Source organism: Streptomyces sp. NPDC048441 (genome assembly GCF_043200235.1).
In the GTDB taxonomy this organism is placed as follows: domain Bacteria; phylum Actinomycetota; class Actinomycetes; order Streptomycetales; family Streptomycetaceae; genus Streptomyces.
The window spans coordinates 635,000-691,312 of the sequence record NZ_JBICXM010000002.1 but is presented as its reverse complement, the minus strand read 5'-3'; the positions used below and the strand labels follow the sequence as shown (position 1 = coordinate 691,312).

Annotated in this window: 51 protein-coding genes (2 of these 51 only partly in view); 22 read left to right on the top strand and 29 right to left on the bottom strand. The window is 70.0% G+C overall.

What is annotated here, in order from left to right; all coding sequences use genetic code 11:
- Positions 1-1,743 carry the 3' portion of an MMPL family transporter gene (locus tag ACGFSB_RS07370; RefSeq protein WP_393395417.1) on the top strand. The gene continues 483 nt to the left of window position 1, outside the view, so the window shows 1,743 of its 2,226 coding nt (coding positions 484-2,226); its start codon lies off the left edge, out of view; the stop codon is at positions 1,741-1,743.
- A 114-nt stretch (positions 1,744-1,857) separates the two neighbouring features.
- Here the strand turns inward: ACGFSB_RS07370 and ACGFSB_RS07365 are convergent, their stop codons facing one another.
- Entirely contained in the window at positions 1,858-2,979 is a 1,122-nt protein-coding gene (locus tag ACGFSB_RS07365) for a hypothetical protein (RefSeq protein WP_393395415.1), read from the bottom strand.
- Positions 2,980-3,073: 94 nt separating this feature from the next.
- On the opposite strand from ACGFSB_RS07365, the gene ACGFSB_RS07360 reads away from it, so the two are divergent.
- From ACGFSB_RS07360 to ACGFSB_RS07320, 9 genes are all read left to right on the top strand, one after another.
- On the top strand, positions 3,074-3,541 hold the full coding sequence (locus ACGFSB_RS07360) for a MarR family winged helix-turn-helix transcriptional regulator (protein ID WP_393395410.1): 468 nt from the start codon (positions 3,074-3,076) through the stop codon (positions 3,539-3,541).
- Positions 3,542-3,624: 83 nt separating this feature from the next.
- Entirely contained in the window at positions 3,625-4,845 is a 1,221-nt protein-coding gene (mgt, locus tag ACGFSB_RS07355; RefSeq protein WP_393395407.1) for a macrolide-inactivating glycosyltransferase, read from the top strand.
- Positions 4,846-5,070: 225 nt separating this feature from the next.
- Complete coding sequence (locus tag ACGFSB_RS07350; RefSeq protein ID WP_393395405.1) at positions 5,071-6,045, top strand: CDP-alcohol phosphatidyltransferase family protein; 975 nt, start codon at positions 5,071-5,073, stop codon at positions 6,043-6,045.
- A 95-nt stretch (positions 6,046-6,140) separates the two neighbouring features.
- The gene (locus tag ACGFSB_RS07345; RefSeq protein WP_393395403.1) at positions 6,141-6,713 is read left to right on the top strand and encodes a dihydrofolate reductase family protein; all 573 of its coding nucleotides are present in this window, start codon (positions 6,141-6,143) and stop codon (positions 6,711-6,713) included.
- 371 nt (positions 6,714-7,084) lie between these two features.
- Positions 7,085-8,293: a S8 family serine peptidase gene (locus ACGFSB_RS07340; RefSeq protein WP_393395400.1), complete on the top strand. Its 1,209-nt coding sequence runs from the start codon at positions 7,085-7,087 to the stop codon at positions 8,291-8,293.
- A gap of 66 nt (positions 8,294-8,359) precedes the next feature.
- Positions 8,360-8,923 carry a DUF1697 domain-containing protein gene (locus ACGFSB_RS07335; protein WP_393395397.1) on the top strand — a complete coding sequence of 188 codons (564 nt, stop codon included), beginning with the start codon at positions 8,360-8,362 and terminating at the stop codon, positions 8,921-8,923.
- Positions 8,916-9,299 (top strand): DUF4440 domain-containing protein, encoded by a 384-nt coding sequence (locus tag ACGFSB_RS07330; protein ID WP_393395394.1) that lies wholly within the window; start codon positions 8,916-8,918, stop codon positions 9,297-9,299. The genes ACGFSB_RS07335 and ACGFSB_RS07330 overlap by 8 nt, the downstream gene beginning before the upstream one ends.
- A 40-nt stretch (positions 9,300-9,339) precedes the next feature.
- A complete protein-coding gene (locus ACGFSB_RS07325) occupies positions 9,340-10,356 on the top strand; it encodes a ketopantoate reductase family protein (protein ID WP_393395392.1) in 1,017 nt (338 codons plus the stop codon).
- A 54-nt stretch (positions 10,357-10,410) separates the two neighbouring features.
- Positions 10,411-11,070: a DsbA family protein gene (locus ACGFSB_RS07320; protein WP_393395390.1), complete on the top strand. Its 660-nt coding sequence runs from the start codon at positions 10,411-10,413 to the stop codon at positions 11,068-11,070.
- Here the strand turns inward: ACGFSB_RS07320 and ACGFSB_RS07315 are convergent.
- The 13 genes from ACGFSB_RS07315 to ACGFSB_RS07255 all read right to left on the bottom strand — a co-directional run bounded on the left by ACGFSB_RS07315 (position 11,063) and on the right by ACGFSB_RS07255 (position 22,110).
- Positions 11,063-11,572 (bottom strand): GNAT family N-acetyltransferase, encoded by a 510-nt coding sequence (locus ACGFSB_RS07315; RefSeq protein ID WP_393395387.1) that lies wholly within the window; start codon positions 11,570-11,572, stop codon positions 11,063-11,065. The two genes, ACGFSB_RS07320 and ACGFSB_RS07315, sit on opposite strands and share 8 nt — an antisense overlap.
- Positions 11,573-11,686: 114 nt before the next feature.
- Positions 11,687-12,544 carry a hypothetical protein gene (locus tag ACGFSB_RS07310; RefSeq protein WP_393395385.1) on the bottom strand — a complete coding sequence of 286 codons (858 nt, stop codon included), beginning with the start codon at positions 12,542-12,544 and terminating at the stop codon, positions 11,687-11,689.
- An 11-nt stretch (positions 12,545-12,555) separates the two neighbouring features.
- Entirely contained in the window at positions 12,556-13,329 is a 774-nt protein-coding gene (locus tag ACGFSB_RS07305) for a sirohydrochlorin chelatase (RefSeq protein ID WP_393395383.1), read from the bottom strand.
- 11 nt (positions 13,330-13,340) lie between these two features.
- Positions 13,341-14,243 carry an ABC transporter permease gene (locus ACGFSB_RS07300; protein WP_393395380.1) on the bottom strand — a complete coding sequence of 301 codons (903 nt, stop codon included), beginning with the start codon at positions 14,241-14,243 and terminating at the stop codon, positions 13,341-13,343.
- Positions 14,230-15,021, bottom strand: coding sequence for an ABC transporter ATP-binding protein (locus ACGFSB_RS07295; protein ID WP_393395378.1), 792 nt, complete (start codon positions 15,019-15,021; stop codon positions 14,230-14,232). Before ACGFSB_RS07295 ends, ACGFSB_RS07300 begins: the two co-directional genes overlap by 14 nt.
- 37 nt (positions 15,022-15,058) lie before the next feature.
- On the bottom strand, positions 15,059-16,195 hold the full coding sequence (locus ACGFSB_RS07290) for an aliphatic sulfonate ABC transporter substrate-binding protein (protein WP_393395375.1): 1,137 nt from the start codon (positions 16,193-16,195) through the stop codon (positions 15,059-15,061).
- 239 nt (positions 16,196-16,434) lie between these two features.
- A complete protein-coding gene (locus ACGFSB_RS07285) occupies positions 16,435-17,811 on the bottom strand; it encodes a sulfate adenylyltransferase subunit 1 (protein ID WP_393395372.1) in 1,377 nt (458 codons plus the stop codon).
- A 2-nt stretch (positions 17,812-17,813) separates the two neighbouring features.
- Positions 17,814-18,752 (bottom strand): sulfate adenylyltransferase subunit CysD, encoded by a 939-nt coding sequence (gene cysD, locus ACGFSB_RS07280; protein ID WP_393395370.1) that lies wholly within the window; start codon positions 18,750-18,752, stop codon positions 17,814-17,816.
- On the bottom strand, positions 18,749-19,321 hold the full coding sequence (gene cysC, locus ACGFSB_RS07275; protein ID WP_393395367.1) for an adenylyl-sulfate kinase: 573 nt from the start codon (positions 19,319-19,321) through the stop codon (positions 18,749-18,751). The genes cysD and cysC overlap by 4 nt, the downstream gene beginning before the upstream one ends.
- Entirely contained in the window at positions 19,321-20,034 is a 714-nt protein-coding gene (locus tag ACGFSB_RS07270) for a phosphoadenylyl-sulfate reductase (RefSeq protein WP_393395365.1), read from the bottom strand. The genes cysC and ACGFSB_RS07270 overlap by 1 nt, the downstream gene beginning before the upstream one ends.
- Entirely contained in the window at positions 20,031-20,216 is a 186-nt protein-coding gene (locus ACGFSB_RS07265; protein WP_393395363.1) for a hypothetical protein, read from the bottom strand. The genes ACGFSB_RS07270 and ACGFSB_RS07265 overlap by 4 nt, the downstream gene beginning before the upstream one ends.
- Positions 20,213-21,910, bottom strand: a complete 1,698-nt coding sequence (locus ACGFSB_RS07260; RefSeq protein ID WP_393395361.1) for a nitrite/sulfite reductase — start codon at positions 21,908-21,910, stop codon at positions 20,213-20,215. Before ACGFSB_RS07260 ends, ACGFSB_RS07265 begins: the two co-directional genes overlap by 4 nt.
- A 116-nt stretch (positions 21,911-22,026) precedes the next feature.
- Positions 22,027-22,110: a putative leader peptide gene (locus tag ACGFSB_RS07255; protein WP_323178717.1), complete on the bottom strand. Its 84-nt coding sequence runs from the start codon at positions 22,108-22,110 to the stop codon at positions 22,027-22,029.
- Between the two features lie 153 nt (positions 22,111-22,263).
- On the opposite strand from ACGFSB_RS07255, the gene ACGFSB_RS07250 reads away from it, so the two are divergent.
- Complete coding sequence (locus ACGFSB_RS07250) at positions 22,264-25,497, top strand: NACHT domain-containing protein (RefSeq protein ID WP_393395358.1); 3,234 nt, start codon at positions 22,264-22,266, stop codon at positions 25,495-25,497.
- A 181-nt stretch (positions 25,498-25,678) separates the two neighbouring features.
- On the opposite strand, the gene ACGFSB_RS07245 is transcribed toward ACGFSB_RS07250, so the two are convergent.
- The gene (locus ACGFSB_RS07245) at positions 25,679-26,242 is read right to left on the bottom strand and encodes a GNAT family N-acetyltransferase (protein ID WP_393395355.1); all 564 of its coding nucleotides are present in this window, start codon (positions 26,240-26,242) and stop codon (positions 25,679-25,681) included.
- Positions 26,243-26,354: 112 nt separating this feature from the next.
- Between ACGFSB_RS07245 and ACGFSB_RS07240 the strand changes: the two genes are divergently transcribed.
- Complete coding sequence (locus ACGFSB_RS07240; RefSeq protein ID WP_393395352.1) at positions 26,355-27,380, top strand: M36 family metallopeptidase; 1,026 nt, start codon at positions 26,355-26,357, stop codon at positions 27,378-27,380.
- A gap of 91 nt (positions 27,381-27,471) precedes the next feature.
- Here ACGFSB_RS07240 and ACGFSB_RS07235 read toward each other — a convergent pair whose 3' ends face one another.
- Positions 27,472-28,764, bottom strand: a complete 1,293-nt coding sequence (locus ACGFSB_RS07235) for a GAF domain-containing protein (RefSeq protein WP_393395349.1) — start codon at positions 28,762-28,764, stop codon at positions 27,472-27,474.
- Positions 28,765-29,003: 239 nt separating this feature from the next.
- The gene (locus tag ACGFSB_RS07230) at positions 29,004-30,638 is read right to left on the bottom strand and encodes an acyl-CoA dehydrogenase family protein (RefSeq protein WP_393395347.1); all 1,635 of its coding nucleotides are present in this window, start codon (positions 30,636-30,638) and stop codon (positions 29,004-29,006) included.
- A 17-nt stretch (positions 30,639-30,655) separates the two neighbouring features.
- Between ACGFSB_RS07230 and ACGFSB_RS07225 the strand changes: the two genes are divergently transcribed.
- On the top strand, positions 30,656-31,822 hold the full coding sequence (locus ACGFSB_RS07225; protein ID WP_393395344.1) for a YihY/virulence factor BrkB family protein: 1,167 nt from the start codon (positions 30,656-30,658) through the stop codon (positions 31,820-31,822).
- 48 nt (positions 31,823-31,870) lie between these two features.
- Here ACGFSB_RS07225 and ACGFSB_RS07220 read toward each other — a convergent pair whose 3' ends face one another.
- On the bottom strand, positions 31,871-32,971 hold the full coding sequence (locus ACGFSB_RS07220) for a hypothetical protein (protein WP_393395341.1): 1,101 nt from the start codon (positions 32,969-32,971) through the stop codon (positions 31,871-31,873).
- A gap of 143 nt (positions 32,972-33,114) precedes the next feature.
- Entirely contained in the window at positions 33,115-33,963 is an 849-nt protein-coding gene (locus ACGFSB_RS07215) for an NAD(P)H-binding protein (RefSeq protein WP_393395339.1), read from the bottom strand.
- Positions 33,964-34,044: 81 nt separating this feature from the next.
- Between ACGFSB_RS07215 and ACGFSB_RS07210 the strand changes: the two genes are divergently transcribed.
- Both ACGFSB_RS07210 and ACGFSB_RS07205 read left to right on the top strand, forming a co-directional pair.
- Positions 34,045-35,004, top strand: coding sequence for an AraC family transcriptional regulator (locus tag ACGFSB_RS07210; RefSeq protein WP_393395337.1), 960 nt, complete (start codon positions 34,045-34,047; stop codon positions 35,002-35,004).
- Positions 35,005-35,030: 26 nt separating this feature from the next.
- Positions 35,031-35,741: a DUF6597 domain-containing transcriptional factor gene (locus tag ACGFSB_RS07205; protein ID WP_393395334.1), complete on the top strand. Its 711-nt coding sequence runs from the start codon at positions 35,031-35,033 to the stop codon at positions 35,739-35,741.
- On the opposite strand, the gene ACGFSB_RS07200 is transcribed toward ACGFSB_RS07205, so the two are convergent.
- Complete coding sequence (locus tag ACGFSB_RS07200; protein ID WP_393395331.1) at positions 35,731-36,156, bottom strand: VOC family protein; 426 nt, start codon at positions 36,154-36,156, stop codon at positions 35,731-35,733. The two genes, ACGFSB_RS07205 and ACGFSB_RS07200, sit on opposite strands and share 11 nt — an antisense overlap.
- Before the next feature lie 133 nt (positions 36,157-36,289).
- Between ACGFSB_RS07200 and ACGFSB_RS07195 the strand changes: the two genes are divergently transcribed.
- Entirely contained in the window at positions 36,290-36,949 is a 660-nt protein-coding gene (locus ACGFSB_RS07195) for a DUF4389 domain-containing protein (protein ID WP_393395328.1), read from the top strand.
- 37 nt (positions 36,950-36,986) lie between these two features.
- Positions 36,987-37,409, top strand: a complete 423-nt coding sequence (locus ACGFSB_RS07190; protein WP_393395326.1) for an NUDIX hydrolase — start codon at positions 36,987-36,989, stop codon at positions 37,407-37,409.
- Here ACGFSB_RS07190 and ACGFSB_RS07185 read toward each other — a convergent pair.
- From ACGFSB_RS07185 to ACGFSB_RS07175, 3 genes are all read right to left on the bottom strand, one after another.
- Complete coding sequence (locus ACGFSB_RS07185; protein ID WP_393395323.1) at positions 37,399-38,160, bottom strand: hypothetical protein; 762 nt, start codon at positions 38,158-38,160, stop codon at positions 37,399-37,401. The two genes, ACGFSB_RS07190 and ACGFSB_RS07185, sit on opposite strands and share 11 nt — an antisense overlap.
- 46 nt (positions 38,161-38,206) lie before the next feature.
- Complete coding sequence (locus ACGFSB_RS07180) at positions 38,207-39,586, bottom strand: hypothetical protein (protein WP_393395320.1); 1,380 nt, start codon at positions 39,584-39,586, stop codon at positions 38,207-38,209.
- A gap of 79 nt (positions 39,587-39,665) precedes the next feature.
- Positions 39,666-42,566 (bottom strand): glycoside hydrolase family 2 TIM barrel-domain containing protein, encoded by a 2,901-nt coding sequence (locus ACGFSB_RS07175; RefSeq protein WP_393395317.1) that lies wholly within the window; start codon positions 42,564-42,566, stop codon positions 39,666-39,668.
- Positions 42,567-42,752: 186 nt separating this feature from the next.
- Between ACGFSB_RS07175 and ACGFSB_RS07170 the strand changes: the two genes are divergently transcribed.
- Positions 42,753-43,466, top strand: coding sequence for a pyridoxamine 5'-phosphate oxidase family protein (locus ACGFSB_RS07170; RefSeq protein ID WP_393395315.1), 714 nt, complete (start codon positions 42,753-42,755; stop codon positions 43,464-43,466).
- Between the two features lie 222 nt (positions 43,467-43,688).
- Here ACGFSB_RS07170 and ACGFSB_RS07165 read toward each other — a convergent pair whose 3' ends face one another.
- Genes ACGFSB_RS07165 through ACGFSB_RS07155 form a run of 3 tightly spaced genes read right to left on the bottom strand, consistent with a single transcriptional unit; the run spans position 43,689 to position 47,141 of the window.
- On the bottom strand, positions 43,689-44,579 hold the full coding sequence (locus tag ACGFSB_RS07165) for a GAF and ANTAR domain-containing protein (RefSeq protein WP_393395312.1): 891 nt from the start codon (positions 44,577-44,579) through the stop codon (positions 43,689-43,691).
- 25 nt (positions 44,580-44,604) lie between these two features.
- Positions 44,605-46,542 carry a CheR family methyltransferase gene (locus ACGFSB_RS07160; protein WP_393395309.1) on the bottom strand — a complete coding sequence of 646 codons (1,938 nt, stop codon included), beginning with the start codon at positions 46,540-46,542 and terminating at the stop codon, positions 44,605-44,607.
- The gene (locus ACGFSB_RS07155; RefSeq protein ID WP_393395306.1) at positions 46,542-47,141 is read right to left on the bottom strand and encodes a chemotaxis protein CheB; all 600 of its coding nucleotides are present in this window, start codon (positions 47,139-47,141) and stop codon (positions 46,542-46,544) included. Before ACGFSB_RS07155 ends, ACGFSB_RS07160 begins: the two co-directional genes overlap by 1 nt.
- Positions 47,142-47,279: 138 nt before the next feature.
- On the opposite strand from ACGFSB_RS07155, the gene ACGFSB_RS07150 reads away from it, so the two are divergent.
- Complete coding sequence (locus ACGFSB_RS07150) at positions 47,280-49,838, top strand: polysaccharide lyase family 8 super-sandwich domain-containing protein (protein ID WP_393395303.1); 2,559 nt, start codon at positions 47,280-47,282, stop codon at positions 49,836-49,838.
- Positions 49,839-49,868: 30 nt separating this feature from the next.
- On the opposite strand, the gene ACGFSB_RS07145 is transcribed toward ACGFSB_RS07150, so the two are convergent.
- The 3 genes from ACGFSB_RS07145 to ACGFSB_RS07135 form a co-directional block, all read right to left on the bottom strand.
- Positions 49,869-50,066 (bottom strand): ferredoxin, encoded by a 198-nt coding sequence (locus ACGFSB_RS07145; protein ID WP_393395300.1) that lies wholly within the window; start codon positions 50,064-50,066, stop codon positions 49,869-49,871.
- Positions 50,067-50,078: 12 nt separating this feature from the next.
- The gene (locus tag ACGFSB_RS07140; RefSeq protein ID WP_393395297.1) at positions 50,079-51,305 is read right to left on the bottom strand and encodes a cytochrome P450; all 1,227 of its coding nucleotides are present in this window, start codon (positions 51,303-51,305) and stop codon (positions 50,079-50,081) included.
- Between the two features lie 122 nt (positions 51,306-51,427).
- Positions 51,428-52,450, bottom strand: a complete 1,023-nt coding sequence (locus ACGFSB_RS07135) for an AraC family transcriptional regulator (protein WP_393395294.1) — start codon at positions 52,448-52,450, stop codon at positions 51,428-51,430.
- 69 nt (positions 52,451-52,519) lie between these two features.
- On the opposite strand from ACGFSB_RS07135, the gene ACGFSB_RS07130 reads away from it, so the two are divergent.
- From ACGFSB_RS07130 to ACGFSB_RS07120, 3 genes are all read left to right on the top strand, one after another.
- Positions 52,520-54,052 carry a flavin-containing monooxygenase gene (locus tag ACGFSB_RS07130; RefSeq protein WP_393395291.1) on the top strand — a complete coding sequence of 511 codons (1,533 nt, stop codon included), beginning with the start codon at positions 52,520-52,522 and terminating at the stop codon, positions 54,050-54,052.
- A gap of 212 nt (positions 54,053-54,264) precedes the next feature.
- On the top strand, positions 54,265-55,374 hold the full coding sequence (gene rsgA / locus ACGFSB_RS07125) for a ribosome small subunit-dependent GTPase A (RefSeq protein ID WP_393395288.1): 1,110 nt from the start codon (positions 54,265-54,267) through the stop codon (positions 55,372-55,374).
- Between the two features lie 119 nt (positions 55,375-55,493).
- Positions 55,494-56,313, top strand: the 5' portion of a protein-coding gene (locus tag ACGFSB_RS07120) for a DNA-3-methyladenine glycosylase 2 family protein (RefSeq protein WP_393395824.1). 533 nt of this gene lie beyond the right edge of the window; 820 of the gene's 1,353 nt are visible here — the first part of the coding sequence; its start codon is at positions 55,494-55,496; its stop codon lies off the right edge, out of view.

Genomic DNA, 56,313 nt, shown 5'->3' with positions numbered 1-56,313 from the left:
AAGGATGAATTCACCGCCGCCGACCTACGTGTGGGATTCACCGGCGGAATAGCCTCCACGGTGGACAACGCGGAGGCCGAGGAGACCACGGGGAAAGTCGTCGGCAGCCTGACGATGGGCCTCATCGTCCTGCTGAACGTGCTGGTGTTCCGCAGCCTGGCGGCAGCGTTCGTGCCGCTGATCGCGGTGGCGCTGATCGGAGGTGTCGCCTCCGGAGCGGTGGTCGGTGCGGCGAAGCTCTTCGGTATCACCCTCGACCCGTCCACTCCCTCGCTGATCGGTGTCGTACTCCTGGGCATCGGCATCGACTACTTCCTCTTCCTGATGTTCCGGTTCAGAGAGCAGCTGCGTAACCATCCCGAGCAGAACGCCCGGACGGCCGCGGCCGAGACGACCGGGCGGGTGGGCAGCGCGATCACGTCCGCGGCGCTGACGATCGTGGCGGCCTTCGCGACCCTCGGCCTCGCGAGCTTCGGGCAGTTCCGGGTCCTCGGCCCCGCGATCGCGATCTCCGTACTCGTGATGCTCCTCGCCAGCCTCACGCTGATGCCCGCCCTGCTGGCCCTGCTCGGCTGCGGCATGTTCTGGCCCGCGCGTGCCTGGAAGAAGGAGCGCACCGACGGGATCAGCGCACGCCTGGGGCACGCGGTGAGCGCCCGGCCCGTGCGGTACGCCCTCGGCAGCCTGGTTCTGCTCGGCGCCCTGGGCGCGGGCGCGATCGGCATGAAGATGAGTTACGACCAGCAGGGCCTGCCCGAGACGGCCGCGGTCAGGACGGCCGAGCAGATCTCCCGCAGCCTGCCCGCCGGTGTGTCCGACCCGCACAGCGTGTACGTACGGAGCACGAACGGCACTGACATCAAGGCGAGTTCACTCACCGGGATGACCCACGGCCTCGGCAAGGCGGAGGGCGTCGGGAAGGTGGGCGAGCCAGTGCTCAGCAAGGACCGCAAGGCCGCGCGGGTCGATCTGTTCCTGAGCGTCAAGTCCGATACGCAGAAGGCGCGCGACTTGGTCGCCGGGCCCGTCAGGGACACGGCGGCGCGCACCGCCCCGCAGGGCACCGAGGCGTATGTCACGGGAACGGCCGCCGTCTTCGCCGACATCTCGACGGCCGTGGAGAAGGACCTGCGCCTGGTGTTCCCGGTGGCGGCCCTGCTGATCGCGGTGATCCTCTTCCTGCTGCTTCGCTCCCTGCTGGCGCCGGTCGTGCTGCTGATCGCCGTGGGGCTCGGGTTCGTGGCCACCCTCGGCGCGAGCACGCTGGTCTTCCAGCACGGCCTCGACAGGACCGGGGTCTCGTTCACGCTGCCCCTGGTGCTCTTCCTCTTCGTCGTCGCCCTCGGCACCGACTACAACATCCTGATCACCGACCGGATCAGGGAGGAGATGGAGAAGCCTGTCCCCGCCAGGCACGCGGTGGCCGAGGCGGTGCGGCACACCGCGCCGGCCGTCGCCACGGCCGGGATCGTGCTCGCGGGGTCGTTCGCCAGCCTGGCCGCGAGCCCCGCGACCCAGGAGATCGGCTTCGCCACCGGCCTCGGGATCATCCTGTCCTCGCTCGTGCTCTCCCTCGTGCTCGTGCCCGCCCTTGCCGCGATCCTCGGCCGCGGGCTGTGGTGGCCGCGCAGGTCGAGCCGGACGCGGGGCCGCCACCACACGCCGGACGGGCCGTCGGCCCCCGAGCGGCACCAGCCGTACGCGGCTGATCCGGCGTACGCCGAACACCGGCTGACCCGCTGACCCGCTGACCAGGTGACCCGGTGACCGATGCCCCCGCGTACGCATCTGTACGCGGGGGCATCGTCTGTCACGTGGGCGGGAGTCGCCGCCGGTAGGTAGGCGGGGCCGCTCCTGTCACACCGCCACCGACTCCTCCATCTCCTCCTCCATCTCCTCCTCCTGCACCTGCTCCTGCTCCTCCCGAGTGGCGGCAGGCGCGGCCGTGGCCACCGCCCCGCTGCTCCTCTCGCGCCGCTCCCACAGCGCCGCGACCCCGGTGAGCACCACGCCGACGAGCAGCCAGGCCCCCAGCGTCCACACATGCGACGCGAGGCCGTGACCGCCGAAGTAGAGGTGGCTGCGAATGCCCTCGACGAATCCGGCGCCGTTCCAGAAGGCGTGCAGCGAGCCGAAGAAGCCGTTCTGCAGCTCCGGGCGGAACAAGCCGCCGGACGACGTGAAGTTGAGCATCACGAAGAGGACCATCATCGCCAGCGTCGTCCAGCGCTTCAGGAACGTATGCAGTCCGACGCCGATGAAGAGGATGCCGGCCGCGTACAGCCAGGCCATCGCCCATACGCCCCACAGGCCTTGATGCACCAGGTGGAAGACGGGCCCGGCGAGCGCGGCGCCGATCAGACTGACGGCGAACGAGACACCGACGACAAGACCCGCGCGAGCCCGCATCCGCATCCCGGCCCCCGCCGCGCCGAGCACCGCGACGGACGCGTACGAGCCGATGCTCACCGCGACGAGGAGGAAGAACAGGCCCTGCCCCGTGGGGTCGTCGCTGACCGTCGGCGTGACGTCGGTGACCTTCAGGGGCGCGCCCTGCCCGGCCGCGACCGGCGTGAAGATCTTCTCGACCGCCATGGCGCTCATGTCGGAGCCCGCGGTGGCCACGATCACCTCGGGCGTCTTGGCGTCGGGGAGGTAGGCCCCGGATATGTCCATCGACTTGAGCTCGTCGACCGCCTGCGCGCGTGAGCCGACGGTGCGTACGTCGAGGGCGTCGCCCGCCTTGTCCTTGATGGTCTGCGCGAGGGCCTGCGTCTGCTCGCCCGAGCCGACGACGGCGATCGGCATGTCGTGCGGCTCCGGCGTGACGAACGCGCCCAGGTAGGCGAGGCCCATGCCCAGGCACATCAGCAGGGGCGTCACCAGGTGGAGGAGGACGTGGCGGAGCGGGCCACCCGGCCCGGGGGCGGGTGCCGGGCCGGCAGATGCCTTGTGGGCGGGCGCCGAGGTGGCGGTCATCGGAGGGCCTCTCGCGGTAGTCGATGTCGATAGTTGGCTTATACACTCAATCTCGGTGTTGTACTCTACAACCATTCGTGGAGAGGGAGAAATCGTGGCCGACCGAGACGGGTCCATCGAGATCATTCAGCGGGAGATGACGGCGTTCGCCCGACGGGCCCGCGCCACCGCCGCGCGGATGCACCCGGAGCTTTCGCTCGTGTCGTACACGCTGCTCAGTCACCTGGAGTACCAGGGCGGCTGCCGGGCCACGGACCTGGCGGCGCACTACACGCTGGACAAGTCCACGATCAGCAGGCAGGTGGGCGCGCTGGAGAAGGCGGGCCTTGTGGAGCGTCGCCTCGACCCGGCCGATCACCGGGTGCATGTGCTGCACCTCACCGACCGGGGCGTGGAGGTGCTCGAGCAGGTCACCGACGCGCGGCGGGTCGCGTTCCAGGAGCGGCTCACGGGGTGGAGCGGACCGGACCTGGAGAAGTTCGCCGAGTGCCTGCTGCGCTACAACGACGCCGCCTCGCGCGATGGCCTGGATCTGGACCCGGGGTTCGAGCAAAGAGCCTGAGGCGGACGGCTAGCCCTGACGAAGGGGGAAGCGTGGCCGTGAAAAGGTTGCACGAGACGTCTCGTCTCGTTTAAGGTTCCGGCATGACCACACGACAGCGTGCCCATATCGCCATGTTCTCCATCGCAGCCCACGGGCACGTCAACCCGAGCCTCGAAGTGATCCGCGAGCTCGTCGCCCGTGGCCACCGCGTCACCTACGCGATCCCGCAGCTCTTCGCCGAGAAGGTCGCCGAGACCGGAGCCGAGCCGGTCCCCTTCACGACGACGCTGCCGGGCCCGGACGACGACCCCGAGGCCTGGGGGACCGAACTGATCGACAACATCGAGCCGTTCCTCACCGAGGGCATCGAGACGCTGCCCCAGCTGGCGGCGGCGTACGAAGGTGATGAGCCGGACCTCGTCCTGTACGACATCACCTCATACCTCGCACGCGTCCTCGCCCGCCGCTGGGGCGTGCCCGAGATCTCGCTCTCGCCGAACCTGGTGGCCTGGGACGGGTACGAGGAGGAGGTCGCCGAGCCCATGTTCGCCGAGCTGAAGGCGTCCGAGCGCGGTCAGGCCTACTATGCGCGCTTCCATGCCTGGCTCGAGGAGAACGGGGTCACCCAGCACCCCGATCCCTTCATGGGCCGCCCGCCCCGCTCGCTCGTCCTGATCCCCAAGGCGTTCCAGCCGAACGCCGACCGGGTCGACGAGACGGTGCACACATTCGTCGGCGCCTGTCAGGGCGACCGTGCGGCACAGGGGGACTGGCAGCGTCCTGCCGACGCGGAGAAGGTGCTCCTCGTCTCGCTCGGCTCGTCGTTCACCAAGCAGCCCGGCTTCTACCGGGAGTGCATCAAGGCGTTCGGGGATCTGCCGGGCTGGCATGTGGTGCTTCAGGTCGGCAAGCACGTCGAGGCGGGTGAACTGGGCGACATCCCCGGGAACGTGGAGGTCCACCAGTGGGTGCCGCAGCTCGCGGTCCTCAAGCAGGCCGACGCCTTCATCACGCACGCCGGTGCGGGCGGCAGCCAGGAGGGTCTCGCCACCGGGACGCCGATGGTCGCGGTGCCGCAGGCCGTCGACCAGTTCGGCAACGCGGACATGCTCCAGGGGATCGGGGTGGCCCGGCACGTCCCGATGGAGGAGGCCACGGCGCGGACGCTGCGGGAGGCGGTTCTCGGCCTGGTCGGTGACCCGGAGGTGGCGCGCCGCCTTGCCGAGGTGCGGGCCGGTATGGCGGGGGAGGGCGGCACGAAGATGGCCGCTGACCTGATCGAGGAGGAGCTCGCGAAGGCGGCGGGGCGGGCCGGGGCGTGACGCTCCGTGATGCGGTTCCGGTAACGCCCCGTGATGCGTTTCGGTAACGCCCCGGTCATTCGGTAACGCTCAGGTAACGCAGGGGGGTTCTGGCATGGCTATCGACTCGCCCTGAAAGGTTGACCGTTACCCCCGGTCAAAGGTTGCACAGTCAGGTTCTTGTTCCTTGAACCAATCCCTTCTTAGCGTGAGGTGAACGTTCCGCGAACGCCAGGAAGTTGACCCATGCGACGAGACATACCGCCCCTCGACGAGGTGCGCCGCATCACCCAGAAGAAGCGCGATGCGTGGTGGACCGTGATCCTTGTCGACCCGGTCGCCACGCCGCTCGTGCGCTGGACGGCGATGCGGACCCGCATCACGCCCAACCAGATCACCGTGGGCGCCTTCTTGCTGGGGCTCGTCTCCGCGGCATTCTTCGCGCTCGGCGACTGGCAGTGGCTGGTCGCCGGCGCCGTCGTCTACCACCTCAGCTTCATCCTCGACTGTATGGACGGCAAGGTCGCCCGCCTCACCGGCACCGGTTCGGTGTTCGGCGCGTGGCTGGACTTCGTCTTCGACCGGATTCGCGTGATGGCGTGTGCGGTGGCCCTCATGGGCGGCCAGTTCCAGCGCACGGGGAACGAGTTCTACATCTGGGCCGCGGTCGCCGTGGTCGGCCTCGACACGCTGCGGTACATCAACTCCCTTGAGATCTTCAAGATCCGGCACTCCATGCGGAAGCAGATCAAGGTGCGGATGAGGGCCGCCCGGCGGGCCGAGAACGAGGCCGAGCTCGCCTTCATGGAGGACCTGCTGCGGGACAACCCCGAGGCCGACATCGAGCAGGACATGCAGAAGACGCGGTCCGAGGCCGGGGTCCCTGAAGCCCCCGAGGCGCCGGACGCCGTCCCTGCCGCCAAGCGGCAGGTGATCGACCTGCACCAGGAGTTCCGCCACAAGTTCCCCGCGTACCTGCGGGCGCGGTCCTTCCTGCTGCGGCATCGGATCCGTACGCACCTGGTGAGCGGCATCGAATTCCAGATGGGCGTCTTCATGGTCGGCCCGCTGTTCGACGTGGTGCTGCCCGCGACGGTCGTCTCCGGGGCGCTGCTCCTTGTCTTCGAGCTGGCCATCATCTACAAGCTGCTGCTGTCCACGCGGGACTTCACCCGGACGATCGACTCGTTCGAGGAGCGGAAGCTGATGGCTGCGGCATAGAAGGCCGGCGGCGCCGACCGATGAGTTTCTCCGTGCCCCGCAGTCAGACAGGCTGTAGGTAAGTGAGGAACACGAGAACACTTGGGAGACCCTCGATGCGCACTCTGATCAGCACCGCCTTCGTCTCGCTCGACGGCGTCGTGGAGGCCCCGGGCGGCGAGCCGGGTTACCGGAACTCGGGATGGACCTTCAAGGACATGGAGTTCCTCCCGGAGGCTTTCGAGATCAAGGGCCGGGAGCAGCAGGAGGCCACGGCGATGCTGTTCGGCCGGACCAGCTATGAGGCGTTCAGCCCGGTCTGGCCGGACATGGATGAGTTCGCCGACTACAAGCCGATGCCGAAGTACATCGTCTCCACCACCCTCACCGAGGACGGCCTGGTCTCGGGCTGGGGCGAGCAGACGATCCTGCGCTCCCTCGACGACGTCGCCGCACTGAAGGAGACCGAGGGCGGCCCGATCATCATGCACGGCAGCGCCACCCTCAACCGGAATCTCTCGGACGCCGGTCTGATCGACCGATACCACCTGCTCGTTTTCCCGCTGCTTCTCGGCGCGGGCAAGCGTCTGTTCAGCGAGACGGACAAGGACACCCAGAAGCTGAAGCTCGTCGAGCACGAGGCGTACGCCAACGGCCTCCAGATGAACGTCTTCGACGTCGTGCGCTGACGTCGTGCGCTGACGTCATGCGCTGACGAAGCTGCCGCGCCGAAACGGCCTGGGCCGGACTGGGGTTCTCCCCCAGTCCGGCCCAGGCCGTCGTTTCAGGTCGACCCGCCCGACCATCACAAGCCCCTTACATCTATGCGGACTTGAGGGGGTTGGGCTGTGCGATGTCCGATCTGGCGGCGGGGGCCCGTTTTGTTATTACAGAACCTTGTTGAACAAGTCACAGGTGTATGTAGGTATTGATCTGCGCGCGTCAATCAGACATGGTTTCGTCCCAGTGCCCGGAGATCTTCCGGATCTCCGGGGTCGTTGCAGTGAAGTTTTGAAAACCCCCACATCCCCCCCACATCACCACGAGGAGACCCCTCTTCATGGCTACACACAAGCGTGCACGCTCGGTGAAGCTCGTCTCGGCGATAGCCGCGACCGCCACCGCCGTCGGCGTCACTGTCTTCGCCACCTCGTTCGCCGGTGCGGCAACCCCCGCCGAGGGCAAGGTCTACGGAGCCGACGCCAAGGGTGCCGTCTCCGGCAGCTACATCGTCATGCTGGACAAGACGACCGACAAGGGCGCCAAGTCCGACCTGGCAGAGGAGTACGGCGGCTCGCTCAAGCGCAACTACTCCTCCGCGATCAACGGCTTCTCCGCCAAGGGCCTGAGCGAGACCGAGGCCAAGCAGCTGGCCGCCGACCCGGCCGTGGGCAAGGTCGTCCAGTCGAAGAAGTTCTCCATCGACGCCACCCAGGACAACCCGCCGTCGTGGGGTCTCGACCGCATCGACCAGGCGGACACCGCGGGCGACAAGAAGTACACGTACCCGGACGCCGCCGGTGAGGGCGCCACGGCGTACGTCATCGACACCGGTGTCCGCATCAGCCACAAGGACTTCGGCGGTCGCGCCACGTCCGGCTTCGACGCCGTCGACAACGACGACAGCGCGGACGACGGCAACGGCCACGGCACGCACGTCGCCGGCACCATCGCCGGTGAGGCGCACGGTGTCGCCAAGAAGGCGAAGATCGTCGCGGTCCGCGTCCTGGACGACCAGGGCTCCGGCACCACCGAGCAGGTCGTCGCGGGCATCGACTGGGTCACCAAGAACCACAAGGGCCCGTCGGTCGCCAACATGAGCCTCGGCGGCGGCGCCGACGAGGCGCTCGACGCGGCGGTCCAGAAGGCGATCGCCTCGGGCGTCACCTTCGCGGTCGCGGCGGGCAACGAGTCGGCCGACGCGTCCCAGGGCTCCCCGGCCCGCGTGAAGGAGGCCATCACGGTCGCCTCCTCCACCAAGGACGACGAGCAGTCGGACTTCTCCAACTTCGGCAAGATCGTCGACATCTACGCCCCCGGCTCGGACATCACGTCCGACTGGAACACCGACGACAACGCCACCAAGACCATCTCCGGTACGTCGATGGCGACCCCGCACGTCGTGGGCGCTGCCGCCGTCTACCTCGGTGCCAACCCGGACGCCAAGCCGGACGCCGTGTCGAAGGCGCTCACGGACGGTGCGACCCCGGACAAGATCTCGAACCCGAGCGAGGGCACGCCCAACAAGCTGCTCAAGGTCGGCGAGTAGCACCTACTGACCGGCGGCCGCCGCGCCCACCCCCACGGGGCGCGGCGGTCGTCCTATGGTGTGCTGATGACGGTCAAGGCATACGCGGCGCTCCTCCGCGGCATCAACGTGGGCGGCAAGAGAATGCTGCCGATGGGGGAGTTGCGTACGCTGCTCGCCGGGCTCGGGTTCGGCGACGTACGCACCCATCTGCAGAGCGGCAACGCGGTCTTCACCGCGGAGGCAGCCGACGAGGACACTCTGGCCGCGCGGGTGAGCGAGGCCATCGAGCGGCACTTCGGCTTCACGGTGGACGTCCTGGTGCGCGACGGCGCGTATCTGAAGGCCGTCGCCGACGCCTGCCCCTTCCCTGCGTCCGCGCTCGAAGGCAAGCAGCTGCACGTCACGTACTTCTCAGAGCCCGTCGACGCGTCCAGGCTCGACAAGATCGACCCGGCGGCATTCCTCCCCGAGGAGTTCAGGCTCGGCGACCGAGCGCTCTACCTCTACGCCCCGGACGGCATGGGCCGCTCCAAACTGGGCGAGGTCCTCTCCCGTCCCGCCCTGTTCAAGGGCGTCATCGCCACATCGCGCAACTGGAACACCGTGGCCAAGCTGGTGGAACTGACGGAGGAACCCGACCGTGGCTGACCGCACGCCCGCCGTCGAGGCGGCCATCGAGGCGGAGCTTCGCCTGCTCGCCCCCGAGGTCCGTACGTCGCCCGAGCTGCTCGGGGGACTGCTGCATCCGGAGTTCACCGAGTTCGGCGCGTCGGGCACCCGATGGGACCGCGCGTCGATCATCACGGCGCTGACCGAGAACCCGGGCCGGTCGGGGCGCCCGATCATGACCTCCCGGATGCGCGGCGTCCAGCTGGCCGACGACGTCGTGCACCTCACCTTCGACACGGACAGCAACAGCCGCCTCGCGCACCGCAGTTCGCTGTGGAGGCGGTACGAGGGCGAATGGCTGCTCTGGTTCCACCAAGGGACGCCGTTCAGTGTGGAAAGCCCGTCAGAAGCCTGATCTGCCCGTCTTCCCGGTGTGATGTGCGAGGCTCGGCTCCATGCGCTACATCATCATCGGAGCAGGAGCGATCGGCGGCACCGTGGGCGGGCGCCTGGCCGAGAGCGGACATGACGTGGTTCTCGTCGCGCGCGGCGCGCACTACGAGGCGGTGCGGGAGCACGGCCTTCGGGTCAGGACGGCGGACGGGGCGCGCACGCACCGGCTGCCCGTGGTCCGAACGCCCGACGAACTGGGCGAGTTGGCGACGGACGACGTGCTGCTCCTCGCCGTCAAGACGCAGGACTGCGCGGCGGCCGTCGACGCCTGGAGCGCCCGCCCGGTGGCGGGCGGCGGTACGGCGGGCGAGCACCTCCCGCTGGTCTGCGCGCAGAACGGCGTGGAGAGCGAGCGCATCGCGCTGCGCCGCTTCCGGCGTGTGTACGGGATGTGCGTCTGGCTGCCCGCGACCCATGTCGAGCCCGGCTCGGTCTCCGCGGCGGGTGCCCCCTACACGGGCATCCTGCACATCGGCCGCTACCCGAAAGGCACGGACGACACCGCCCGTCTCATCTCCGCCGACCTGGAGAAGTCGAAGCTGCTCTCGCCCGTCGCGGCGGACGTGATGCGCTGGAAGTACGGCAAGCTGCTCGCCAACCTGGCCAACTCCATCGAGGCGGTCACGGGCGTCCTCTCCGGCAACGAGGCCATCGCGCTCTACCGGCAGGCCCGCGCGGAGGGCGAGGCGGTGCTCGCCGCCGCCGGCATCGATGCGGCGGGCGAGCAGGAGCAGAAGGAGACCCGCGGCGATCACGTCAGGTTCGAGCCCTTCGACGGCTCCGAGCGCGGCGGCGGCTCGTCCTGGCAGAGCCTGAGCAGGGGCACGGGCACCATCGAGGCGGACTACCTCAACGGCGAGATCGCGCTGCTCGGCCGCCTGCACGGGGTGCCGACGCCGGTGAACGACGCCTTGCAGGGCGTGGCGAACGCGTTCGCGCGGGAGCGGCGCGATGCGGGGTCGATGCCGGTGGGCGAACTCCTCGGCCTGGTGGAGAAGGCGTCGGAAGTGGCCCACTAGAGGGGAGGTCGAATGGACCAGGAGCGTGCGCCATTCGCCCATAGAGTCGGTGCCATGACGACGACCGAAGATGGCTCGAAGACTCCGTACGAGACCGGCTCCCGGACCCGCATCGACTTCTACTTCGACCCGGCCTGCCCCTTCGCCTGGATCACCTCCCGCTGGCTCCTGGAGGTCGAGCAAGTCCGCGATCTCGACCTCCGCTTCCATGTGATGAGCCTCTACCTCCACAACATCGACAACGAACTGCCCGACTGGTACCGAGAGTTGGTCGACAAGTCGATCCGCCCGGTCCGCGTCGCCGCCGCGGCGGCGCAGCAGCTCGGCGAGGAAGTCCTGAGGGACCTCTACACGGCCTTCGGCACCCGCATCCACCAGGCCAAGAACGAGGACTTCGACCAGGTCATCGCCGAGTCCCTGGCCGAGACCGGCCTGCCCGCCGCCCTCGCGGACGCCGCGCACGACCCGGCGTACGACGACGTGGTGCGCCGCAGTCACGACGCGGGCAAGGATCCCGCAGAGGGCGAGGCGGGCGCCTATGTCGGCACGCCGACGATCCACGTCGACGGCACCGTCTGGTTCGGCCCGGTCCTCCGGGCGATTCCGCGCGGCGAGGATGCGACGCGGCTCTTCGACAGCTTCCGGGTCCTCGCGAACCACCCGGACCTCTTCGAGCTGAAGCGCACCCGGACCGGAGGCCTCGACTTCAGCTGATCACTGAGGTCATGAGGAGCGTGGTGCGGCCGTTGTCCTCCGCGACCTCGCGGCCCTGCGTGTAGCCGAGGCGCTTGAGGACGGCGAGGGACGCGGTGTTCTCCGTGTCCACGGTCGCGTGCACATGGGACAGGGCCAAGGTCTCATGGCCGTACGAGGTGAGCAGCCGGGCCAGTTCCGTGCCGAGGCCGATGCCCCAGCTGTCCTGCCGCAGCCCGATGACGATCTCGTGGCCGTCGAGCCAGGTCTCCGGCGACGGCTTTATCTCCGCGTGCCCGACATAGCGCCCCTCGTGCCGCACCGCCCAGACCGGGAACTGGCTCTCCCCGTACACGAGCCCGAACATCCGCCGGAACAGCGCGTGGGTCTGCTCCACGCTCTGCATCCCGTCCCCGAACCAGCGGCCCACGGCCTCGTCCTGGAGGAGTGTCACGAACCGCTCCTCGTCGGCGGCGACATAGGGCGACAGACGCAGGCGCTCGGATCGGAGTACGGGGGTCATCGGGGTGACGCTAGGGGTACGAACGGCGGTGGGGCAAGGGGATTCGTAGGAGCGCCGCTGCCAAGCCCTGCCCTGCCGCCGTCACCGGTGCGTCACCGATGCCGCTGGGCCGGTTCATCCCGTGGGCCGTGGCAGTCCGATCGGATTGGGGAAGGGGAGCACCTCGGCGGCGAGGATCTGCCGTACGGGGTGGTCGAGGGCGGCCAGCAGCGTGTCCGCGTCCCGCGCGCCGAGCGGGCGGAGCAGCCGTGCCGCGAGGCGGTCCGTGGCGTCCTCGATCAACTCCCGTTCGGTGCAGCCGCGTTCGGTGATGTGCCCGTCCGCGTCCACCAGGCCGCGGGCATGTAGCCGGTCCACCGCCTGCGCCCACTCCTCCTCGGTCCAGCCCCTGTCCTGGCGGATGGTGTCGCGGTCGACGCGGCCCGTGGCGGCGGCGAGCACCAGTGCCTGGCAGGCGTCCAGGCCGTGGTCGGCGAGCGCCGCGACATGGGCGTCGCCCCTGAACTCGCGTACACAGGTGGCCAGTTGCCACACGTGCTGCACCGGGTCGGACCGCTCGCTCGCCTCGCGGTTGGCGGTGAACAGGGGGCGGGCCAGTGACGGGGCGTCCTCGACCATCGACGCGAGGGGCGCGCGGAGTTCCCTCGCCCGGTCGTCGATGTCCGGGACGAGGGACCGCAGAGCACGTGCCGTGTACACCGCGCGCTCCTCGACGATCCGGCCGGGGGACGCGTACTGCCAGGCCGCGGGGAGGGCCCGCGCCACCATGCCGGGGGCGAAGACGCCGAGCGCGGCCGTCGCCGCGCCGGACTCGACCGGGCCCATGGGAGCCGTGCGGGCCGCGAAATAGCCCATCCAGAAGCCCTTGAGCCCGAGCGCTCTGCCCAGATCTCGGCAGCGCTCCTCGAAGTAGATCACTGCGTGCAGGGGCTCGGTCCGCAGCCAGAGCGTCCGGGATCTGGTGAGGGTCATGACCCCACAAACTAGGCCAGCACGGGAACCCGCGCCACCCGCCCGACCGCACGGGCCCCGGTACATGTCTCGGCACATGCCTCGTCGTAGCGCTGCACGAGGAGCCGGGCGACCTCCGGTGCGGGGCCGAGGACTTGGGCCGTCACGTCCGCTTCGGCGGCGCCCCGCGCGATCCGGTCGGGCAGGAAGCCGGGTGCGATGACGTACGGCGCGACCGCCACCCTGCGCACGCCCAGATCGCGCAGTTCCCGCACGGCGTCCTCCGTGCGGGGCAGAGATGCGGAGGCGAACGCAGGCCGCACGGCGCACCAACCGGTGTGCCGCCACTCCCGCGCGATTTCAGCGATCACTGCGATCGCCTCCGGGTCGGTGGACCCCGCCGAGGCCAGCACGACCCCGGTCGAGGACTTGTCGGCGGGGGTGAGCCCCGCCTCGTACAACCGCTGGTCCAGAGCGGTCAGGAGCAGCGGGGACGGGCCGAGCACCGCCGCCTGCCGGATGCGCAGGCGCGACGGTGCTGCACGCAGGACCGCCGGGACGTCCGACTTCGCGTGGAACGCCCGCGTGAGGAGCAGGGGGAGTGCGATCACGTCGCGCACTCCCTCGGCGTCCAGGGACTCGAGCACCTCGGGCGCCGACGGCGAGTTGAAGTCCAGGAAGCCCGTCTCCACCCGCAGTCCCGGCCGCAGCGCCCGCACCCGTCGCACCAGGGCATGCACCGTCGCGGCATGTCGCGGATCGCGGCTGCCGTGTGCGACGACGAAGAGTACGGGGCGGGGGTTCATGGTGGCGGGCCTCAGCTCTTCACGAGAAGGCCGCGGCTGCGCAGGACGCGCCGCTCGAGGGGGCTGAAGATGAGCAGGTCGATGGCGATGCCGACGACGAGGATCAGCAGGATCGCCAGGAACACCTGCGACATGCTGCTGTTGGTGCGGCCCGCCTCCAGGAGCTGGCCGAGCCCCATGCCCAGGTCCGGCGACTGCGCGATGATCTCCGCGGCCATGAGCGAGCGCCACGAGAACGCCCAGCCCTGCTTCAGACCCGCCAGATAACCGGGCAGCGCCGCCGGCATCACGATGTGCCAGGTGTGGCGCAGACCTGTCGCGCCCAGTGTGCGGCCCGCCCGCAGGAACAGCGGCGGCACCTGGTCGACGCCCGCGACAAGGCCGTTGGCGATCGAGGGGACCGCGCCGAGCAGGATCACCGCGTACATCATCTGGTCGTTGAGCCCGAGCCAGATCACGGCAGGCGGCACCCACGCCACGGACGGCAGCGACTGCAGACCGGACAGGATGGGCCCGATGGCCGCGCGCACGAAGCGGACCCTGGCCACGATCAGGCCGAGCGGCGTGCCGATCACCAGCGCCATCAGGAAGCCGAGCAGTCCGCGCGAGACGGACGTCCAGATGTACTCCAGGAGCGTGCCTTGCAGCCAGGCGTCCTCCACCTCGTGCCAGACGGCGGAGGGCGAAGGCAGCTTGTAGGCGTCGGTGACCTTCGCCGACACCAGGATCTGCCACACCACCAGGACAAGCACGACGGCGACCACCGGCGGCAGGATCTTCTGGACGAAGGTCTGCCGGAACGGCGTACGACGGGTCGTCCGGACCGCGTCCAGAGCGTCGAGGCCCGCCTCCAGGCCGGCCAGGTCCTGGCTGCTGTCCTTGACGACTGAGGTGCTGCTCTCAGTGCTGGCCATGTCGGCGGATCTCCCCACGCAGTTGTTCGGTGATCTCGACGGACAGTTCCGCCACGGCGGAGTCCTCGATGCGGCGCGGGTGGGGGATGTCCACCCGCCACTCGTGCGCCACGCGGCCGGGACGCGACGAGAGGAGCACGACGCGTTCGGCGAGGCGCACGGCCTCGCGCACGTTGTGCGTGACGAAGAGGACGGAGACGTTGGTCTCGCGCCAGATGCGGGTCAGTTCGTCGTGCAGGACGTCACGCGTGATCGCGTCGAGCGCCGCGAACGGCTCGTCCATCAACAGGATCTTGCTGTCCTGCGCGAGCGCGCGGGCAAGCGCCACACGCTGGCGCATACCGCCGGACAGCTCGTGCACCCGCTTGCCGTGCGCCCCTTGGAGACGTACGAGACCGAGGAGCTCCTCGGCCCGCTCGCGCCGCTCGGCCTTCGCGACGCCCCGCAGCTTCAGGGCGAGCTCGATGTTCTTGCCCGCGGTCAGCCAGGGAAAGAGCGCGTGTTCCTGGAACATCAGGGCCGGGCGGCCGTCGGTCGCGATGGCGCCCGCCGACGGCTCGTCGAGCCCGGCCACCAGGTTGAGCAGCGTCGACTTGCCGCAGCCCGAGGCTCCCAGGAGAGTGACGAACTCGCCGGGAGCGACATCGAGCGTGATGTCGTCCAGGACGAGCTGCTGCCCGGCGGGTGTGGCGAAGGACTTCGAGACGTGCTCGATCCGGGCTGCGTGCGGGGCGGCCGTGATGTCTTCCGCCGCCTTGGCGAGGGTCGTCGTCGCCATGGTCGTCACCTCCTGGGAACTGATCCGGTTTCCGGGGTTACTTGACGCCGAGACCGGCGTCGTCGACCGCGGGCTCACCCTCGGCCTTGAGGACCTTGTTCAGCGGCTTCAGGTCGTAGATGCCCTTGAGGTCGGGCCTGCTCAGGAGGCCCGCCTTGACCGCGTGCTTCGCCTCGGTGTCGAGCGTGGCGGCGAGCGGGTCGTTCGTGGTCTGGATGGACTTCCACGCCGGGTCGATGACCTGGGCGGGCAGCGCCTTGCCGGACGCCTCCTTGAGGGCGGCGTTGGCGGAGGCCTTCGCCTTGTCAGGGTTGTCCTTGATCCACTTGTTGGTCTTCACCGAACCGCGAAGTACGGCCTCGACGACCTTCGGGTGCTCCTTGAGGAACGACTGCGACACGATGATGTTCGTGATCACGAACTTCTTGTCCGGCCACAGGTCCGACTCGTCGAGGATCACCTTGCCGCCCTCGGCGACCAGCTTCGACGCGGTCGGCTCCGGGACCCAGGCGCCGTCGATCGAACCGGACTTGTAGGCGTCCGGGGTGATCTTGTTGTCGGTGCGGACCACCGACACATCGCCCTTGCCGCTCTCCGCGTCGACCTTCCAGCCCTTCTCCGCGGCCCAGTTGAGGAAGGCCACGTCTTGGGTGTTGCCGAGCTGCGGAGTCGCGATCTTCTTGCCCTTGACGTCGTCCAGGGACTTGATCTTCTTCGGGTCGACCACCAGCTTCACGCCGCCGGACGCCGAACCGCCGATGACGCGCAGGTTCTTGCCCTGGGACTTGGTGTAGCCGTTGATGGCGGGCGACGGGCCGATCCAGCCGATGTCGATGGACTTCGAGTTCAGCGCCTCGATCTCCGAAGGACCGGCGTTGAACTGTGTGTACTTCGCCTTCGTGGCGCCCAGTGCCTTCTGGAACAGGCCCTCCTGGTCGCCGACGAGTGCGGTGGCGTGCGTGAGGTTCGGGAAGTACCCGATCTTCACCTCGTCGAGGCCCTCGATCTTCTTGGCCCCGGCGGCGACATTGGCCTTGTCGTTCTTGTCCGCGTCCGACTCGGAACCGTATCCGCAGGCGGTGAGCACCACGGCGAGCAGCGGCAGGGCGGCGACAGCGGTCAGAGCGCGTCGGCCGCCGGTGGTGGTGCGTGGTGTGCGGAAGCTGGCAGGCACGGGAGGTGGTCCTCTCGTTGGCCCGGCTCTCACGCCGTCAGGTCGTGGCCGGGAGATCGGCAGGTTTTCGTCTTCGCTGGTCGAGCGGGTCGAGCTCGCGGGGGGTGTGGGCGCGCATGCGGTGCGCGTACGTCTTCACGCACATCGCCCGACCCCGCCCTGCCCGCTGCCGAGGGCGCCGCTGCCGATGCGGCCGCCCTCCTTCGCGAAGGTCGAGAAATAGTCGATCGAGGTCATGGTCAGAAGTCCCAACCCTCGTCGTCAGCAGCCGACGTGCCCTCTTCGGCCGACTCGGCGGTGGTGGTGGCGAACGCCTCGCCCGCCATGCCGGCGGCGAGCGTCGTGCCGTCCGCCGGGTCGATCAGGAGGAACGAGCCGGTGCGCCGCGATGCCGCGTACGAGTCGAGCGCGATCGGCTCCGCGGTGCGGACGAGGACCCGGCCGATGTCGTTGGCGACCAGCTGCCCGGGGCTCGGGTGCTGGGAGAGGTCGTCGAGGGTGAGCCGCGAGGGGATCTCCTTGACGATCGCCTTGACCGTGCGCGTGGTGTGCTTGAGCAGCACGCGCTGGCCGACGGCGAGCGGCTGGTCCGCCACGTGGCAGACCGTCGCCTCGATGTCCTGGGTGCTCGGCGGCTCGTCGCCGCTCGGGACGATCAGGTCACCGCGCGAGATGTCGATGTCGCTCTCCAGGAGCAGCGTCACGGACTGCGGCGTCCAGGCGACGTCCACCGGCTGCCCGAGCAGGTCGATGCCCTCGATCTTCGACGTACGCCCCGAGGGAAGCACGGTCACGGACTCGCCGACCCGGAAGGTGCCCGCCGCGATCTGTCCCGCGTAGCCGCGGTAGTCGGGGTGCTCGGTGGTCTGCGGGCGGATCACGTACTGGACGGGCAGGCGCGCGTGGCAGGACGTCAGGTCGTGGCTGACCGGGACCGTCTCCAGGTGCTCAAGGACGGTCGGGCCGCCGTACCAGTCCATGTTCGACGACGCCTCGACGACATTGTCACCGGCGAGCGCGGAGATCGGGATCGCGGTGATCTCCGGGACGCCCAACCCGGCGGCGTACGCGGTGAATTCCTCGGCGATCTTCGCGAACACCTTCTCCTCGTACGCGACGAGGTCCATCTTGTTCACGGCGAGCACCACGTGCGGGACGCGAAGCAGCGCGGCGACGGCGGCGTGCCTGCGGGTCTGCTCGATGACGCCGTTGCGGGCGTCGACGAGGACCACGGCGAGGTCCGCGGTGGAGGCGCCGGTGACCATGTTCCGGGTGTACTGCACGTGGCCCGGGGTGTCGGCGAGGATGAACCGCCGCTGGGGCGTCGCGAAGTAGCGGTAGGCGACGTCGATGGTGATGCCCTGCTCGCGCTCGGCCCGCAGACCGTCGGTGAGCAGCGCCAGGTCCGGCGTCTCCTGGCCACGGCCGAGCGACACGCGCTCGACGGCCTCGAGCTGATCGGTGAGGACCGACTTCGAGTCGTGCAGAAGACGCCCCACGAGGGTGGACTTGCCGTCGTCGACGGACCCCGCGGTGGCGAACCGGAGCAGGGTGGTGGCCGACAGCTGCTCGGTGGAGAGGGGCTGCGCCTTGTCGGGTTCGGTGGTGCTGGTCATGTTTAGAAGTACCCCTCGCGCTTGCGGTCTTCCATGGCGGCCTCGGAGAGCTTGTCGTCGGCCCTCGTCGCACCGCGCTCGGTCAGCCGCGAAGCGGCGATCTCGGTGATGACGGCGTCCAGCGTGGTCGCGTCGGAGTCGACGGCGCCGGTGCAGGACATGTCGCCGACGGTGCGGTAGCGGACGAGCCGCTGCTCCACCGTCTCGTCGTCCTTGGGCCCGCCCCACTCACCGGCGGTCAGCCACATGCCGGAGCGCTGGAAGACATCCCGCTCGTGCGCGAAGTAGATCTGGGGGAGCTCGATGCCTTCGCGGGCGATGTACTGCCACACGTCCAGCTCGGTCCAGTTGCTCAACGGGAACACCCGGACGTGCTCGCCGGGGGCGTGGCGGCCGTTGTAGAGCTGCCACAGCTCGGGGCGCTGGCGGCGCGGGTCCCACTGCGAGAACTCGTCACGCAGGGAGAACACCCGCTCCTTGGCGCGGGCCTTCTCCTCGTCGCGACGCCCGCCGCCGAAGACCGCGTCGAACTTCTCGTGCTGGATCTTCTCGGTGAGCGGCACGGTCTGGAGTGGATTGCGCACTCCGTCCGGGCGCTCGCGCAGCTTGCCCGCGTCGATGTACTCCTGCACGGAGGCGACGTGCAGCCGCAGGTTGTGCTCGGCGACGACGCGGTCGCGGTACTCGATGACCTCGGGGAAGTTGTGCCCGGTGTCAACGTGCAACAGGGTGAAGGGAATTGACGCCGGGGCGAAGGCCTTCAGCGCCAGGTGCAGCATGACGATGGAGTCCTTGCCGCCGGAGAAGAGGATCACCGGCCGCTCGAACTCACCCGCCACCTCGCGGAAGATGTGCACGCCCTCGGACTCCAGGGCGTCGAGGTGCGACAGCGCGTACGGGCTGTCGGTGCCCTCGCTCACAGTGGCCACAGTGGTCGTCATGCCAGACCCCTTTCGATGAGCAGCGCGCGCAAGGCCGCCGCGGACTCCTGCACGGTCTGGTCCTGGGATTCGATGCGCAGATCGGGTGATTCGGGCGCCTCGTACGGGTCGTCGACCCCCGTGAGCCCGGAGATCTCGCCCGCCGCCTGCTTGGCGTACAGACCCTTCACATCGCGTACGGAGCAGACGTCCACCGGCGTGGCCACGTGGACCTCCAGGTACGCCGTGCCGCCGGTCTGGTGGCGCTTGCGGACCGCCTCGCGGCTGTCCGCGAACGGCGCGATCACCGGCACCAGGACCTTCACGCCGTTACGGGCGAGCAGTTCGGCGACGAAGCCGATGCGCTGCACGTTCGTGTGGCGGTCCTCGCGGCTGAAGCCGAGGCCCGACGAGAGGAACTCGCGGATCTCGTCGCCGTCGAGCACCTCGACCTGGTGGCCATCGCCCCGCAGTCTGCCCGCGAGTTCGTACGCGATGGTGGTCTTGCCCGCGCTGGGCAGGCCGGTGAGCCAAATGGTGGCTCCGGTGGTCACGTGCTTCTCCTGAGTGTGTGTCTGAGCGGCCGTCATCAATGGATCCCGCACTCGGTCTTGGCGCTGCCCGACCAGCGTCCGGCGCGTGCGTCCTCGCCCTCCAGGAGGCGGCGGGTGCAAGGCGCGCAGCCCACAGATCCGTAGCCGTCCATGAGGAGGGGATTGGTGAGGACGCCGTGCTCCTGCACATAGGCGTCCACGTCGTCCTGGGTCCAGCGGGCGATCGGGGAGACCTTGACCTTCCGGCGCTTCTCGTCCCAGCCGACGACGGGGGTGTTGGCCCGGGTCGGCGACTCGTCACGACGAAGGCCGGTCGCCCAGGCGGCGTACGAAGTCAGGCCCTCCTCAAGGGGCTTGACCTTCCGCATGGCGCAGCACAGGTCGGGGTTCCGGTCGTGCAGCTTCGCGCCGAACTCGGCGTCCTGCTCGGCAACCGTCTGCTTCGGCGTGAGCGTGATGACGTTGACGTCAAGCACGGCGGCGACGGCGTCACGGGTGCCGATGGTCTCGGGGAAGTGGTAGCCGGTGTCGAGGAACACGACGTCCACGCCGGGCCGGGCCCGCGATGCGAGGTGGGCGACGACGGCGTCCTCCATGGAGGAGGTCACGCAGAAGCGCGCACCGAAGGTGTCGACGGCCCACTGGAGGATCTCCAGGGCGGACGCGTCCTCGAGATCCCGCCCTGCCTGCTCGGCGAGAGCCTTCAACTCGTCGTCCGTACGCTGCTCTTGAGTCTGAACGGTCGTCATATCTCTTCCCCTCCACCGCTACCGCTGTTGCGCTGAACCCCCTGGGCGAGCAGCCCGAGGAACTTCAACTGGAAGGCGCGATTGCATGCGGCGCATTCCCAGGCGCCGTGACCGGTCTCGTTGGGACGCAGGTCCTCGTCACCGCAGTAGGGGCAGTGGAAGGGGGCGGCACGCTCGCTCATGACAGTGCCTCCTCGCTGGCGCGGGTGACCCAGGTGGCGAAACGCTCGTCGTCCGCGCGCTCCTTCTCGAAGCGCTTGAGGACCCGCTCCACGTAGTCGGGCAGCTCGGCCGAAGTGACCTTCAGGCCACGGACCTTGCGGCCGAACCCGGCTTCGAGGCCGAGCGCGCCGCCCAGGTGCACCTGGAAGCCCTCGACCTGATTGCCGTCGCCGTCAAGGACCAACTGCCCCTTCAGGCCGATGTCGGCGACCTGGATACGGGCGCAGGCGTTCGGGCAGCCGTTGATGTTGATGGTGATCGGGTGGTCGAACTCGGGGATGCGGCGCTCGAGTTCATCGATCAGCGAGGCGCCACGCGCCTTGGTCTCGACGATGGCGAGCTTGCAGAACTCGATGCCGGTGCAGGCCATGGTGCCGCGCCGGAAGGGGGATGCGTTGACCCGCAGGTCGAGCGCTTCGAGCCCCGCCACGAGGGACTCGACCTGAGCCTCTTCGACATCGAGCACGATCATCTTCTGCTCGGCGGTGGTACGGAGCCGTCCCGAGCCGTGGGCGTCGGCCACTTCGGCGATCTTCGTGAGCGTGGTGCCGTCCACACGCCCGACACGAGGAGCGAAACCGACGTAGAAACGGCCGTCCTTCTGCTTGTGCACACCGAGGTGGTCGCGCCAGGTCCCGGCGGGCTGCTCGGGCGGGGGCCCGTCGACGAGAGTCCGCTTCAGGTACTCGTCCTCGAGCACCTGCCGGAACTTCTCGGGCCCCCAGTCGGCGACGAGGAACTTCAACCGGGCGCGGGTGCGAAGGCGCCGGTAGCCGTAGTCACGGAAGATGCCGATGACGCCGGTCCATACCTCCGGGACCTCGTCCAGCGGCACCCACGCACCGAGCCGCACGCCCAGCTTCGGGTTGGTGGAGAGCCCGCCGCCGACCCAGAGGTCGAAGCCGGGCCCGTGCTCGGGGTGGTTGACGCCCACGAAGGCGATGTCATTGATCTCGTGCGCGACATCGAGCTGAGGCGATCCGGAGATCGCCGTCTTGAACTTGCGCGGCAGGTTCGAGAACTCCGGGTTGCCGATGAAGCGGCGCTGGATCTCGTCGATGGCGGAGGAGCCGTCGATGATCTCGTTCTCGGCGACACCGGCGACGGGCGAGCCGAGGATGACGCGGGGAGTGTCACCGCAAGCCTCGGTCGTCGAAAGCCCCACGGCCTCAAGACGCTCCCAGATCGCGGGAACGTCCTCGATGCGGATCCAGTGGTACTGGACGTTCTGCCGGTCGGTGAGGTCGGCGGTGCCACGCGCGAACTCCTGCGAGATCTCGCCGATGACACGCAGCTGCTCAGTCGTGAGCCGCCCGCCGTCGATCCGCACCCGCAGCATGAAGTACTCGTCGTCCAGCTCTTCCGGCTCCAGGATCGCCGTCTTGCCGCCGTCGATGCCCTGCCGACGCTGGGTGTAGAGCCCCCACCAGCGCATACGCCCACGAAGATCGTTCGGGTCGATGGAATCGAACCCACGCTTGGAGTAGATCGTCTCAATGCGTGTCCGCACATTGAGACCGTCGTCATCCTTCTTGAACTGTTCGTTCCCATTGAGGGGCGTGAAGTGGCCTACGGCCCACTGGCCCTCACCACGGTGACGGCTCGCCTTGCGCCTGGGCGCGGCAGTCGTGGGTTTTTCAGGGGTGGCAGCCATGGCGAATACGTCCTTCAAGGCGGGCTGGGTCGGCTCTGACCTGCACACTTCGCGCAGGAGGCGCGGCGGTGCGCAGAGAAACGGTCAGGGAGAGAGAGGCGGCGGCGCTGGTGCTGTCAGCTCGCCGGACACATGGCGCTGGACATGCGGCAGAGATCGACGTGACGTCGACTCACCAAGGCAATTCCAGTGCGATCCATGACGGAAGCGTGTCATGGGACTTTCGGCCCAGTCCACCACTGTCCACAATTCGGACTCTCATGTCTCACTTGACGAGACGTAGTGATGTGGGTCACTAAGCGCGCGCATCTCCCCTATCCTGCTGTCCTGATACGGGACAAGGGGGAGCTCTCGTGTGGGGGCAGATATGGGTATGGCTGTCCGCCGGGGCGTTGGCCGTCCTCGGGGTGCTGGCCGCGGCGATCACGGGTGTGCTCAAGGATGCTTTCACGGGCGGCCTGAAGGCGCTGCCCAGCAGGCTCCTGTTCGCCTGTGGCGGGGAGCGGCGCTTCCTCAGGCGGTACGCCGACGATCTCCACGCACGGCATCACGAGATGCCGATCCCCTTCGCGGTCTCCTCCGGCCCCGACGTGAAGATTTCCGTCGCTTCTGTATACGTCCCCTTGCGGGCGGCCGAAGGCTTGTCCCCCCGCGGCCCGGCCGGCGCCGAAGCCCTGGGGTGGGAGGAGGTGGACGCGCTCCTCGCCGAGGGCAGCACGGTGGTCGTCTGCGGCGATCCCGGCGCGGGCAAGAGCATGTACCTCAGGCGCGCGGTGCTCGCGTGGGCGGAGGCGAGACGTGCGGACGCCGCGGTACGCGATGGCCGCGACGGTCGTGGTGGGCGGGCGCGGCGCCGCAGCGGGCAGCGTGCGAGCAGGCGGGCCGAGCGCGTTCCCGTACTCCTGGAACTGCACAAGCTGAAGCCCGGCGCGCTCGACGTCGTAGACCTCCTCACCCAGCATCTCGCCGGCCTCGCGGGCCCCGGCGTGCCCAGGCGCTGGATCGAGAAGCGGCTGCTCGCCGGTCGCGTCACCCTCTATCTGGACGGCCTCGACGAGGTGTCGGCGGCGGCCCGGCACGACGTAGTGCACTGGATCAAGGACGTGGCGCAGCAGTACCACAGATCAGGAATGCTCGTCACCTGCCGCACGGCCGCCTACGCCGGGCACCGGGAGCATCTGAAGGAGGCCGTCGACCGCTCGCTGGCCATCCAGGAGTTCACCGATCTCCACATCCATCAGTTCCTGCGCGGCTGGCCCTGGCCGGAGCGGACGGCCCCCGATTCCGTCGAACGGCTGCTGAGGGCGCTGGCGGAAGCCCCCAGGCTGATGTCGCTGGCCCGCAATCCGCTCCTCCTCACGGCGATCGCCTACCTCTACAGCTATGTGTATCCGGACACGGACAAGGAGCTGCCGCGCACTCGGGCGGAGTTCTATCAGCAGGTGTCCGACGCCTTTGTCGACGACCGGGGGCGGCAGGCCGATTTCGGCACCGACCTCAAGCGCGCGGTGCTCTGCCACGCCGGCCTCAAGGCCCAGGACGCCCTCGCCGAATCGGCCGGCCACCGGGATGCAGACGGCGGCGTGGGCCGTGAGTTCTCCGCCGGGGTGCTCCTCGAGTGGGTCGCGGAGGTACTGGAGCGGCAGCACGAGGAGCAGAACAAGGCCCAGAGCGTGATCGACGAGATCTACGTACGGAGCGGCCTGCTCAGCAAGATCGAGAACGGCCGCTACTACCAGTTCGCCCACATCTCCCTCCAGGAGTATCTCGCCGCCGAGGCGCTCGCCGACGACTGGCCGGCGCTGCTCGCCCGCTATGACACCGACGCCGAGCGATGGCGGGAGACGGTCCGCCTGTGGTGCGGCGTGACCAGACGCGACTGCTCGCCGATGATCAGGCACCTGCGGGCGCGTGATGAACTGCTTTCGTTCCAGTGCCTCGCGGAGGCGCGGTACGTGGACGATGACCTGATCCAGGAGATGGTGCGCGACGCGGGCGAGCGTCTCGGATCGGGCGGCGGTTCGGAGCGGGGTCGGGCGCTGGAGGCGGCCCTCGGCGTCGCGGCCACCGGCCCGGCGTCCAGGGCGGACGCGGTATTCGCACTCCTTGGGCCACTTGCCGCCGACCCGGCCACCCCGGACGCCGTACGCTGCGCCGCGATCCGCGCCCTCGCCGCCACGGCCTCACACCGGGCGGCCTGCCTCCTCGCCCCGCTCCTCGACCACCACTTGCCCCGTAACCACCACGCGACGGCGGCGAGCGACGGGCTGGCGAGCATGGGTGACATCGCGGTGCCGGCGCTGCGGGAAGCCGCGCTGGGCGGCAGCGGGCCCGCGGTCGACGCACTCGGGACGGTGGGGACGGGCCGGGCGGCGGTGGCGCTGGCGCAGGTCATGTACGAGACCGAGGCGGTGGACGAGAGGCTGCGCAGGCAGTGCGCCGTCAAGCTCGGCGGACTGGTGGAGGAACGGGAGGTACAGGAGGCGCTGCGGGAGTGGACGGCTCCGGAGATCGAAAGCCGGGACTTGCACGACGCGTGGAGCCCCTTCGCCGAGCGACCCGACGACGCGCTCACCTCGGTGATGGGGCGGGTGGCCCGGCTGGTCGGCAGCGCCTTCGCGGCAGGGGAGCTGCCTGCGAGCGCGAGGCTCGACGCGCGGCTTGTGGCGGCGCTGCTGCTCCTCGATGGAAGTGGCGTGGACGGCGCACTGACGGCGTCGAGTTCAGGTACCGAGGCTCAGGTGCGTGAGTGGGCGAGGCGGTTGAGGAGACCTGATTTCACCTTCTACGACGATGACAGCCCCCTGCACTTCGTCCGCGAGGTGATCGACCACGCGATTGCCCCTTTTGCCCACCTGGCAGAGGAAGAGCAGAACGATCTCTACGACCTGTGCCGTCGAGTACTGACCCCGCCGGGCGGGGAGGCCGAGGATCTGCTGCACATGATCGACAAGCTTCCGGTCAGGGAACGTCTGCTGGCGCTCGGCTTCCGGTGGCTAGGGCGGCGGGTCGACCCGCAGCAGTGGGCGACCTGTGTCGACCCGCCTCAGGATGTCGACTACGACTTCGACGCAAGCTGGCATTACCGGCTCCTCTTCGGCCTCCTCATCGCCGTGTCGGCGGTCGCGGGGGTCCGCGCGGTGCTCGCCGCATCGACGGTGGACCGGTGGGGGCCGCCGTGGTTGGGCTGGGCGGCCGTCGGCGCGATCATCGGGGGCTGGATCGCCCTGTGGCTGGGCGAGGCGTTCGACGAGCCGGACGAACTCATCCTGGCGACTGTCCCCTTCTTCACCAGCTACGGATACGGGACTCCCAGCGACGGGGAAGACTGGCGGCAGTTGGTCAGCGGCCTTGTGTTCGGACCGGCCGCGGCGGTGTACGCCTTCGTCGGCTGGTCGGACTGGTGGGGGACCGGCGCCGCGATCGCGGTGTCCGTGGCAGTGGTCGCCGTCGGCTCCGCCGCGGTGCTGCGAGGCCTGGTCCGCGGCCGCAGGGCACGTCGGGGGGCCGACAAGACGCGCCGCGTCGCACACGAGGTCGTCACCGAGCTGCGTCGGCGGGCGGGCACGGGCACGGTGACGGCGTAGCGCGGCGAGGTGGCCTGGCCCGCCTCGCGCGGCCGGGCCACCGCTCTGGCCTCCGCTGAGCGCTCCGCTGGAAGTACCGCGAGGTGCTGTCGATCATCTACGGCGCCGTCGTGGCTGGTCGCGCAGTTCCCCGCGCCCCTTCAAGGCGCTCCCGGACCGCAGCGGACTTCGCCGGACCTGCTCAGGCCCCGGGCCAAGGCCCAGGCGTAGCCACATCCCGCTCCTGCTCGACCTTCGTATCGAAAAGCTTGAAGCCACGCCGCAGATAATTGTCCATGGCGTGCTCCCCATCCTTGGAGCACGTGTGCAGCCACACCCGCTTCGTGGGGGCGAGGTCCGCCCACCGCTCGGCCAGATCCCACGCCCGCCGCACCCCGTACGACAGCAGATGCCCGCCGATCCGCCGCCCCCGGAAGGCGGGGATGAGCCCGAAGTACACGATCTCGACGACGCCCTCGTCCTGAGCCGCCAGTTCCACGTACCCGGCGGGTGTCCCCTTCTCGTACGCGACCCAGGTCTCCACGCCCGGCTTCCCGAGCTCCTCCTGCCACTGTGCGTAGGAGAGGGAGAGCCGGTCGGTCCAGCGGATGTCGCCGCCGACGGAGGCGTACAGGAAACGGCTGAACTCGGGGGAGGGGATCTCGGCCCGCGCGATCCGCACGTCGTCGCCCTCGGGGGCGGCTGCGGGCAGCAGATCGGTGGGAGCGGTCTGCTCCAGGGACCAGGTGGTGACAGTGAGGCTCATGCGGGTCAGCGAATCACGCGCACGACACCCTGGCCAAAGTGGTCCGGGATGCGGGAAGATCCCGCAGCACTCAGCAACCACCCCCCGCATTCTTCTAGATGGAGGATGTCCCATGGACCGCCGCACACCCCGCGGCCTGCTCGCCGCGGCCACCGTCACCGTGGCCCTCGCGACGCTCGCCGCACCCGCTTCGGCCTCCGCCGATCCGCAGGCCCGCCTGTTCATGGTCAATCCCGTCCAGTCGTCGGGGGACCAGACCCTCGCCGACGCCAAGGACTCCGCCACCTCGGTCCCCGAGTCGGCCTACGCCACCGCCGCCCTGCGCAATCTCGACTCCAGTGGCGGACTCTCCGGGAAGTGGGCGTATGTCAGATCGGAGACCGGCGCCTCGGCCAAGAGCGCTGACGCCGGGACGTACACCCGCCACGACGACCAGTTCGAGCAGGTCATGGCGTACTTCTGGGTCAATGAGGCGCAGGAGTACTTGCAGAGCCTCGGCTTCGGTACCGAACTGCCCGGCGCGAACGACCGGGCCCAGCCGGTCCGCATCAATCAGTGGGGCGCCGACAACTCCTTCTTCACCGACAAGAAGGCCGAGATCCGCTTCGGCAAGGGCGGCGTCGACGACGCCGAGGACGCGGAGGTCGTCGTCCACGAGTACGGGCACGCCGTCCACCACGCCCAGGTGCCCGGCTTCGGCACCTCCCTGGAGGCGGGCTCGATTGGTGAGGCCTGGGGCGACTACCTGGCCGTGTCGGTCGGCGCGTACGCGGACGCCAAACACAAGTGGCCCGCGAAGGCCGACCTCGCCTGCGTCGCCGACTGGGACTCCGTCCCGTACTCGGACGCCCCGCACTGCCTGCGCCGCGTCGACAGCGACAAGACGTACGCCGACAAGGTGGGGGAGGTGCACGCGGACGGTGAGATCTGGTCCCGCGCGCTCTTCGACATCCGAGGCGCGCTCGGTGCCCGCACGGCGGACCGCATCATCGTCAACGCCCAGTTCGGCTTCGCGCCCGACACCAGCTTCAAGGACGCGGCCCTGACGACGATCGCGACCGCGCAGAAGATGTACGGCAAGAGCGCGGCGGACGCGGTGCGGGCGGCGTTCCAGGCGCGGGAGATACCCGGCGTGTGAGCCGATGCGTCCTGCTGCCGGGCGGCTCCAGGCCACTCCCCGGCAGCAGGACCGGGCCGTCCGGAAGGCGGCGGCGAAGCAGTGAGAAGCCTCAAGGCTCCGGCACCCTCCGCGCCTCCCGCACCGCGGGTGCCGTCGAATGCGGCAGCAGATGTGCGGGGTGCTCGGGAAGGATCACGTCCACGTCCACGTCCTCCGGGAAGCGGTAGGGGCGGTGGGCGATGAGCCCGCCCAAGTAGCGGCGTACGCGCGAGACCTCGGCCCGGACCGTCACCGTGCGCCCCGGGTCGCCGAACATCTCCCCGGCCAGGCCCGAAGCGCTGCGCCCCTTGCGCTGGGTGCTCAGGAGGTAGAGCAACTCGGCGTGCCGCGGGCTCAGTTCATGGGTCCAGTCGCCCGCGCCGCCGCCCTCGACGGTGACCGACCAGCGGCGCTGCCCGCTCAGGTCCAGGACGACGCGGGTCGCGGGGAGCGGCCGCGGCTCCTCCTCGACGCGCAGCAGCCAGCCGCCGGGCAGCGGCTCCACCGTGCAGGTGCCGAGCGCGGGCAGCCAAGTATGCCCGGCGGTGAGGGACTTGGGCAGGGAGAGCCGGTCCGTCGGCGGCATTCCCGTGACCGCCGCCGACCAGCCGTGGGGGTCCACCACGATGGCGCGCCCCTCCATCCGGGCCAGGACCGGCGCCGCCACCGTGCGCAGCCGGTCGAGCGCCGTCAGATGGTTCTCCCGCAGCCGGGCCTCGGCGAGCTTGGCCACCGAGTCGACCAGGGTGAGCATCGCGGGATGCACGGTGCTGAGCGGGCCGCTGACGTCGACCACGCCGAGGAGGCGGCCGTCACGCGGGTCGGAGATGGGCGCGCCCGTGCACGTCCACGCGTGGTGGGTCTCCACGAAGTGCTCGGCGGAGAACACCTGCACGGGGCGGCGCACGATGAGCGGCGTCCCGATGCCGTTCGTACCGACGACGCTCTCGCCCCAGTCCGCGCCCAGTTCGAAGCCGAGCGAGTCGGCCTTGCGCAGCACGGTGGAGTCGCCCTCGCGCCACAGGACCCGGCCCTCCGCGTCACAGACGACCATGATGTGGTGCGCGGCGTCCGCCACCGAGACGAGCGCGTCCCGCAGCATGGGCATGATCTCGGCCAGGGGCGAGCTGCGGCGGCGCTGCTCCAGCTCCTCGATGCTGAGCAGCCGGGACCGGAAGTCGTGGTCCGGATCGACTCCGTCGAGCAGCATCCGCCCCCAGGACTCCTCGATCACCGGACGCGGCAGCACGCGTGGCCGCCGTCCGGCGAGGGCCGCGTGGCGGACACCCGCGAGCAGTCTCGCGGCCTGCGCGCAGTCCATGGCGGCAATCCTCGCGAGGTTGATCGTCGAAGTCGCGTTCATCACTGGGTCCTTCCCGAGCAGAGCCAGTGCATCGGGGCATCTCTTCATCGTGCCCCCTTGGCGCCCGCAAGGGTATTGGTTCGGTAATGAACAGTTGAGTTGCAACCGTCTGCAACTCTCGCGAACAGCCGTGCGGTGCTCGAAGCTGGTGCCGACGCCGTTCGCGCGGCGTTCACGCTCCTCAACGGGGCTTGTAAGCGGGGGTGGTGCCGTGTCGGCGCAGCACCACCCCCGTGACTTCACTCCCGCGGAGCCGCCCGCTCCACCACTGACGCCAGGTCAAGGCTGTGCGGCAGCGTTCCGAACGCCGAGCCCCAGTCCCCGCCGAGCCGCGAGGCGCAGAACGCGTCGGCCACCTCCGCGGGCGCGTACCGCACGAGCAGCGAGCCCTGGAGCACCAGCGCCATCCGCTCCACGAGCCGGCGCGCCCGCGCCTCGATGCCGTCCAGATCGGCCAGTTCGGTCAGCAGGCCCTTGATCGCGCCGTCCAGACGGTGATCGGCGCCGCGCGCCAGGCCGACCTCCTGGAGGAAGGCGTTCAGCGCCTGCGGCTCCCGTTGCAGGGCACGCAGCACGTCAAGTGCCTGTACGTTGCCCGAGCCCTCCCAGATCGAGTTGAGCGGCGACTCGCGGAGCAGCCGCGGCATCCCCGACTCCTCGACGTACCCATTGCCGCCGAGCACCTCCAGGGCCTCCACCACGAGCGGCGTGCAGCGCTTGGTCACCCAGTACTTCGCGGCGGGCACCGCGATCCGCAGGAACGCCCGCTCCTGCTCGCTCCCGTCGTCGTACGCCGCGGCGAGCCGCAGCGCGAGCGTCGTGGCCGCCTCCGACTCCAGGGCCAGATCCGCGAGGACATTGCGCATCAGCGGCTTGTCGATGAGTTTGCCGCCGAACGCCTCGCGGTACGTGGCGTGGTGCACGGCCTGTGCGACGGCCTGCCGCATGATCGCCGCCGAACCCACCACGCAGTCGAGCCGCGTCGCCGCCACCATCTCGATGATGGTGCGCACCCCGCGCCCCTCGTCCCCGACCCGGCGCGCCCACGTCCCGTCGAACTCGACCTCACTGGACGCGTTCGACTTATTGCCCAGTTTGTCCTTGAGCCGCTGAATGGCGAAAGCGTTCCGCGTGCCGTCTTCGAGCACCCGAGGCACGAGGAAACAGGTAAGTCCCTCATCGGCCTGCCCGAGCACGAGAAAGCCGTCGGACATCGGTGCGGAACAGAACCATTTGTGCCCCGTGAGTTCATAGGCACCTTCCTCCGCGAGGGCCCGCGCACGTGTCGTATTCGCGCGTACGTCACTCCCGCCCTGTTTCTCCGTCATGCCCATCCCGAAGAGCACGCCGGCCTTCTGGGAGGCGGGCCGAAGGCCTTCGTCGTAGACAAGAGAAGTCAGCCGGGGCTCCCACTCGGCGGCCAGCGCGGGATCGGCCCGCAGCGCGGGCACCGCCGCGTGCGTCATCGAGAGCGGGCAGCCGTGCCCCGCCTCGACCTGGGTCCACACCAGGAACCCGGCCGCGCGCCGCAGATGACCGCCAGGACGCGACCAGGCGGCCGTCAGGCCCGACGACACCGCCTTGCCGAGCAGCCGGTGCCACGAGGGATGGAAAGCGACCTCGTCGATACGATTCCCATAGCGGTCATGGGTGTGCAGAACGGGCGGATTCTCATTCGCGAGGAACCCCCATTCCCGCGCCTGGGCCGAGCCCGCCGTGCGCCCGAGTTCGGAGAGTTGCTCCCGCGCGGTACTGAGAAGGGCGGGATCGAGATGCCGTTCGACTCCCTCGGTGAGAACGCGGTCGGACGTGAAGACGTCATATCCCACCAGGGGCGGAGCCTGGTTGGTCACTGTGTGGGTGCTGGCTGCCATGCCGCTACGGTAAGGAGGTGCACCAGGCAAAAGAAACACCCGGGAGGCCGTCGGGCCGCTGGAACCGGGCCCGCGCTCTCTACAGCAACGTCTCCAAGCGCAGGACTGCCTGGCTGCTGCTCAAAGACACGGTCAACTCGTGCATGGAATACCGGATCCTGGGACTCGCGGCCGAGGCGGCGTTCTTCACGCTCCTGTCGGTGCCGCCGCTGCTCCTCAGCCTGATCGGTCTCCTCGCGTACGTGGACCGGTGGACGGGCGCGAACACGATCGCCAGCGTCGAGAACAACATCCTCGAGGCGTCCCGCACGGTCCTCTCCGACAACGGCGTACGACAGATCGCGCAGCCGATACTGGAGGACGTCATGCGGGTCGGCCGTCCCGACGTCATCTCGATCGGTTTCGTCTTCGCCCTGTGGTCGGGCTCGCGCGCCGTGAACGTCTTCATCGACACGATCACGGTCATGTACGGCCTGGACGGCGCACGAGGCATCGTCAAGACCCGGCTGCTCGCCTTCGGCCTCTTCGTCGTGGCGCTGCTCATCGGATCGGTCGCGCTGCCGCTGATGGTGGCGGGCCCGGACGCGGTGGTGAAGCTGGTGCCCGGCTCCACGACGGTGGTGCAGGTCCTGTACTGGCCGGTGGTGACACTGCTGTCGGTGGTGTTCCTGACGACGCTCTACCACGTGTCGGTGCCGGTCCGCTCGCCCTGGGTGGAGGACATGCCCGGCGCGCTGATCGCCCTGGGCATGTGGGTCCTCGGCAGCTTCCTGCTCCGCATCTATCTGACGAGCACGGTCGAAGGACCCACGATCTACGGTTCGTTGGCGGCGCCGGTGGCCGTGCTGTTGTGGATCGGCGTGTCGGCGTTCGCGGTGCTTGTCGGCGCGGCGGTGAACGCGGCCATCGACCGGGTATGGCCCTCCGTCGCCACGGCCGCGGCACGGGCCGCGAATGACCGGATGCGGGAGGCGAGAGCGGTGGAGGTGGTCGCACGGGCGGCCGCCGCGCGGGAGGCTTCCTCGGATCCCGATGATCAGGACATGCCGTCCGAGTTTCCGGAGCGGTGGTCGCGTTTTCTGCCGCCGGATGATGTCTCTTCGCGGTTGCGGACGCATGTGAAGAAGAGCGGGGGGCACGGGCATGGGCACGGGCATGGGCACGGGGGGACGCCGCCGGAGTAGCTGGTCCCCACGACACGGTGAGAGCGGGCGCCCCGTCCAACGCCTCCGCTAGGACCGCGTCGCCCTCCCGCACTCGTCCCCAGAGGACTTGCCCCGCCCGACCGGCGTGCTGCGGTCGTACGGGTCGATCTCCGTGCCGGCTTCGTCCGCCCGGCGGTCCGTGCCGAAGGGCGGGGTGAAGTAGCCCGTGGGGGCGCCACAGCCGCCGTTGGTCATGTCGTATTTGTTCGAGACGATCGAGAACGTGCCCGGCTCGGTGATCACCTTGGCAGGGTCGTCCCAGCTCAGGACCAGCTCGCGCCGGACTATCGTGCGCACGATCTCGTCGTCGTCGCCCGCGTCCGCGCGGGTGACCGGGTAGACGAAGGTGACGTCGGCGGTCACCTGGAGCGCGCCGCGCTCGCCCTCCCGGTAGGTGAGCCGGCCCCGGGTCTTCACGACGTCGCCGACCAGGCGGGTGCGGGAGGGCTGGAAGCGGCTGAAGAGGAGGAGGGGGTCGCTCTTCTCGCTCGGGGTTCGGAAAGCGGTTCTCAGGAGGGCTTGGACGTCCTTCTGGTGCGGGTTGATCAGTGCGATCGCCTTCTCGGGGCGCTCGCCCCGCAGCACCCCGCGGTCCAGGCTGGACGCGACGAAGAAGTCCCGGCTGCGGCCGAGTGCCCGCTCGACATCGGCCGCGCTCATCCAGCCGACCGCCCCGGCCTTCGGCACGGTGATCCCCGCCGCTCCGCTCGCCCAGCTCGCCGCCGGCGAACCGCGGAACGGCTTGTCCATGGTGGGGCGTTGGGCCGCCTCCGCCGGGGGTGCCTGGGTCGGGCGGGCGGTCTCGGCCGCCAGCGGCGGGGAGTCAGGGTCGTCGCCGGCGAACAGGTTCACCATCCGCCCCGGCGCGAGCGCCACCACGAGCAGCGCCAGCGAGGCCAGCAGTCCGACCACGTACCAGCCCGTGCGCCGCTTGGGCCGCGCGGGCGTGTGGCCGCGCCAGCCCTCCGGGCCGCGGCCGGGCTCCGCGCGCAGCCGCTTTGCCACGTCGCGGGCTCGCGCCGACGGCTCCTTGGGCGAGTCGACGGCACCCGCCACCGACTCGCGCAGAAACCGCTCCCACTCCTCGTCGGACCTTGACGAGCCGTCCGGCTCCGTACCCGCACCCATCCCCAACCCCAACCCCTTGGCAATCAGTAGACCCGCGGCCGCCCCCTGGGACGCGCCCGCATCATGCCACAGCGCGCTGACAGCGAGACTGGCTGGTCGGACGGTGTGGCACGCCGCCCGGAAGGGGTGGGGCCGGGGGAAAATCACGCCTTCCAGACCCCCGCCTCCGCCTGCTCCCGAGCAAACTCGGCGAAATCACGAGGCGCCCGCCCCAAGACCTCCCGCACCCCCGCGGAGAGGTACGCGTTGCGGCCGTCCAGATTCGTCTCGAACAGCTCGATCAGGAACTCCGCCTCCTCCGCCGGAACCCCGTACTCCGCCAGCGCGCCCCCGTACTCCCGAGCGGAAACGGGAACGTACCGGATCTCCCGCCCCGCAGCCGCCGAGATCTCCCCCACCGCGTCCCGGAAGGACAGCAGACGCGGACCCGAGATCTCCAGGACCTGCCCCGCGTAACCCGATTCGGGGCGAAGCACCGCCACCACCACATCCGCGATGTCCCGCGCGTCGATGAACGGCTCGAGCACCTCCCCGGCAGGGAAGACCAGTTCCCCGGCCCTCATGCCGTCGAGCAGCGGGCCCTCGCTGAGGTTCTGGGCGAACCAGCTCGCCCGTACGACGGTCCACCGCGCCCCGGACTCCCGCACCGCCCGCTCAGTGGGCTCCGCCTGATCCTCGCCCCGCGCGGAAAGCAGCACGAGGTGCCGCACCCCGAGCTCCACCGCCCGCCGGGCGAACGCGCCCACCGTCTCGCTCGCGCCGGGCGCGCCGACGTCCGGCATGTACGCGAGGTACGCCGCGTCCGCACCCCGCAGCGCGTCGTCCCACGTCGAGGGGTCGTACCAGTCGAACCGCACCGCGCCAGACCGCGAAGCGGCCCGCACGGTGAACCCGGCCGCATCGGCGGCCTCCGCGACCCGGCGTCCGGTCTTGCCCGAAGCCCCCGTGACCAACACCGTCATGTTCTGCGTGTTCAACGCGTTCTCTGTCATGCGTCCCAGTCAACTGCCGCCCGCCACAAGGAGCCATCCGCCAGGGACTCACCCCCATACGCGTGCGTCTACGCTTCCGGCATGGACGTACTCGCCGACTTGCTTGAGGGCCCCCGCGCGCGAGGAGCCTTCATGATCCGCGCGTGCTTCGAACCGCCCTGGTCCGTCCGCATCGCGGATGAAGCGCCCCTCTCGGTCATGATCATGGTGCGCGGCACCGCGTGGATCCTGCCCGAGACAGAGACAGAGACAGAGGCGGGGACAGGCGAACCCCAGCTGATCCGACCCGGAGACGTCGCCATCGCGCGCGGCCCCGAGCACTACGTCGTCGCCGACAAGCAGGGGACGCCGCCCCACGCCGAGATCCAGCCCGGCCAGCGTTGCGTACCCCTCGGCGGCGCTCCGGTCGGGCAGTACCGGGATCTGGGGCTGCGCAGCTGGGGCCAATCGCTCGACGGTGCCACGGAGATGCTGATCGGGACCTATCAGGCGCGAGGCGAGATCACCGGGCGGCTGCTCACCGCGCTGCCCCCGCTCCTCGTCCTGCCCACCGAGGTGTGGGACTGCCCGCTCACCCCGCTGCTCGCCGACGAGATCTCCAAGGACGAGCCGGGGCAGGACGTCGTGCTCGACCGGCTGCTCGATCTGCTGATGATCGCTTCGTTGAGGGCTTGGTTCTCGCGGCCGGAGGCCGAGGCGCCCGCCTGGTACCGGGCGATGGGCGATCCGGTCGTCGGGCAGGCGATCCGGCTGCTCCAGGACGATCCGGCGCACCCGTGGACGATCGCCGCGCTCGCGGCGAAGGCGGGGGTCTCGCGGGCCGCGCTCGCCCGGCGGTTCACCGATCTCGTGGGCGAGCCGCCGATGGCGTATCTGACGGGATGGCGGCTCGCGCTCGCCGCCGATCTGCTGCGGGACAGCCAGCAGACGATCGGCGCGATCGCCCGCCGCGTGGGGTACGGCAGCGCGTTCGCGCTGTCCAGCGCCTTCAAGCGGGTGTACGGGGTCAGCCCGCAGGATCACCGCTCGCGGGTGCCGTAGGCGTCGAACGGCGTAGCGTGGGAAGCGTGTCGTACGAGACTGTCGAGTACGCGGAGCGGCCATCCCGCGTTCCGGGCGCGGTCCTCTGGACCCGCACCGGCGGCGGTGCGGCCGGGCCCGTGTACCCCGTCCTGCCCGACGGCTGCATGGACCTGCTGTGGACCGGCGGCAGGCTCCTCGTCGCGGGACCCGACACCCGCGCCTACCGCCCCGCTCCCGAAGTGGCCGCCCGCTACGTAGGCATCCGCTTCTACCCCGGCACCGCCCCCGCCTTCCTCGGCGTACCCGCGCACGAGCTCCGTGACCGGCGCGTCGAGCTGGCCGACGTGTGGCCGTCCGCCGAGGCCCGCCGACTCACCGAGCGGATGGACGCGGCCCGCGACCCGGCGGCCGTCCTGGAGTCCCTCGCCCTGGCGCGCGCGGGCGAGGCGGAGCCGCCCGACCCGCTGCTCGCGCACGTCGTCGAGGCGCTGGACGCCGGGCGGAGCATCGCGGCGACCGCCGAGGAGGCGGGCATCAACGCCCGTCTCCTGCATCGGCGTTCACTCGCCGCGTTCGGCTACGGCCCCAAGACGCTGGCCCGCGTCCTACGGCTCCAGCGGGCCCTCGCGCTGGCCAGGGACGGGCTGCCGTTCGCGCAGACCGCCGTCGTCGCGGGCTTCGCCGACCAGGCCCATCTGGCGCGCGACGTCAAGGAGTTGACGGGTGCGCCGCTGGGCGAGCTGCTCAGCCAGTGAGCGGTGCGAACAGGTCGATGCCGTTCCCGTCCGGGTCGAGGACCGACGCGTACCGCTGGCCCCAGAAGGCGTCCCACGGCTTGAGCTCACCGCGATATCCGGCACCGACCAGCTCCTCGTACGCCGCGTCGACGCCCTCGGGGGTCTCGCAGTGGAACGCGAGCCCGATGCGGCCCGCGCTCCGCGGCGGCTCCCAGTTCTCGACGAAGGAGCGGACCGTGTCCTCCGTGTCGAACGCGATGCGCAGCCCGCCGGGGAGCGCCGCCTCGACATGCGGCTGATCCTCGGAACCCTCGGGGAAGTCGAGGCCCAGGCGGCGGTAGAAGGCGAGTGTGGCGGCCATGTCGGAGACGACGATGCCGACCAGGTCGAAGCGGGGCGTGATGTTGGTGCTCGTGTTCGCATTCGTGTTCATGCTTCGGAGCGTAGGCAGCCGCTCCCCGCCCGTCTTGAAGAAAACGGACGCCGCGCCACTCCTTGCCGCCGCCCGCATACAGCCGTAGATGTGCAGGGACAGCATCCTCAGGGCGACACGGGAGATGACCGCCATGTCCGCCATACCCACAGCCACCGACCTCGGCAAGCACCCGGTCAGCCCGGTGCGTCTCTCCACCGAGTACGACGCAGCCCTGTCCCGCTGGCTCTGGCTGGTGAAGTGGCTGCTCGCCATCCCGCACTACATCGTGCTGTTCTTCCTGGGGATCGGCTTCCTCATCGCCACCGTGGTCGCGTTCTTCGCCATCCTGATCACCGGCAGCTATCCGCGGGCGCTGTTCGACTACAACGTCGGTGTGCTGCGCTGGAGTTGGCGCGTCGAGTACTACGCGTACGGATCGCTCGGCACCGACCGCTATCCGCCCTTCGCCCTGCGCGACGTCCCCGACTACCCGGCCCACCTGGACATCGCCTACCCCGAACACCTCTCCAGGGGGCTCGTCCTCGTCAAGGGCTGGCTCCTGGTGCTTCCGCAGCTCCTGGTGGCCGCGCTGCTCGCGGGCGGCTACCGCTTCAACGGCGGCCTCGCCGGGCTCCTGACCCTCTACGCGGGTGTGTCCCTGCTCTTCACCGGCCGCTACCCCCGTGGCATGTACGACCTCAACATCGGTCTGCACCGCTGGGTCGCGCGCGTCCTTGCCTATGGCCTGCTGCTCACGGACGTGTACCCGCCGTTCAGGCTTGATCAGGGGGAGCGCGAGCCTCTTGGCTGACTGTCCCGGTCCGCGAATCCTCGCTACGGTGGGTGCCATGGACTTGCCGAGCGACAACCGACTGGCGGCTGCCGTCGTGGTGCACCGCGGGCGTGTGCTGCTCGTGCGGCGCAGCGAGACCGAGCGGTTCCTGCCGCGGGTGTGGGGCGTTCCCTGCGGGAAGCTGGAGCCGGACGAGAGCCCACTGGACGGCGTGCTGCGGGAGCTGAAGGAGGAGACCGGGCTGCTCGGCGAAGTGGCGCGCAAGGTCGGTGAATCGTCCTTCGTCAGTCAGTATCGCGGGCACGAGGTCAAGAACTGGCAGGACAACTTCCTTGTCAGGCCGCTCAGTTTCGAGGTGTCGCTGCCGCAACCCGACCAGGACCACCGCTGGCTCGCACCGGCCGACCTCGGCACGGTCGAGATCGACGACTACAACCTGGACATCGTGCGGCAGGCGTTCCCCGGCGTCACCGGCTGAGCAGTTTCGCCAGTGACTCCAGCTCCGCCAGATACTCCGGCACCTCCATCGGCCGCTTGACGACCGCCTCAGCCCGGCCGTCCGCGCCCGCGCCCGCGCCGTCACCCGCCTCGGCGAACACGTCCGTGTACCGCCGCCGCCCCGCACCCGTCTCCAGGAACAGCGTCACCGCCGTCTCCGGCGAAGCGCACCACGCGCGGTGCAGGGCGTACGACGGCAGGCCGTAGCCGCTGCCCGCTCCGTACTCCGCGGTCTGCGTGAGCCGAAGGCGCGCAGGGCCCGCCGGTTCAAGGAGCCAGTCGCCCTCCCCCTCCGACAGGGACTCCCGGTACCAGGACGCCACGAGCCCGCCGTCACCGGAGTCCGCCGCATCGCCCAGGGGTTCGTACAGCTCCATGCCGAGCGTGCCACGCACCACGTAAGAGGCAAGCGGCGAGCGGTGGTTGTGGATGTCCTCGCGGCCCGCCGTCCGCGCTCCGGGGTGCCAGATGTGGGCGCGGAGCATGTGCTGCGGACCGCCGTCGACCAGTAGCAGCTTGTCGAAGCCGAGGACATGGCGGTACGAGAGGAGTGCGCACCCCGATGGATCACCGACGCCCGCCGCGAGCTCGCGCACCAGGGCCGGGAGCCGTTCGGGAGAGCCGAGTTCGGCGACGGCCTCGCGTGCCGCCCGCACAAGGCGCTCCTCCGGCAGCGCGTCCAGGGTCCCTTCGAGGAGACGCCGGGCCCCGTGCACGTGCCGTCCACCCATGCGGTCAGTCTCCCCCTGGTCGCGAGCGCGCCGCCGGGGGATCGGATCACCTGCCCGGCTGATACATCCATACGGCATGTGCCCGCAGCGCCGAAAGGCCTTGATAGGTCATCCACAGCGGGCGGCCGAGATCGTACCCGTCCCAGTTCCATATCCCGTCGTCCTGCTGGCGCCACACGGCGCCGACCGCACCGGACACCAGTGCGTGCCACGCCTCCTCGCGGCCCTCCTCCGACGCGATCTCCCAGGCGGCCGGCGTGAGCAGCGCCCGCATCATCCACGCGCCGGTGAAGTGCCTTACGGAGAGCACCTCTTGGCGCCAGGAGTCGACGGGGTGCGGGCGGCGCACCTCCTCCTGGGTGTTGCGCAGATCGGCGCAGTCCTCGTGCTCCGGCGCGGGGCAGGCGAGCAGCCAGCGGATGCCGTCCTCGCGGGCGGCACGCGTGTTGTTGTCCTCGCCGAGCACGCGGGCGGCGCGGTCGAGGGCGACCACCGCCTGCGCGGTGTGCACCGCGGAGGGGCGCGTGGTGGGAGTGCGCAGGGCAGGGCCCCAGCAGCGCCGGTGCTCCCGCAGGGGATCGGTGACCGTCCTGTCGACGAGTTCGGCCCGCAGCCGTGCGAGGTCGGGGGAGTCCGGCGCCGCGCGCAGCAGGCCGCGCAGCATGGTGGTCACCACATGGGTCCTGCCGAGCCCGGACGGTTCGAGCTCCTCGGTGAAGCGTGCCGCGCACTGCGCCGCCTCCTCCGCGAGGCGCACGGGATCCGCGCCCGCCCGCGCGAGCGCTCCGAGCACCAGGGCGGTCACCTCGGGGCGTGGCGTCGAGCCCTGTGAGCGCGCGGCCCAGCCGCCGTCCGTGAGGCGGAGCCGCCACAGGGTCTCCACCAGTTCCGAGGCCCGCAACCTGCCGTCGGTCACGCCGAGTTCGAGCACGATGTGCAGTCCGTACGCGGTGCCGGTCGGGGTGGGCCGCACCGGCGTCGTCTGCTCGTCGAGTGCGTGCGCCCAGCCGGTCAGGAGGCCGCTCTCCGGGGCGTCGAGCGTGGCGAGTTCGGTGGTCAGGGTGGCGTACGTGGCGGCGGCGAGCCGCGGGAAAGGGCCGGGCGTCGCGGCGTTCCCCGGGGCCGTCGGGGCAGCAGGGCGCGTGGCCGGGCCGGCGCCCGCCCTGGCCCGGATCAGCGCGGCGGCCAGCCAGGCGGCGACGCCCGTGCCGATGCCGCTGACCGCTGCGATGCCATAGCGGGCGGTGTCGCCGGAGATCGCGTCCGGCAACACGCCCACCAGGGACTGGAACACCGCGTACCCCGCGGCGGCGCAGCCGAAGCCGCCGAGCCAGCCGACGAAACGGCCGGGGCGCGAGTCGTCCGGCGGGGGAGGAGGAGTGGGTGGCGGTCTCAACGGGCCGTGGCCCAGCCGTGGTTGTGACATGGGGTGCTCCCTCCCCCCAAGGTGGCACGTGGTTCGACGATGACTTCCAGTCTAGTGCTGAGTCACCGGAAAACCCCGGTCAGGGCGAGTTGGCCTCCCGATGAGAGAAGGTGAACGAGAACTCGGCCGGAGCGGCGCGGAGTTCGTGCTGTGGCAGCACCCCGGGCCCGCAGGACTGCGAGCCGATGCCGTGCTGCCCGTGGTCGAGATGGACCCATACCGTGTCGCCCGGCGTGAGGTCCGTGCGGTGGGTGGCCGCGTCCAGCTGCTCGGTCGTCCAGCGGCGCGCCGTGAACCAGAAGGCGGGATCGCCGACCACACGCAGCCCATCGCCGTTGAAGTCCGTCCGCAGTTCGGCCCAACGGACGTCCGCTCGGGCTCCGTTCTCCTGCGGGCGGACGTACGGGGTGTGCATCCGGTCGACGGGCATGAGCCAGTTGCCGGTGACGGACGCCTCGGACGTGTCCGGATACGCCTCGTCGGGGCCGCCGCCGAACCAGTGCGCGTACCCGTACGCGGCGGGCAGCCCCAGCCGGACGCCGAGCCGGGGCAGCGGCACCGTCCACTCGCCCTCGGGCACCACGGAGACCGCGAGGCGCAACCGCGTGCCGTCGGACGTCCAGCGGTAGACGGTGCGCAGCCCGATGTCGCGCGAGGCGGGCGCCACGCGGGTGCGGACGGTGAGTGAGTCGTCCGTCAACTCCACAGCCTCCAGCCGATGTCGCATCCGGTGCAGGCCGAGCTCGCGCCAGCGGACGCCGTTGCGCTGCCCGTCCTGCCAGGACGCCCCGTTGTCGTTGTCGGTGGGAGCCCGCCAGATGTCCAGGCGCGGGGCGCTGGACAGGGGGATGCCGCTCAGGGTGTGCAGCTGGCCGGTGCGGGAGTCGAAGGTGCCGGGGCCGAGCGTAATGAAGTCCCCGTCACGCAAGGGCCGTTCACCGGTGGCGGCACGAACAGCGGGACGTGGCGTGATCGGGAACTCGGCCCGCGCGACGCCGTGGTCCAGCTTCGTCCAGTTCGTCTCGACGCCCACCATCGCCGTGAGATGCAGGAAGGTCTCGGCCTCGCGGCTCGCCGACGGTGGCTGAGGCAGCTTCAGTTCGACGGATTCACCGGGGCCGAGCTCCGGCGGCACGGCCAGCCCTCCGGCCTCGGACGCCGTGTCGTCGTCGCTGATGTACGTCCACGAGAAGGACAGCTGCGACAGGTCCGCGAAGTCGTGCAGATTGGTGACCCTGACCGTGCCCGCGTCCGCGTCGTACGCGAAACGCACGGGCTGGATGACCCGCTTGTAGTCCTGGAGCCCCGGCGACGGCAGCCGGTCGGGGAAGACCAGGCCGTCGCAGACGAAGTTCCCGTCGTGCAGTTCCTCGCCGAAGTCGCCGCCGTAGGCGTAGCCGAGTCGCGGGTGCTCGATGCCGTGGTCGATCCACTCCCAGATGAAGCCGCCCTGGTTGCGCTCGTGCGCGTGGAACAGCTCCTGATACTCACTCAGGCCGCCGGGGCCGTTGCCCATCGCGTGCCCGTACTCGCAGAGAATGAAGGGGAGTTGGCGGCGCGACCCGGGTCCGTCGTCGTCTCCGTCGTTGTCCGCCCGCAGGCCGATCCGCTCGACCTCGGCATGGTCGGCGTACATGCGCGAGTACATGTCGGTGTCCGCGCAGGTCCGGTCGCCCTCGTAGTGGATGAGGCGGCCGTCGTCCCGTGCGCGGATCCAGTGGGCCATGGCGGTCAGGCCGCGGCCCGTCCCGCACTCGTTGCCGAGGGACCAGATGATCACCGAGGGGTGGTTCTTGTCGCGCTCGACCATGCGGGCCGCGCGGTCAAGGAGGGCCGGGGTCCAGCGGTCGTCGTCGACGGGGTTGTCGCGCCACCCCTGCTCGGTGAAGCCGTGGGTCTCCAGGTCGCACTCGTCGATGACCCACAGGCCGAGCTCGTCGCAGAGGTCGAGGAAGGCGGGATGCGGCGGATAGTGGCTGGTGCGGACCGCGTTGATGTTGTGCTGCTTCATCAGCCGGACGTCGGTGATCATGGTGCCGAGATCGAGCGCGCGGCCCGTCTGAGGGTGGAACTCGTGCCGGTTCACGCCGCGGAACAGGATGCGGCGGCCGTTGACCTTGATGAGCCCGTCCTCGACGGCGACCGTGCGGAAGCCGATCCGCAGCGGGACGCGCTCACCGGCCGTGGCAAGGACCCCGTCGTACAGGCGTGGCGTCTCCGCCGTCCACGGCTCGACCGGCACGGTCACGGACTCGCCCGTCGCCACATCGAGGCCGAGCTCGGGCACGGTGACCCGCCCGTCCACGTCCGAGTCGACCCGCAGTGTCCCCGCCCCCGCGCGGTGGTCGTACGAGGCGTGCGTGAAGAAGTCGAGCACGCAGCCCTCGGGGCGGTGCAGGAGCGTCACGTCACGGAAGATGCCCGGCAGCCACCACTGGTCCTGGTCCTCCAGATACGAACCGGACGACCACTGGTGGACACGGACCGCGAGGACGTTGCCCGACGGCTTCACGAGATGGCCCACCGCGAACTCGTGCGGAAGCCGTGAGCCCTTGAACTCGCCGAGTTCCGTGCCGTTCAGCCAGACGCGGGCGCAGGACTCGATGCCGTCGAAGCGGAGCACGCCGCCGCCGGTCGCGGGCCAGTCGTCCGGCAGGTCGAAGGTGTGCAGGTGGTCGCCGGTCGGGTTCTCGGTGGGGACGCGGGGCGGGTCGACGGGGAACGGATAGACCACGTTGGTGTAGATGGGCGCGCCGTGGCCCTGCAGCACCCAGTGGCCGGGCACCGCCACGGTGTCCCAGGCCCCGGAGTCGTACCCGTCAAAGGCGAAGGAGTCGTCGGCGGCATCAGCGGTAGGGGAGAGCCGGAAGCGCCAACTTCCGTTCAGGGAGAGGGAGATGGCATCCGATCGCGCGTACCACGCGCGGGGCGGGAGGCTGCCGGTGCCGGGGGATACGTCCTCGAGGTAGGGGAGCTCCATGGGTTCCATCAGACAGCGGGGACATGGGACGTCACAACACTCTCGCGGTGGGGGTTGTTGGACTCTCGGTGAGCGAGTTGGACGGATGGCGAAGCTGCTGCGGATTTCGTCGTACGTAGCCGTGGTGACGTCAGTAATTCGTTGAGGCATGGCAATTTGGTCGCGATATCGGTAGCTTGCGGAGGTGTGACCACTAGCCAGCAGCAGAACAACGCCAAGCCCCTGCCGTCGCCCCTGCCCGGCACGCTCCCGGAGACCGGCCGCACCCGGCACAGTCGCCTGCGCGAGCAGGGCAGCCTGGACCGTGCCGACCTCGAGGCGATCCTTGACGCGGGGTTCCTCTGCCATCTGGGCGTCGTCGTCGACGGGCACCCCATGGTGGTGCCGACCGTCTACGGCCGTGACGACACCCAGCTGTATCTGCACGGCTCGGTCGCGAGCCGCAGCCTGGCCGCCGACCCCGGCGCCACGGTCTGCGTCACCGTCACCCACGTCGACGGCCTGATCCTGGCCCGCTCGGTCTTCGAGCACGGCGTCAACTACCGCAGCGCGATGATCTACGGAGTACCGCGCAAGGTCACCGACCCGGACGAGAAACTGGCGGGCCTGCGCCTGCTCACCGAGCACGCGACGCCAGGCCAGTGGGACTACGCCCGGCGCCCGAGCCGCAAGGAACTCGCCGCGACGACGCTGCTCGCCCTCTCCCTGGAGGAGGCGTCGGTCAAGACGAGCGTGGGCCCTCCGGACGACGGCGAAGGGCCGGACGCCGGGCTCGGAGTCTGGGCCGGGAACCTTCCCCTGACGGCCAGTTGGGGCGCCCCGGTCGCCGACCCGCTGCTCCCGCCGGACATCGCGGTCCCGCCCCACATCGCCGAGCGCGGCGGGACGCGGCACGGCTGAGTCCGGTCAGAGCAGGGGCGACGCCGTCAACCGTGAGCGCGCCTGCGATGCGAGCGCCAGGGTCTCGCGTTTAGATCAGGCCGGATCAGGGAGCGGGGTCTGGCACGCACATCTGCGGCGTTGTCGTCGGTCCCCAACGCTCCGCGTTGACTCCCTCCTCCGCCTTGCAGCTGCACGCACCAGACCCCGCTCCCTGATCCGGCCTGATCTAAACGCGAGACCCTAGCGGAGCTCCAGTTCCCCCGAGAGCACGCGCCGGGCCACCGACTCGAGGGACTCGCCCAGGGCGAACGCCCGTGCCTGGATGAGCGCCAGGGCGTCGCTGACCGAGCTGCCCGCCTGCTCGGACAGCGCGCCCGCGGCCTGGTGGACCACGACACGGAGATCCGTGCCGCCGTAGAGGTCGGGATCCCCGTCCGGGCCGATCAGTACGCCCTCCGCCAAGGCATCGGCGACCTCGCGAATCGTCCCCGCCCGCGCGAGAGCCGGCGGGGGATCGAAGATGGTGAGCGCCCCGATGCAGCCCGCTGGCACCTTCAGCGGCAGCGCGGCGACCGCTCTGAGACCGAGGGCGGCGAGGCCGGAGCCGTATCCGGGCCAGCGTCTCTCCAGGGCGGCGCCCGACGCGTAGACGGCACGCCGGCCGTGGGCCGCGTCGCGCCCGGGGCCCGCGGTCAGGACGTACTCCAGATCCTGGGCGCCGCGCGACGACTGGTCCGACGCGGCGACCGCCAGCTGGCTCAGATCCTCACCGATGAGCGTGAGCGCGGCACTGCGCGCCCCACAGGCCTCCGCGACCGAGGCCATGAACAAGGGGCGATGCTCTCCCTGGGCCTGCGCCTGCCGGGAGCCGCCGTGGCCCGCCGCCCACTCCGTCACCCGGCGGGCGTAGGACTCCTGGAGCCGGGCCGTGGTGAGATGCCGGTCCGCGACCGCGCGGTGCCGCTGTGCCATCGCCGCGTGGAAATCGCGGCCGTTCTCCCCGTGGAGCCGCTCATGCCGCTCGGCGTTCGCCGTCTCCCGGGCCGCGCGCTCACCCGCCCGGATGGCACGCTGCCAGGCGGCGTCGGCCTGACCTCCTGTCAGCCACCAACTGCCCTCCATGGCGCTCATGCTCACCAGAATACGACTGACGGGGTCAACTGCCGCCCGTATCGGCGAGGTCTTCCATCAAGAGGACGACGCCCCCGTTGTGCCCGTCGAACGGAGAGCAGATGACCGAACAGTCGATGCTCCGACCGATGCGGTTCACGGCCGGAATCACCACGGGGCCCGACCGCTTGCCCGACGCGATGCAGTCCTCGACGACCGCGCGCAGGTCGTCGGTGGGCAGTCCGAAGTCGAGCTCGAAGAACTGCTCGCCCAGTACCTCGTCGGCACGCAGCCCCCACAGCTCGGCCGCGCCGCGATTCCAGCTCCTGGCCTGCAGATCGGCGGACAGCACCACTACACCGGCCGCGATACTGCTCATCACGCCCTCCAGGAAGGCCCTGGCCTCGTTCAGGTCCGTGGAGCGCAGCCGCATCTCGTCGTTCATGGTCTCGAGCTCTTCGTTGCCGGACCGGAGCTCTTCGTTGGTGGTCTCCAGCTCTTCGTTCGTGGACTGGAGCTCTTCGTTGGTGGTCTCCAGTTCCTCGATGCTCGACTGGAGTTCCTCGTTGGTGGTCTCCAACTCCTCATTGGTGGACTGGAGTTCCTCGTACGCGGTCTCCAAGTCCTCGCGTACCCGCTTGACCTCGGCCTTGAGCTGCATGGCCAGGGTGACGTCCGTGAAGGTGATGTTGGTGGCGACCGGGAGGCCGGGGCCGCTCGCGATCGGCTGGATGACGATGTCGAAGTACTGCAGCTCGTTGCCGATGCGCCGATCGGCGCCGTTCACCCGCAGGGTCCTGCGCTCGTGGGTGGCCTGGTCGATCAGGGAGCGGAGCTCGGCGGGCCGGTAGGAGAGCTCCAGGTCCTGGAAAGGGCGGCCCACGTCATGGGTCGTGAGGCCGAACTGCGAACGGGCCTCGTTGTTGATCATTACCAGGGTGCCGTCGCCGTCCAGGGCGACAGCGGCGCCCGGAGCCGCGTCGAGGATCAGGTCGCGCAGCTGGCGCGTGCGCGTGGCGGCCTGCATCTCGATGCCCACGCCGGGCCTGATCTTCGCGGGGATGGCGGGGTAGGGCGGGGCACTGCCGCCGGGACGGCGCCGGAAGACGCGCTGGCGGATGCTGACCGCCTCGAACCGCTCGCCGTCGTTCAGGAGCATCTCGGCCTTGCCGAGGAAGAGATAGCGGCTGGCGCGCAGGGCGAAGTGGAAACGGTCCACGATCTGGGCCTGCGCCTCGACGTTGAAGTACATCAGGGTGTTGCGGCAGACGAGGAGGTCAAGACGGGAGATCGGGGCGTCGCGGGTGATGTCGTGGCGGCCGAAGATCACCCGGCGCCGCAGGTCGGGGCGGAAGACGTAGTGGGCGTCGTGCTGCTCGAAGTACTTGTCGCGCAGCTCCACCGAGAGCGATTCGAGGTTCCGCGCCGGGTACTGGCCCGCGCGGGCGTCGCGCAGCGCCTCCTCGTCGACGTCCGTCGCATAGATCTTGACGCGGTTCAGGCTCTCCTCGATGCCGAGGGCCTCCGCGAAGATGATGGCCAGTGAGTACGCCTCCTCACCGCTGGAGCAGCCCGCGCTCCACACCCGGACCTCGTCGTCGGGACCCAGGCCCGCGATCAGCTCGGGCACCACCTCACGCTGGAGAAGCTCCCAGGCGTCCGGGTCACGGAACATCGAAGTGACGTTGATCAGGATCGTGTTGAACAGGGTCTGGAACTCGACCGTGTCGGTCTCGAGCAGATCGCGGTAGTCGGCGTAGTCGTGGGTGCCGGCATCCTCCATCCGCTTGCGGATGCGACGGCCGAGGGTGGACCGCTTGTAGCCGGTGAAGTCGAATCCGCGCGCGTCACGGATGAAGGCGAGCAGGTCTTCAAGACCCTGGTCCACCTCCGGGACGGGCGCGCTCCCGGGCTGCTCCAAGGCTCGCGGTTCGGCACCCTGCCCGGTGCCCTGCTCGGTACCGGCGCCGGACGGCTCACTCATCACTGCCTCTTGTCCTCGACAAGTCCGCGGACCGCCGCGGCGATTTCGTCCAGTCGGAGTACGAAGTCCACGGCTCCTGTGGCGACGGCCGCCCTGGGCATGCCCGCGAACTGCGCGGTCTCCGGATCCTCGGAGATGACGGTGCCGCCCCGTTGCTTGATCGCCTCCACGCCCATCGCGCCGTCCACGCCGGTGCCGGTCAGGACACAGGCGATGGCCCGCGATCCGTACGCCCCGGCCACCGACTCGAAGAGCAGGTCGGCGGAGGGGCGTACGAAGTGCACGAGCTCGCTGTTCGACAGGCTCAGGAGCCCTGCGGGCCCCACGAGAAGGTGCCGGTCGGGCGGCGCCAGATACACCGTCCCCGGCTCCACGCGCTCCTGGTCCTCCGCCAGCTTGACGGGCAGCTCCGTGCGACGGGAGAGGACCTCCGCCAGGAGTGTCCGGTGCCGTGGATCGAGGTGCTGGACCACGAGCACGGGCACCCGCAGTGTCGGCCCGAGGCCGCTGAGGAGCGCGCTGAGACCTTGGATGCCTCCCGCGGATGCCGCGACAGCCACGATGGCGTACTGCCCTGATGTGTGCTGTTCCGACCTCACACACCGAGCCTAGCCGTTGCGCGATCGATCGGCTCCGCACCGGGTGGCCCGGTCGCCGGGCCCTTGTCGCCGACCGGGGCATCTGCTTGACTCCGCCCGCCAGAACGCCAGCTCGCCAACGCACCGGCGGAGGACGCCATGGAGATCACCCGCAGACGCCTGTTGTCCGCCCTGTCGGCCGCCGGTCTCCTGGCGGTGGTCCCCACGCTCCCGGTGAGCGCCGCCGAAGCCGCGGCGGACAGCGCCCGCCTCCTGGCCAACACCGTGGGGATCTTCGCGGGGACCACCGAGTCCAACGCCCGCCCCGAGACCGCCGCCAAGCTCGCCGCCGTCGACAAGACGGCGCGCACGAACCTGAAGTCGATGGACGACGCGGGCGATGGCGAACTCTTCGCCGGTCTGGCCCTGGGCACCGACGACGCCAACCTCAACACGGCCTTCAAACGGCTGTACGAGATCGCCCTCGCCACCCGCGCCCCCGGCACCCCATCCGACCTCTACGGGAACACCGCCGTGCAGCGCCGCGTCATCGACGGCCTGGTCTGGCTGCACGAGCGCTATTACGGCGACCAGTCCAAGGGCTATTACGGCAACTGGTTCAACTGGGAGATCGGCATCTCCCAGTCCGTCAGCAAGACCCTGGTGCTGCTCGTCGACGAGGTGCGCGCCTACCGTCCGGACCTGATCGCCACGTACGTCGCCTCGATGGACGCCTACCTCCGCAACGGCACCGACGGCGACGTGAACCTGGACTCGCGCTTCCACACCGGCGCGAACCTCGCCGACATCACCACCAACCGGATCCTTCAGGGCGCGCTCATCGGCGAGAGCGGGGCGGCCCGCATCCGCAAGGCCCTCACCGACCAGCTGACGGTCTTCGTCACCATCGACCCCTACCACCTCAACCACGGGGTGACGGACGGCTATTACGCCGACGGCTCCTTCATCCAGCACGCCTCCGTCGCGTACACGGGATCGTACGGAAAAGGCCTGCTCACGCGCGTCGTGCAGACCCTCAAGATCCTCGACGGCACAGGCTTCGCGCACGGCGACGAGCTGGTGCCGACCGTCCAGAGGTGGGTGCGCGACGGCTTCGCGCCGCTCATCTTCGAGGGCTGGATGATGGAGATCGTCAAGGGCCGTGCGGTGTCGCGGCCGGACAGCGGCTACACCGACGTCGCGGTCGTCGTAGAGGCCGTCGTCGACCTCTCTTCACTGGCGAGCGGCGCCGACGCCACCGCGCTCAAGAGCTACGTGAAGCACATCCGGTCGACCTCGCGCACCGCGCTCAACCCGACCGGCTTCGTCTCGCCCATCAGCATCGCGCGCTACGCCGACATCGTCGCCGACGCCTCGGTACCGCCCGCGGACCTCAACCCCGCATCGCGCAGCGTCGCCTTCAACGCCATGGACAAGAGCGTCCACCGCAGACCGGGCTATGCCTTCGCGCTCGCGCGCAGCTCCGACCGGATCAGCAAATACGAGTACATGAGCGGCGAGAACCTCATGCCGTGGTTCCAGGGCGACGGCGCGTACTACCTCTACCTCTCCGGGCAGGACCAGACGCAGGCGTACGGAGTCGACTACTTCACCACGGTCTCGCCGTACGGCCTCGCGGGTGTCACCGCGCCGGTCGAGGAGCGCCGCACGATCCCCGACCTCTACGGGAAGCCGTTCTACGACAACCCGGGCCACCCCCTGAACTTCACCGCGTCCTCCGAGTCGCAGAACAAGTACGTCTACTTCCCGCGCGGCACCAACCGGCACTCCGGGGGCGCGGTGCTCGGGGCGTACGGCGCGGTCGGGGCGGTGCAGTCGAGCGATGTCGCCTACGCCGACAGGGAGTTGCTCCCGGCCGACTTCGTCGTCTACCGCAACGCGACGGCGACGAAGTCGTGGTTCCTGCTCGACGAGGAGATCGTGGTACTCGCCGCGGGGGTGGGCGACGGCGCGGGGCGGGCCGTGACGACGACGGTCGACGCGCGGACCGCGGCGCCGGACGACCAGGTGTCCGTCACGGGGGAGTCGCGCGACGGCAGCCCGTGGACCGGCGCGGGCACGGGCGACCTCCGGTGGCTGCGCTATGCCAACGCCACGCGGCGGACTTCCGTCGGTTACCTCTTCCTGGACACCCCGAAAGCGGACCCCTCGACGGTGCGGGTCACCCTGGACAAGGTCACCCGCAGCCGCCGGGTCGTCCGTACCGCGAACCCGGACACCGCGGTCACGCGCACGGTCCTCGGCGTGACGGTGGACCGGGCTGCCGGGGATCAACCGGGCGCTCTGGCCTACGCGTTGGTGCCGAACGCGGGCGATGCGGGCCTGCGTTCGTACGTGGCCGGGCAGCCGCTCAAGGTCCTCGCGAACACGGTCCGGCTACAGGCCGTCAGCCACTCGGGCCTCGGTCTGACGGCCGCGAACAGCTTCACGGCGGGCCGCCATGAGGCCGCCGGGGTGCGGATCGACGGGCCCGCATCGGTGATCGTGCGGCGCGAGCGGCGCGGTCCGACCACTGTGGCGGTGTCGGACCCGACGATGGACCGCGACAGGGTGAGTGTGCTGCTCCGCGGCCGTTCCCTGCGGGAGGTCACGGCCGACGAGGGGGTGCGCGTGAGCCGGGTCCCCGGCGGGACCCGGATCGACGTGGACACGCACCACGCGTACGGACGGAGCTTCACGGTGACGCTGCGCGGCTGAGGCGGCTCAGTCCTCCTGTTGGGCCTGGGCTCAGTCCTCGACGGTGACGGCCCGTACCGGACAGGCCCGCACCGCCTCGCGCACCAGGGGGTCACCGCCGCCGTCCTCCTGGCCGGGGAGCACCTCGCTGAAGCCGTCGTCGTCCTGGGTGAACACTCCCGGAGCGGTGAGCGCGCACATCCCCGCACCCACGCACCGCTCCTTCTCCACATGGACCCGCACGCTCATCTCCTGCAACTCCTACCAGCTGACGGGGAGTTCGAGCATCCCCTGGATCGTGTCGCCCGGCTTGAAGGGGATCTCCCGCGCGGGTACCGCGAGGCGAAGCTCCGGAAGGCGATCGAAGAGCGTCCGCAGGGCGATGTCGATCTCGGCGCGGGCCAGGTTCTGGCCGAGACACTGGTGAACGCCGAACCCGAAGGCCAGGTGGTGGCGGTCGGCGCGGTGGAAGTCCAGTTCCTCCGGTGCCTCGTAGGCCGTGCTGTCGCGGTTGATGAGGGAGGTGGAGAAGATGACGCCGTCATCCGCGCGAATGGTGCTTCCGGCGACGTCGATGTCCGCCTTCGCCACCCGCAGTATTCCGTCGGCGATGGACAGGAAGCGCAGCAACTCCTCGACCACGGCGGGCATCAGTGTCCGCTCGGCGCGCAGTTCGGCGAGTTGCCGCGGGTGCTGAAGGAGCGTGAACGTACCAAGGGAGATCATGTTCGCCGTGGTCTCGTGCCCCGCGACCAGCAGGATCGTGGCCATGCTGACCAGTTCCTCGCGGTCGAGCGCACCCTCGGAGAGCTGCCGGTGGATGAGCTCGTCGAGGAGTCCGTCTCCCGGCTCCCGGCGCTTGCGCTCGATCAACGCGTGGAGAAACGCGTCCAGTTCGCCTCGCGCCCGCTCGGTGTCCTCGGCGCGAGGGCCGCGCAGCAGTCGGCGTGACTGTTCCTCGAAGAACTCGTGGTCGGCGTAGGGCACGCCGAGGAGGGCGCAGATCACCATGGACGGAACCGGCAGCGCGAACGCGCCGACCAGTTCGGCCGACGTCCCCTGTGCGGTCATGGTGTCCAGGAGCCGGTCGACCGTCTCCTGGATCCGGGGGCGCAGTGCGGCGATCCGCTTGACCGAGAAGCTGGGGATGAGCATCCGGCGCTGGGCGTTGTGCTCGGGGTCGTCGACGCCGAGCAGGGCGACGCGTCGCGTGCGTGCTTTCGCGAAGCGCTCGGTGGGTGCGGGGAACGCCTCGTTCTCGCGATCGGAGGAGAGGCGCGGGTCGACGAGCAGGTCACGGGCCGTCCCCTGTCCGGTGACCACCCAGACGGAACGCCCGTCGAACAGCCGGACCCGGGAGAGCGGCCGGGCCTCGCGGAGTGGTTCGTACGACGTCGGCGGGTGATAGGGGCAGGTGCGGTCCTGCGGGAAGGCGACTGGTTCGGATGCGACTGGTTCGGATGCGACAGATTCCGTCATTTCCGTCATGGACTTACCTCACAAGCGGAGGGGCTCCTTTTACCTCTCCCATTGGATGCCTGGGGCATCTACTTGGTCCACGGCAAGACAAGCCAGATGGGAGGCTGTTCGGCGGTCGAATCTGGCCGGAATCACACCCTCCGCTCAACCCTCCCGCGTCCGCGCTCCCGCACCGCTCGCGGCGTCGCTCCCCACCAGCGCCGGCAGCAGCGGTTGAGCGCCGACTGCTCGGACAGGCCGATGAGCAGGGCGACCTGGCCCAGGGGAAGGTCGGTTTCGGTGAGATAGCGGAGCGCCGCGCTGCGGCGCTCCTCGTCGATGAGCTCGGCGAACGTCGTGCCCGCGGTGCGCAGCCGTCGCTGAAGGGTGCGCGGATGGACGTTCAGGAGATGGGCGACCGTCCCGATCGCGGGTGGTGAGGTGCCGAGCGACCTGCCGACGACGGCGCGGACACCGCTGACGATGTCCGTCCGCTCCGTGGGCAGTTGCTCGTCCAGGTACGCGAGCGCGAGGCGGCGCAGATGCGCGTTGCCCCCGCCGAGCGGCCGATCGGCCAGGCTGAGCGGGACACGCAGCAGGGCCGCGGGACGGTCCGCCTTCACGGGTACGCCGAAGAAATCCTCGTACGTAGCAAGCGGGGCGAGCAGCGGATGCGGGAGCTCGACCGAGCCGAGGCCGTACGGGCCGACCAGGTAGAGGATGGCCCGGTGCATGAACCCAAGGGAGAGGTCGATGCCCTGGGGCGGCGCCTCGACCCCTTCGCGTACGCCGTAGCGCAGGGCGGCGACGCCCGGGGTGCCGTACGGATCCGGCTCCAGGCTCAGGCTCAGTGAGCGCGCGTGGACGAACAGATAGCGCGTGGTGCACTCCAGGGCGTCCCCGAGGGTGTCGGAGTGCTGGATGGCGAGAGCGAGGGCACCGAGCATCCCCAGGTCCTGCCGGGCCGCGATCCGCAGCCCCAGATCGGCACAGCCGAGATCCTCGGCGGCGAGCTCGAGTACCGTGGCCATCGCTTCTTCGGGTACCAGGAGGTCGTCCGCGTCGAGAGCGGCCGTCGGGCAGCCCGCGAGGCGGGCATAGGCCTCGGCGTCGCCACCGAGCTCCGCCACCGTGGCGCGGAAGCCGCGAAGACCCGCGGACCTGATCACTGACATGTCGTCCAGGGTCAAAGATCTGTCGTCCCAGGTCAATTCCTGCCGGGTGTGCTTCCGGACACTGAAGGAATGACGCACTCCGCAGGCTCAAGGACGACAGGCTCAAGGACGACAGACTCCAGCGCCACCCCTACCGAGCACATCGACGTCGTGATCGTGGGTGCCGGTCTGTCCGGTGTCGGCGCCGCGTACCGACTTCAGACGGAGTGCCCTGAGCGCTCGTACGCGATCATCGAGGCACGGCAGTCCATGGGCGGGACATGGGACCTGTTCCGATACCCGGGTGTGCGCTCGGACTCCGACATGTTCACGCTCGGCTACTCCTTCAAGCCCTGGCTCGACTCGAAGGTCCTCGCCGACGGCGCGTCCATCCTGCGCTACATCAAGGAGACGGCCGCGGAGTTCGGCATCGACCGCAGGATCCGCTACGGCACCAAGGTCCTCGGCGCCGACTGGTCGACCGAAGCCGCGCGCTGGACGGTGACGCTGGAGCGCACCGAGGAGGACGGACACCGCAGCCGCACCACCGTCACCTGCGACTTCCTCTACTCCTGCGCGGGCTACTACAACTACGACCAGGGACATACCCCGGAGTTCGAAGGCGTCGAGTCCTTCACCGGCACGGTCGTGCATCCGCAGTTCTGGCCCGAGGACCTGGACCACGCGGGCAAGCGCGTGGTGGTCATCGGCAGCGGCGCCACCGCCGTCACGCTGGTGCCCGCGATGGCCACGAGTGCCGCGCACGTCACCATGCTCCAGCGCAGCCCGACCTGGATCGGCTCGCTGCCGTCGCGGGACAGGCTGGCCGACGGCTTCCGCGCTGTACTGCCCGCGGGCGTGGCCCACCGGCTCGTACGCACGAAGAACATCCTCTTCGCCATCGGCGTCTACCAGTTCTGCCGGCGCAGCCCGAAGGCGGCGCGACGCCTGCTCACCGGCCTCAACAAGCGCATCGTCAAGGACGACCAACTGGTCGCCGACCATCTGACGCCGTCGTACGACCCGTGGGACCAGCGGCTGTGCGCGGTGCCCGACGCCGATCTGTTCAAGGTCCTCAAGACGGGCGCCGCCGAGATCGTCACCGACCACATCGACCGCTTCGTACCGGAGGGCATCCTGCTGAAGTCCGGCCGTGTCCTGGAGGCCGATGTGGTCGTGACCGCCACCGGACTCCAACTGCTCGCGTTCGGCGGCATCACCCCGCGCGTCGACGGCCGACAGGTCGAGCTGAACAAGCAGTTCGTCTGGCGCGGCGCGATGATGACGGGCGTCCCGAACTTCGCCGTCTGCATCGGCTACACCAACGCGTCCTGGACGCTGCGCGCCGACCTCACGTCCCGCCTCGTGTGCAAGGTGCTCAATCACATGCGCGAGAACGACTACGCGGCGGTGGAACCGACACCGACGGGCACGCTGAACGAACGCCCGCTCCTCGACCTCGCCGCCGGCTACGTCCAGCGCTCCATCGACGCGTTCCCCCGGCAGGGCGACCGCGGCCCCTGGAAGGTCCGGCAGAACTACGTGCTCGACGCCGCGTCGACGATGCGTACCGACCTGAGCAAGACGCTCGCGCCCACCAAAAAGAGCTGGCGCTCCGCCTGACCCGGGGCTAGGGTCGTTTCTGTTCGTCCCTTGACGTCTCTTGACGTCCCTTGAGTGTGATCCAGGAGGTGTGACCGATGACTGTCGTTGAGATGGGCGCTGCCCGCATCGAGAAGTCCGTTCATTCCACCTCCGTGGCCACCGGCTGACCTTCTTTTCCTCCACGCGTCCGTGTACGCGTGTGCCGGGGCCGCCCTGTGAAGGGTCACCCCTTGTCTTCCTCTTCTCTTTCGAGTTCGGCTTCGTCGTCCCCGCTCATCTCGTACGGCTGGGACGCGGACTGGGAAGCCGACTTCACCCCGTATGCGGCGCAGGGCCTGCTGCCCGGCCGCATCGTACGGGTCGACCGTGGCCAGTGCGATGTCGTCACCCCTGACGGCATGGTCCGCGCCGACACCGAGTTCGTCGTTCCCCGCGACCCGATGAAGGTCGTGTGCACGGGGGACTGGGCCGCCGTCGACCCCGACGGCGGCGATCCGCGGTACGTGCGGACGCTTCTGCCGCGCCGTACCGCCTTCGTGCGCTCCACCTCCTCCAAGCGGTCCGAGGGGCAGATCCTCGCGGCCAACGTCGACCACGCGATCATCGCGGTCTCGCTCGCCGTCGAGCTCGACCTCGGCCGGATCGAGCGGTTCCTGGCCCTCGCCTGGGAGTCGGGCGCCCAGCCGCTCGTCGTCCTCACCAAGGCCGACCTGGTGCCGGACGCCACGGGCCTGTCCTACCTGGTCGAGGATGTGGAGACGGCCGCCCCCGGCGTGCAGGTGCTGCCGGTCAGCGCCACGGCCGGGGAAGGCGTCGACGTCCTGTGCGCCGTCGTCTCCGGCGGTACGTCCGTCCTGCTCGGCCAGTCCGGAGCGGGCAAGTCGACGCTGGCCAACGCGCTGGTCGGCGAGGACGTCATGGATGTCAACGCCGCCCGTGACGTGGACGGCAAGGGCCGCCACACCACGACGACCCGCAACCTCCTCGTCCTCCCGGCCGGTGGCGTCCTCATCGATACGCCGGGGCTGCGCGGCGTCGGTCTGTTCGATGCCGGGACGGGTGTCGGCCAGGTCTTCTCCGAGATCGAGGAGCTTGCGGCCGACTGCCGTTTCCAGGACTGCGCCCACACCGCCGAACCCGGCTGTGCGGTACTCGCGGCCGTGGACGACGGCACGCTGCCCGACCGCCGCCTCGACAGCTACCGCAAGCTGATCCGCGAGAACCAGCGCATCGTCGCCAAGACGGACGCGAAGGTCCGGGCGGACCTGCGGCGCGAGTGGAAGCTGCGGGGTGCGCAGGGGAAGGCGGCGATGGAGGCGAAGCGGGGGCGGATTCGCTAGCGCGGGGCCGGTGCGGGGCGGATGGCGCGGGGGTGCGGGGGGCTTCGGGCGCCCCGCACCGACGCGGCGTCCGAATTCCGCCAGCCGGAGCGGCGACGACCCTGCACACTGGAAGCGTGATCGATGAAGAGACCAGGTACGGGGCGGTTCGCAGCCGCGACGCACGCTTCGACGGGGAGTTCTTTTTCGCCGTCGAGACCACCGGCATCTACTGCCGGCCCAGCTGCCCCGCCGTCACCCCGAAGCGCCAGAACGTCCGCTACTACACCACCGCCGCGGCCGCCCAGGGCTCCGGCTTCCGGGCCTGCCGACGCTGCCGTCCGGACGCCGTTCCGGGGTCGGCGGAGTGGAACGTACGCGCGGATGTCGTAGGACGCGCCATGCGCATGATCGGCGACGGTGTCGTCGACCGCGAGGGCGTATCCGGTCTCGCCGTGCGGCTCGGCTACAGCGCACGGCAGGTGCAGCGGCAGCTCACCGCCGAGCTCGGGGCGGGGCCTGTCGCTCTCGCGAGGGCCCAACGGGCGCACACCGCGCGGGTGTTGCTACAGACCACGGGGTTGCCGATCACGGAGATCGCGTTCGCGGCGGGGTTCGCGAGCGTGCGGCAGTTCAACGACACGATTCGGGCCGTGTACGCCCTGACGCCCACCGCGCTGCGGGCCGCCGCGCCGCGTGGCGGGGGCGCCGGGCGGGCCACCCCGGCCGCCGGGGTTCCGCTGCGGCTCGCCTATCGCGGGGCCTACCAGGCGGGCGCCGTCTTCGACCTGCTGTCCGACGAGGCTGTCGCCGGGATCGAGAAGGTCGGCGGGGAGCGGGGTGCGCGGACCTATCGGCGCACGCTGCGGCTGCCGTACGGCACGGGGATCGTGGCCGTCGAGGAGAGCGATCACGGGGTCGGCGGGTGGCTCGACGCCCGGCTCCACCTGACCGATCTGC

Excerpts from the sequence above, each read along its gene's own strand:
- ACGFSB_RS07365 (WP_393395415.1), bottom strand. The coding sequence starts at position 2,979 with ATGACCGCCACCTCGGCGCCCGCCCACAAGGCATCTGCCGGCCCGGCA.
- mgt (WP_393395407.1), top strand. The coding sequence starts at position 3,625 with ATGACCACACGACAGCGTGCCCATATCGCCATGTTCTCCATCGCAGCC.
- ACGFSB_RS07350 (WP_393395405.1), top strand. The coding sequence starts at position 5,071 with ATGCGACGAGACATACCGCCCCTCGACGAGGTGCGCCGCATCACCCAG.
- ACGFSB_RS07345 (WP_393395403.1), top strand. The coding sequence starts at position 6,141 with ATGCGCACTCTGATCAGCACCGCCTTCGTCTCGCTCGACGGCGTCGTG.
- ACGFSB_RS07340 (WP_393395400.1), top strand. The coding sequence starts at position 7,085 with ATGGCTACACACAAGCGTGCACGCTCGGTGAAGCTCGTCTCGGCGATA.
- ACGFSB_RS07335 (WP_393395397.1), top strand. The coding sequence starts at position 8,360 with ATGACGGTCAAGGCATACGCGGCGCTCCTCCGCGGCATCAACGTGGGC.
- ACGFSB_RS07325 (WP_393395392.1), top strand. The coding sequence starts at position 9,340 with ATGCGCTACATCATCATCGGAGCAGGAGCGATCGGCGGCACCGTGGGC.
- ACGFSB_RS07320 (WP_393395390.1), top strand. The coding sequence starts at position 10,411 with ATGACGACGACCGAAGATGGCTCGAAGACTCCGTACGAGACCGGCTCC.
- ACGFSB_RS07315 (WP_393395387.1), bottom strand. The coding sequence starts at position 11,572 with ATGACCCCCGTACTCCGATCCGAGCGCCTGCGTCTGTCGCCCTATGTC.
- ACGFSB_RS07310 (WP_393395385.1), bottom strand. The coding sequence starts at position 12,544 with ATGACCCTCACCAGATCCCGGACGCTCTGGCTGCGGACCGAGCCCCTG.
- ACGFSB_RS07305 (WP_393395383.1), bottom strand. The coding sequence starts at position 13,329 with ATGAACCCCCGCCCCGTACTCTTCGTCGTCGCACACGGCAGCCGCGAT.
- ACGFSB_RS07300 (WP_393395380.1), bottom strand. The coding sequence starts at position 14,243 with ATGGCCAGCACTGAGAGCAGCACCTCAGTCGTCAAGGACAGCAGCCAG.
- ACGFSB_RS07295 (WP_393395378.1), bottom strand. The coding sequence starts at position 15,021 with ATGGCGACGACGACCCTCGCCAAGGCGGCGGAAGACATCACGGCCGCC.
- ACGFSB_RS07285 (WP_393395372.1), bottom strand. The coding sequence starts at position 17,811 with ATGACCAGCACCACCGAACCCGACAAGGCGCAGCCCCTCTCCACCGAG.
- cysD (WP_393395370.1), bottom strand. The coding sequence starts at position 18,752 with ATGACGACCACTGTGGCCACTGTGAGCGAGGGCACCGACAGCCCGTAC.
- cysC (WP_393395367.1), bottom strand. The coding sequence starts at position 19,321 with ATGACGGCCGCTCAGACACACACTCAGGAGAAGCACGTGACCACCGGA.
- ACGFSB_RS07270 (WP_393395365.1), bottom strand. The coding sequence starts at position 20,034 with ATGACGACCGTTCAGACTCAAGAGCAGCGTACGGACGACGAGTTGAAG.
- ACGFSB_RS07265 (WP_393395363.1), bottom strand. The coding sequence starts at position 20,216 with ATGAGCGAGCGTGCCGCCCCCTTCCACTGCCCCTACTGCGGTGACGAG.
- ACGFSB_RS07260 (WP_393395361.1), bottom strand. The coding sequence starts at position 21,910 with ATGGCTGCCACCCCTGAAAAACCCACGACTGCCGCGCCCAGGCGCAAG.
- ACGFSB_RS07255 (WP_323178717.1), bottom strand. The coding sequence starts at position 22,110 with ATGGATCGCACTGGAATTGCCTTGGTGAGTCGACGTCACGTCGATCTC.
- ACGFSB_RS07245 (WP_393395355.1), bottom strand. The coding sequence starts at position 26,242 with ATGAGCCTCACTGTCACCACCTGGTCCCTGGAGCAGACCGCTCCCACC.
- ACGFSB_RS07240 (WP_393395352.1), top strand. The coding sequence starts at position 26,355 with ATGGACCGCCGCACACCCCGCGGCCTGCTCGCCGCGGCCACCGTCACC.
- ACGFSB_RS07235 (WP_393395349.1), bottom strand. The coding sequence starts at position 28,764 with ATGAACGCGACTTCGACGATCAACCTCGCGAGGATTGCCGCCATGGAC.
- ACGFSB_RS07230 (WP_393395347.1), bottom strand. The coding sequence starts at position 30,638 with ATGGCAGCCAGCACCCACACAGTGACCAACCAGGCTCCGCCCCTGGTG.
- ACGFSB_RS07220 (WP_393395341.1), bottom strand. The coding sequence starts at position 32,971 with ATGGGTGCGGGTACGGAGCCGGACGGCTCGTCAAGGTCCGACGAGGAG.
- ACGFSB_RS07215 (WP_393395339.1), bottom strand. The coding sequence starts at position 33,963 with ATGACAGAGAACGCGTTGAACACGCAGAACATGACGGTGTTGGTCACG.
- ACGFSB_RS07210 (WP_393395337.1), top strand. The coding sequence starts at position 34,045 with ATGGACGTACTCGCCGACTTGCTTGAGGGCCCCCGCGCGCGAGGAGCC.
- ACGFSB_RS07200 (WP_393395331.1), bottom strand. The coding sequence starts at position 36,156 with ATGAACACGAATGCGAACACGAGCACCAACATCACGCCCCGCTTCGAC.
- ACGFSB_RS07195 (WP_393395328.1), top strand. The coding sequence starts at position 36,290 with ATGTCCGCCATACCCACAGCCACCGACCTCGGCAAGCACCCGGTCAGC.
- ACGFSB_RS07190 (WP_393395326.1), top strand. The coding sequence starts at position 36,987 with ATGGACTTGCCGAGCGACAACCGACTGGCGGCTGCCGTCGTGGTGCAC.
- ACGFSB_RS07185 (WP_393395323.1), bottom strand. The coding sequence starts at position 38,160 with ATGGGTGGACGGCACGTGCACGGGGCCCGGCGTCTCCTCGAAGGGACC.
- ACGFSB_RS07180 (WP_393395320.1), bottom strand. The coding sequence starts at position 39,586 with ATGTCACAACCACGGCTGGGCCACGGCCCGTTGAGACCGCCACCCACT.
- ACGFSB_RS07175 (WP_393395317.1), bottom strand. The coding sequence starts at position 42,566 with ATGGAGCTCCCCTACCTCGAGGACGTATCCCCCGGCACCGGCAGCCTC.
- ACGFSB_RS07165 (WP_393395312.1), bottom strand. The coding sequence starts at position 44,579 with ATGAGCGCCATGGAGGGCAGTTGGTGGCTGACAGGAGGTCAGGCCGAC.
- ACGFSB_RS07160 (WP_393395309.1), bottom strand. The coding sequence starts at position 46,542 with ATGAGTGAGCCGTCCGGCGCCGGTACCGAGCAGGGCACCGGGCAGGGT.
- ACGFSB_RS07150 (WP_393395303.1), top strand. The coding sequence starts at position 47,280 with ATGGAGATCACCCGCAGACGCCTGTTGTCCGCCCTGTCGGCCGCCGGT.
- ACGFSB_RS07145 (WP_393395300.1), bottom strand. The coding sequence starts at position 50,066 with ATGAGCGTGCGGGTCCATGTGGAGAAGGAGCGGTGCGTGGGTGCGGGG.
- ACGFSB_RS07140 (WP_393395297.1), bottom strand. The coding sequence starts at position 51,305 with ATGACGGAAATGACGGAATCTGTCGCATCCGAACCAGTCGCATCCGAA.
- ACGFSB_RS07135 (WP_393395294.1), bottom strand. The coding sequence starts at position 52,450 with ATGTCAGTGATCAGGTCCGCGGGTCTTCGCGGCTTCCGCGCCACGGTG.
- ACGFSB_RS07130 (WP_393395291.1), top strand. The coding sequence starts at position 52,520 with ATGACGCACTCCGCAGGCTCAAGGACGACAGGCTCAAGGACGACAGAC.